Annotated in this window: 52 protein-coding genes (1 of these 52 cut by a window edge); 24 read left to right on the top strand and 28 right to left on the bottom strand. The window is 36.7% G+C overall.

The genetic code is table 11. The annotated features are described in order from the left end of the window. The first annotated feature begins 29 nt into the window (after positions 1–29). From DEU39_RS10630 to DEU39_RS10605, 6 genes are all read left to right on the top strand, one after another. Positions 30–254 carry a microviridin/marinostatin family tricyclic proteinase inhibitor gene (locus DEU39_RS10630; protein ID WP_062674467.1) on the top strand — a complete coding sequence of 75 codons (225 nt, stop codon included), beginning with the start codon at positions 30–32 and terminating at the stop codon, positions 252–254. A 74-nt stretch (positions 255–328) separates the two neighbouring features. Next, complete coding sequence (locus tag DEU39_RS10625) at positions 329–1285, top strand: MvdC family ATP-grasp ribosomal peptide maturase (RefSeq protein WP_120231922.1); 957 nt, start codon at positions 329–331, stop codon at positions 1283–1285. Continuing rightward, on the top strand, positions 1278–2282 hold the full coding sequence (locus DEU39_RS10620) for an MvdD family ATP-grasp ribosomal peptide maturase (protein ID WP_120231921.1): 1005 nt from the start codon (positions 1278–1280) through the stop codon (positions 2280–2282). The genes DEU39_RS10625 and DEU39_RS10620 overlap by 8 nt, the downstream gene beginning before the upstream one ends. Positions 2283–2540: 258 nt before the next feature. Beyond that, positions 2541–3554, top strand: a complete 1014-nt coding sequence (locus DEU39_RS10615; RefSeq protein WP_120231920.1) for an NAD-dependent epimerase/dehydratase family protein — start codon at positions 2541–2543, stop codon at positions 3552–3554. Continuing rightward, entirely contained in the window at positions 3551–5317 is a 1767-nt protein-coding gene (locus DEU39_RS10610; protein ID WP_120231919.1) for an AMP-dependent synthetase/ligase, read from the top strand. Before DEU39_RS10615 ends, DEU39_RS10610 begins: the two co-directional genes overlap by 4 nt. Before the next feature lie 126 nt (positions 5318–5443). Beyond that, positions 5444–6502 (top strand): diphosphomevalonate/mevalonate 3,5-bisphosphate decarboxylase family protein, encoded by a 1059-nt coding sequence (locus DEU39_RS10605; RefSeq protein WP_120231918.1) that lies wholly within the window; start codon positions 5444–5446, stop codon positions 6500–6502. 43 nt (positions 6503–6545) lie between these two features. On the opposite strand, the gene DEU39_RS10600 is transcribed toward DEU39_RS10605, so the two are convergent. Continuing rightward, on the bottom strand, positions 6546–7628 hold the full coding sequence (locus DEU39_RS10600) for an endonuclease/exonuclease/phosphatase family protein (protein WP_120231917.1): 1083 nt from the start codon (positions 7626–7628) through the stop codon (positions 6546–6548). A gap of 110 nt (positions 7629–7738) precedes the next feature. Between DEU39_RS10600 and DEU39_RS10595 the strand changes: the two genes are divergently transcribed. Continuing rightward, on the top strand, positions 7739–8179 hold the full coding sequence (locus DEU39_RS10595) for a nuclear transport factor 2 family protein (RefSeq protein WP_120231916.1): 441 nt from the start codon (positions 7739–7741) through the stop codon (positions 8177–8179). A gap of 33 nt (positions 8180–8212) precedes the next feature. Continuing rightward, entirely contained in the window at positions 8213–8590 is a 378-nt protein-coding gene (locus tag DEU39_RS10590) for a VOC family protein (protein WP_120231915.1), read from the top strand. A gap of 3 nt (positions 8591–8593) precedes the next feature. On the opposite strand, the gene DEU39_RS10585 is transcribed toward DEU39_RS10590, so the two are convergent. Both DEU39_RS10585 and DEU39_RS10580 read right to left on the bottom strand, forming a co-directional pair. Continuing rightward, the gene (locus DEU39_RS10585; protein WP_120231914.1) at positions 8594–8977 is read right to left on the bottom strand and encodes a DUF1634 domain-containing protein; all 384 of its coding nucleotides are present in this window, start codon (positions 8975–8977) and stop codon (positions 8594–8596) included. Further along, positions 8977–9807, bottom strand: a complete 831-nt coding sequence (locus DEU39_RS10580; protein WP_076597404.1) for a sulfite exporter TauE/SafE family protein — start codon at positions 9805–9807, stop codon at positions 8977–8979. The genes DEU39_RS10585 and DEU39_RS10580 overlap by 1 nt, the downstream gene beginning before the upstream one ends. Positions 9808–9892: 85 nt before the next feature. Between DEU39_RS10580 and DEU39_RS10575 the strand changes: the two genes are divergently transcribed. Continuing rightward, positions 9893–10456 carry a DUF1543 domain-containing protein gene (locus tag DEU39_RS10575; RefSeq protein ID WP_228432438.1) on the top strand — a complete coding sequence of 188 codons (564 nt, stop codon included), beginning with the start codon at positions 9893–9895 and terminating at the stop codon, positions 10454–10456. A gap of 24 nt (positions 10457–10480) precedes the next feature. Further along, positions 10481–11593 (top strand): 5-(carboxyamino)imidazole ribonucleotide synthase, encoded by a 1113-nt coding sequence (locus DEU39_RS10570; protein ID WP_120231913.1) that lies wholly within the window; start codon positions 10481–10483, stop codon positions 11591–11593. Positions 11594–11818: 225 nt separating this feature from the next. Here the strand turns inward: DEU39_RS10570 and DEU39_RS10565 are convergent, their stop codons facing one another. The 4 genes from DEU39_RS10565 to DEU39_RS10550 all read right to left on the bottom strand — a co-directional run bounded on the left by DEU39_RS10565 (position 11819) and on the right by DEU39_RS10550 (position 16625). Beyond that, the gene (locus DEU39_RS10565) at positions 11819–12631 is read right to left on the bottom strand and encodes a hypothetical protein (RefSeq protein WP_120231912.1); all 813 of its coding nucleotides are present in this window, start codon (positions 12629–12631) and stop codon (positions 11819–11821) included. 247 nt (positions 12632–12878) lie between these two features. Next, the gene (locus DEU39_RS10560; protein WP_120231911.1) at positions 12879–15002 is read right to left on the bottom strand and encodes a cation:proton antiporter; all 2124 of its coding nucleotides are present in this window, start codon (positions 15000–15002) and stop codon (positions 12879–12881) included. 6 nt (positions 15003–15008) lie between these two features. Then, on the bottom strand, positions 15009–15575 hold the full coding sequence (locus DEU39_RS10555) for a hypothetical protein (RefSeq protein WP_120231910.1): 567 nt from the start codon (positions 15573–15575) through the stop codon (positions 15009–15011). Positions 15576–15716: 141 nt separating this feature from the next. Next, entirely contained in the window at positions 15717–16625 is a 909-nt protein-coding gene (locus tag DEU39_RS10550) for a DMT family transporter (RefSeq protein ID WP_120231909.1), read from the bottom strand. A gap of 255 nt (positions 16626–16880) precedes the next feature. On the opposite strand from DEU39_RS10550, the gene purE reads away from it, so the two are divergent. Continuing rightward, positions 16881–17384, top strand: a complete 504-nt coding sequence (gene purE / locus DEU39_RS10545) for a 5-(carboxyamino)imidazole ribonucleotide mutase (protein WP_062674497.1) — start codon at positions 16881–16883, stop codon at positions 17382–17384. A gap of 52 nt (positions 17385–17436) precedes the next feature. On the opposite strand, the gene DEU39_RS10540 is transcribed toward purE, so the two are convergent. The 7 genes from DEU39_RS10540 to ahcY form a co-directional block, all read right to left on the bottom strand. Then, complete coding sequence (locus tag DEU39_RS10540; protein WP_120231908.1) at positions 17437–18996, bottom strand: BspA family leucine-rich repeat surface protein; 1560 nt, start codon at positions 18994–18996, stop codon at positions 17437–17439. A gap of 15 nt (positions 18997–19011) precedes the next feature. Further along, on the bottom strand, positions 19012–20571 hold the full coding sequence (locus DEU39_RS10535; RefSeq protein ID WP_120231907.1) for a BspA family leucine-rich repeat surface protein: 1560 nt from the start codon (positions 20569–20571) through the stop codon (positions 19012–19014). Positions 20572–20592: 21 nt separating this feature from the next. After that, on the bottom strand, positions 20593–21915 hold the full coding sequence (locus DEU39_RS10530) for a BspA family leucine-rich repeat surface protein (protein WP_120231906.1): 1323 nt from the start codon (positions 21913–21915) through the stop codon (positions 20593–20595). A 139-nt stretch (positions 21916–22054) separates the two neighbouring features. After that, complete coding sequence (gene yiaA, locus DEU39_RS10525; RefSeq protein ID WP_034699887.1) at positions 22055–22447, bottom strand: inner membrane protein YiaA; 393 nt, start codon at positions 22445–22447, stop codon at positions 22055–22057. A 362-nt stretch (positions 22448–22809) separates the two neighbouring features. Beyond that, on the bottom strand, positions 22810–23607 hold the full coding sequence (locus DEU39_RS10520) for a hypothetical protein (protein ID WP_062674505.1): 798 nt from the start codon (positions 23605–23607) through the stop codon (positions 22810–22812). A gap of 119 nt (positions 23608–23726) precedes the next feature. Beyond that, on the bottom strand, positions 23727–24524 hold the full coding sequence (locus DEU39_RS10515) for a hypothetical protein (RefSeq protein ID WP_120231905.1): 798 nt from the start codon (positions 24522–24524) through the stop codon (positions 23727–23729). A gap of 102 nt (positions 24525–24626) precedes the next feature. Further along, a complete protein-coding gene (ahcY, locus tag DEU39_RS10510; protein WP_047433999.1) occupies positions 24627–25940 on the bottom strand; it encodes an adenosylhomocysteinase in 1314 nt (437 codons plus the stop codon). 167 nt (positions 25941–26107) lie between these two features. Here ahcY and DEU39_RS10505 point away from each other — a divergent pair, with 167 nt between their 5' ends. Then, positions 26108–26626, top strand: coding sequence for a HugZ family protein (locus tag DEU39_RS10505; RefSeq protein ID WP_120231904.1), 519 nt, complete (start codon positions 26108–26110; stop codon positions 26624–26626). A 185-nt stretch (positions 26627–26811) separates the two neighbouring features. Further along, entirely contained in the window at positions 26812–27426 is a 615-nt protein-coding gene (locus tag DEU39_RS10500; protein ID WP_120231903.1) for a 4'-phosphopantetheinyl transferase family protein, read from the top strand. Here the strand turns inward: DEU39_RS10500 and DEU39_RS10495 are convergent. Further along, complete coding sequence (locus DEU39_RS10495) at positions 27407–29671, bottom strand: FUSC family protein (protein ID WP_120231902.1); 2265 nt, start codon at positions 29669–29671, stop codon at positions 27407–27409. The genes DEU39_RS10500 and DEU39_RS10495 overlap by 20 nt on opposite strands. A gap of 230 nt (positions 29672–29901) precedes the next feature. On the opposite strand from DEU39_RS10495, the gene blaCHM reads away from it, so the two are divergent. Further along, complete coding sequence (blaCHM, locus tag DEU39_RS10490) at positions 29902–30663, top strand: CHM family subclass B1 metallo-beta-lactamase (protein ID WP_120231901.1); 762 nt, start codon at positions 29902–29904, stop codon at positions 30661–30663. 302 nt (positions 30664–30965) lie between these two features. Here blaCHM and porV read toward each other — a convergent pair whose 3' ends face one another. Continuing rightward, positions 30966–32129: a type IX secretion system outer membrane channel protein PorV gene (gene porV / locus DEU39_RS10485; protein WP_062674515.1), complete on the bottom strand. Its 1164-nt coding sequence runs from the start codon at positions 32127–32129 to the stop codon at positions 30966–30968. A gap of 60 nt (positions 32130–32189) precedes the next feature. Continuing rightward, positions 32190–36092, bottom strand: coding sequence for a type IX secretion system sortase PorU (gene porU / locus DEU39_RS10480; protein ID WP_120231900.1), 3903 nt, complete (start codon positions 36090–36092; stop codon positions 32190–32192). A 164-nt stretch (positions 36093–36256) separates the two neighbouring features. Between porU and gldJ the strand changes: the two genes are divergently transcribed. Continuing rightward, the gene (gene gldJ, locus DEU39_RS10475; RefSeq protein ID WP_062674519.1) at positions 36257–37858 is read left to right on the top strand and encodes a gliding motility lipoprotein GldJ; all 1602 of its coding nucleotides are present in this window, start codon (positions 36257–36259) and stop codon (positions 37856–37858) included. 153 nt (positions 37859–38011) lie between these two features. Further along, positions 38012–39283, top strand: a complete 1272-nt coding sequence (locus tag DEU39_RS10470; protein ID WP_062674521.1) for a UDP-N-acetylmuramoyl-tripeptide--D-alanyl-D-alanine ligase — start codon at positions 38012–38014, stop codon at positions 39281–39283. Positions 39284–39441: 158 nt separating this feature from the next. Here the strand turns inward: DEU39_RS10470 and DEU39_RS10465 are convergent, their stop codons facing one another. Next, positions 39442–40053, bottom strand: coding sequence for an NUDIX hydrolase (locus DEU39_RS10465; protein WP_062674523.1), 612 nt, complete (start codon positions 40051–40053; stop codon positions 39442–39444). Positions 40054–40088: 35 nt separating this feature from the next. Between DEU39_RS10465 and DEU39_RS10460 the strand changes: the two genes are divergently transcribed. Continuing rightward, complete coding sequence (locus DEU39_RS10460; protein ID WP_034699917.1) at positions 40089–40478, top strand: hypothetical protein; 390 nt, start codon at positions 40089–40091, stop codon at positions 40476–40478. A 328-nt stretch (positions 40479–40806) separates the two neighbouring features. Here the strand turns inward: DEU39_RS10460 and DEU39_RS10455 are convergent, their stop codons facing one another. The 7 genes from DEU39_RS10455 to mdlD all read right to left on the bottom strand — a co-directional run bounded on the left by DEU39_RS10455 (position 40807) and on the right by mdlD (position 47167). Next, positions 40807–41442, bottom strand: coding sequence for a hypothetical protein (locus tag DEU39_RS10455; RefSeq protein WP_120231899.1), 636 nt, complete (start codon positions 41440–41442; stop codon positions 40807–40809). A gap of 150 nt (positions 41443–41592) precedes the next feature. Next, positions 41593–41976 carry a DUF2750 domain-containing protein gene (locus DEU39_RS10450; protein WP_120231898.1) on the bottom strand — a complete coding sequence of 128 codons (384 nt, stop codon included), beginning with the start codon at positions 41974–41976 and terminating at the stop codon, positions 41593–41595. A gap of 25 nt (positions 41977–42001) precedes the next feature. Beyond that, a complete protein-coding gene (locus tag DEU39_RS10445) occupies positions 42002–42301 on the bottom strand; it encodes an NTF2 fold immunity protein (protein WP_120231897.1) in 300 nt (99 codons plus the stop codon). Positions 42302–42685: 384 nt separating this feature from the next. Next, entirely contained in the window at positions 42686–43729 is a 1044-nt protein-coding gene (locus tag DEU39_RS10440; protein ID WP_120231896.1) for an anhydro-N-acetylmuramic acid kinase, read from the bottom strand. Between the two features lie 12 nt (positions 43730–43741). Further along, on the bottom strand, positions 43742–44332 hold the full coding sequence (gene lptC / locus DEU39_RS10435; protein WP_079242560.1) for an LPS export ABC transporter periplasmic protein LptC: 591 nt from the start codon (positions 44330–44332) through the stop codon (positions 43742–43744). Position 44333: 1 nt separating this feature from the next. Continuing rightward, positions 44334–45650, bottom strand: a complete 1317-nt coding sequence (locus DEU39_RS10430; RefSeq protein WP_120231895.1) for a hypothetical protein — start codon at positions 45648–45650, stop codon at positions 44334–44336. A gap of 197 nt (positions 45651–45847) precedes the next feature. Further along, positions 45848–47167: an NAD(P)-dependent benzaldehyde dehydrogenase MdlD gene (gene mdlD, locus DEU39_RS10425; RefSeq protein ID WP_120231894.1), complete on the bottom strand. Its 1320-nt coding sequence runs from the start codon at positions 47165–47167 to the stop codon at positions 45848–45850. Between the two features lie 397 nt (positions 47168–47564). Here mdlD and DEU39_RS10420 point away from each other — a divergent pair, with 397 nt between their 5' ends. The 6 genes from DEU39_RS10420 to DEU39_RS10395 all read left to right on the top strand — a co-directional run bounded on the left by DEU39_RS10420 (position 47565) and on the right by DEU39_RS10395 (position 54770). Beyond that, positions 47565–48683, top strand: a complete 1119-nt coding sequence (locus DEU39_RS10420; RefSeq protein WP_120231893.1) for an ATP-binding protein — start codon at positions 47565–47567, stop codon at positions 48681–48683. A gap of 315 nt (positions 48684–48998) precedes the next feature. Then, entirely contained in the window at positions 48999–49637 is a 639-nt protein-coding gene (locus DEU39_RS10415; protein WP_120231892.1) for a TetR/AcrR family transcriptional regulator, read from the top strand. Continuing rightward, positions 49621–50937 carry a TolC family protein gene (locus DEU39_RS10410; protein WP_120231891.1) on the top strand — a complete coding sequence of 439 codons (1317 nt, stop codon included), beginning with the start codon at positions 49621–49623 and terminating at the stop codon, positions 50935–50937. Before DEU39_RS10415 ends, DEU39_RS10410 begins: the two co-directional genes overlap by 17 nt. A gap of 16 nt (positions 50938–50953) precedes the next feature. Continuing rightward, complete coding sequence (locus DEU39_RS10405) at positions 50954–52057, top strand: HlyD family secretion protein (protein WP_120231890.1); 1104 nt, start codon at positions 50954–50956, stop codon at positions 52055–52057. A gap of 141 nt (positions 52058–52198) precedes the next feature. Continuing rightward, positions 52199–53776, top strand: coding sequence for a DHA2 family efflux MFS transporter permease subunit (locus DEU39_RS10400; RefSeq protein WP_062674556.1), 1578 nt, complete (start codon positions 52199–52201; stop codon positions 53774–53776). A gap of 397 nt (positions 53777–54173) precedes the next feature. Next, positions 54174–54770, top strand: a complete 597-nt coding sequence (locus tag DEU39_RS10395) for a hypothetical protein (protein WP_120231889.1) — start codon at positions 54174–54176, stop codon at positions 54768–54770. 298 nt (positions 54771–55068) lie between these two features. On the opposite strand, the gene DEU39_RS10390 is transcribed toward DEU39_RS10395, so the two are convergent. Genes DEU39_RS10390 through DEU39_RS10380 form a run of 3 tightly spaced genes read right to left on the bottom strand, consistent with a single transcriptional unit; the run spans position 55069 to position 57446 of the window. Continuing rightward, positions 55069–56082 carry a TQO small subunit DoxD gene (locus DEU39_RS10390; protein WP_120231888.1) on the bottom strand — a complete coding sequence of 338 codons (1014 nt, stop codon included), beginning with the start codon at positions 56080–56082 and terminating at the stop codon, positions 55069–55071. Between the two features lie 54 nt (positions 56083–56136). Then, positions 56137–56493: a hypothetical protein gene (locus tag DEU39_RS10385; RefSeq protein WP_062674562.1), complete on the bottom strand. Its 357-nt coding sequence runs from the start codon at positions 56491–56493 to the stop codon at positions 56137–56139. A 38-nt stretch (positions 56494–56531) separates the two neighbouring features. After that, entirely contained in the window at positions 56532–57446 is a 915-nt protein-coding gene (locus DEU39_RS10380; RefSeq protein WP_120231886.1) for an alpha/beta hydrolase, read from the bottom strand. 165 nt (positions 57447–57611) lie between these two features. On the opposite strand from DEU39_RS10380, the gene DEU39_RS10375 reads away from it, so the two are divergent. Beyond that, on the top strand, positions 57612–57671 hold the beginning of the coding sequence (locus DEU39_RS10375) for a MazG-like protein (protein WP_120231885.1). Its footprint extends 258 nt past the window's final position; 60 of the gene's 318 nt are visible here — the first part of the coding sequence; the start codon lies at positions 57612–57614; its stop codon lies beyond the right edge, outside the window.

The following is a 57671-nucleotide window of genomic DNA, read 5'->3' as shown; positions in this document are numbered from 1 at the left end:
ATTATATATCAAACCAAAACTAAAACATTATGAAAAGCAACAACTCAAAGAAGAAGCCGTTTTTCGCATCATTCTTGGAAAAACAGGTAAAAGATCCGGAAACGGTAAAAGGAGGAAGTGATATCACCCTTGCTGAAAGAGATTTGATCACAAAGCCAGCAATAGATACTGTAACTTCTCCAAAAGACGATATGATGCACACGCTGAAATATCCTTCTGACGGTGATGATGATACAATCACTCTTCCACTGTAAGATCAGAAAGAATATTAAATAAAATAGTAGGGGAAACTTAAATAATAAGTTTCCCTTTTTAATAAAACCGGCAAATGATTCTCTGCATCACCCATTCACAGGATTTTTATAATATTGATCTCTTTTTCGAATACCTGGCTTCCCAAAATATCCCTTATTTCAGACTGAATTCTGACCGCATGAATCACCTTCAGAAAATCAGTATTCATGAGGATTCATTTGAATTGACTGACGAATCAGGAAATACCATCCATTCTGATGATATCAAAGGCGTATGGCACAGAAAAGCATGGAAGATCAGCGCTCCCGAAGAACTGGATCAGGATTATGAAAAAATCTTTCTCAACGAATATGGAAGCCTGAGGTATAACCTGATGACTGCTTTAGAAAATATTCCCTGGATCAACCCTTATGAAAATGAAAAAAAAATAGATGGAAATAAGATATTGCAGCTGAAAATAGCACAAAGAAATAACTTAACCATTCCCAAAACCATTTTTTCCAATGATGAAGAAAAAATAACGGCATTTTTCTATCAATACTGCCAGGGAAAAGCCATAGCGAAGCTTCACGGAGTTACCGCAAAAACAATGTCAGGGGAAAATATGATTTCCACTACCATTATTGAGGAAGAGTCTCTGGAACACCTTTCAGATATTTCATACTGTCCGATGATTTTTCAACCCTATATTGATAAAGAATATGAATTACGAATCGTCTATGTAGACGGTGAGTTTTTCACAGGAAAAATCAATAACAGTGAAAATGCAGACTGGAGAGTTGCCCGTGAAGGATATTTCTGGGAAGAATACGAATTACCTGATACCATTAAAACCAATCTCACTTCCATGATGAAAGAAATGGGACTTTATATAGGAGCGATCGATATGATCAAAGGAAGAGACGGTGCGTATTATTTCCTTGAAGTCAATCCACAGGGAGAATGGGGAATGCTTCAGAAAGAGCTGGGATTTCCCATCGCAGAAAGAATTGCCGACAACCTTATCAAAAGAATTAATTTCTATGAATAAAATTTTAATAATTACCCATACCGCAGATAACTTTTCCATTGAAAAAGTAACAGAATACATTGAAAAAAATAATTATGAAGTCATTCGCTTTGATGTGGACGTTTATCCATTACAAAACAAACTGTCCACTATTTTCCAGGATGGAGAATGGGTAAGCTATCTGGAAACGCCTGAAGCAAAACATCGTTTGGATGATATTTCAGCCATCTGGTACAGAAGAGCCTACAATATCGGAAAAGGATTAAAGGAAGAAATGGACTCTAAATTTTACGGAGCGGCTATGGGAGAAATCAGAAATACTCTTTTTGGTTTCTTTGAATCTGTGGATGCTTATTCTTTAGGAAAACCAAGTGTTTACAGAAGATTAGACAGCAAGGAAGAACAATTGAAAATTGCAGATAAATTAGGGCTGACCATTCCTGCAACCTGTCTTACCAATAATCCTGATGAAGCAAGGAAATTTATTATAAAGCATCAAAATGTGGTGGCTAAAATGCAAACCGGTTTTGCCATTTATGAAGATGGAGTAGAAAATGTAGTGTTTACGAACGTTGTGGGCGAAGATAAACTGGAAGAGCTGGATTCATTATTGTATTGCCCGATGCAGTTTCAGCAGATGATTCAGAAGAAAAAAGAACTTCGTATTACCATTGTGGGAAGAGATGTGTATGCATTCGAAATAGATTCCCAGCAGTCTGAAGATGCCAAAATAGACTGGAGAAAAGACGGAGTTAATCTGATTGATAAATGGAACAGAACAGAACTTCCGACAGATGTGGAAGCAAAACTGCTTGAACTGCTGGATATTTACAATGTAGATTACGGAGCAATAGACATGATTGTTTCTCCTGAAGACGATTATTATTTCATCGAAATTAATGCTGCGGGAGAATTCTTCTGGCTGGATAATCTTACAGAAGGAAATCTTATTTCCAAGAGTATTGCAGACGTTCTTTGCGACAAAGCTCCAAGAAGAAATAATAAAGTAATGGCGTAAGCAATAAAATATTTTAAATATAAAAAGTCCTGAAAGGTGTCAATTCTTTCAGGACTTTTATGTTGGATAATCTAATAGAGTTATAATTTTTCAGTTTGTTGTATTCAGAATGATAATATTGGTTAAATTAAGTTGAATTATGCTTTAAAAATCGCAAATTTGCAAAAACGGTTTTTCCAAATAATTTTTACCGATCCGGAAGCATTGCCGGATAGAAAATATTGTTATATTTTAGTCAGCAATCAAGTAAAATAATTAATGATTTTTGTAACGGGTGCTACCGGAATTCTGGGAAGAATAATTGTACTGGAACTTCTTAAAAGAGGGAAAAGTGTACGTGCTTCTAAAAGGCCGGGCAGCAATTTAAACGAAGTAAAGCATTCATACAGCTTTTATACGGAGAATCCTGACGATTTTTTCAATAAAATTGAATGGGTAAACGTAGATTTTGATGATCTCGATTCTTTAAAAACTGCACTGCAAGGCGTAGATGAGGTGTATCACTGTGCTGCCAAAGTAAGTTTTCATCCGAAAGATGAAAAAGAAATGTACCATACTAATATCAAGGGTACAGAAAATCTATTGTTTGCCTGTGAAGGATCCGACGTTAAAAAATTTCTCCACGTAAGTTCTGTTGCCGTTCTTGATAATTTTAATGAAAAAGGAGAACTGGATGAAGATTCTGACTTTAATCCAAAATTGGAACATTCTGCCTACGCCATCTCTAAGCATTTATCCGAAATGGAGGCATGGAGAGCGTCAGCAGAAGGACTGAATGTGGTGATCATTAATCCCGGCATGATCGTAGGAAGCGGAAACTGGAACCAAAGCAGCGGTGAGCTTTTCTCAACCTTTGAAGACAATAGCTTTACCTTTTCAGGAGGTTCTGCGTATGTTGACGTAAGGGACGTAGCCAATACGGCTATAGGATTAATGGAAAATAACCTTTTCGGAGAACGTTTTATTATTGTCGCTGAAAACAACAGATATGCTGAACTTGCCAAACAGGTAAGATCACGTCTGGGGCTTAAAGAAGCAAAAATTCTTACCCAAACCCAGCTAAATATAGGAAGAATAGCCAACACCCTTTTCGGATGGCTGATTCCCAAACTAAGGATGGTGACCAAATCAAATATTGAGGCCATCTCTTCATTCAACACCATTTCCAATCACAAAGTCAAAGAAAAACTGAACTATCAGTTTATTCCTGTAAAAGAAAGTATAGACTTTCACCTGAATAATTATATTAACGACAAAAAGCTGAAGAAATGAATCTTGCAGAGGCAATTATCCTTAAAAATGTAGAAAAACATCCTATAAAAGCGGCCATCGGATTTAAAAAGAAAGATGCCTGGAAAGAGCTGAGCTGGAAAAAATTCAGTGAAATTATTTTTAAAACAGCCAATGCTTTAAAAGAATCCGGTGTTCAGGAGAATGACAGAGTGGCGATTTATTCAGACAATTCATCAGAATGGATGATTATGGATTTGGCTTCTCTGGCTATCGGTGCTGTCACAGTACCTGTTTATTCCACGAATAATGCTGAACAGGCAGAACATATCATCAGCGATTCCGGTGCTAAAGCCGTTTTGGTAGGAAACCAGATGCAGTACGATGCCTGCCTTGAGTTTTTACATAAAGAAGAAAACAATCTTGAAACCATTATTGTTTCTAAAAAATCAGTGTGGATCAAGAAAGAGTTCAATAGTTTTTATCTTGAAGATTTTATCGCAAAAGCCTCGCCGGAGCTGGAGATCTGTAAGAAAGAAAATGATGATACGGCCACATTGATCTATACTTCCGGAACTACCGGAATCCCAAAAGGAGTAATGCTTACCCATGGAAATTTTATCAAGGCATTCGATTCTCATTTTGAATTTTTTAAGTTTAAAAACTTTGAAGAAGAACTTTCACTGGCATTCTTACCCTTAAGCCATGTTTTTGAGAGAAGCTGGAGCTTACTTTGTTTATACGGTGGTGCCCGTGTGTATTTCCTTGAAGATCCGAAAAATGTTGCCAAAGCACTGGAAGAAGTAAAACCTACCGCCATGTGTGCCGTGCCAAGATTTTTCCAGAAAGTATATGCCGGAGTTCTTGAAAAAGCGGAAGAAGGTTCAGCTCTGAAAAAGAAAATCTTTGACTGGGCGCTTAAAACCGGATGGGAGACCGCAGAATTAAGAAGAAATGAAAGACCGGTTCCTTTTGGATTAAAATTCAAAGAATCTGTAGCTGATATGCTGGTTTTCAGTAAAATTAAAAATAAAATGGGTGGCAGACTTTGGTTTTTACCTTGCGGTGGAGCTTCATTATCACCCGAAGTTACCCGTTTCTTTGAATCGGTGGGCATTCACGTAACTGTTGGATACGGATTAACGGAAACTACTGCAACATTGACCCTTTTCCCTTTAACTCACTTTGAGCATGGAACCAGTGGAAAGCCTCTTCCTGGAGTAGAAATGCGTATCGGTGAAAATGATGAGATCCAGGCCAGAGGAAACGGAATCATGAAAGGATACTACAAGAAACCTGAAGAAACTCAGAAAGTATTCACAGAAGACGGATGGTTCAAAACTGGTGATGCCGGAAAGTTTGATGAGAAAGGAAACCTGATCATCACAGACAGAATTAAAGACCTGATGAAAACTTCCAACGGAAAATACATCGCTCCGCAACAGATAGAAAACCTTCTGACCAACAATAATTTTATCCAGCAGATCATGCTGATTGCGGAAGGAAGACAGTTTGTTTCAGCACTGATTGTTCCTAATTTCGAATTCTTACAGGATTATATTAAGAAAAATAATATTCCTTTTACCAAATGGGAAGATGCTGTAAAAAATGAGAAAGTAATCGATCTTTACAAAGAAAAAATCAAAGAATTACAGAGCCACCTGGCAGATTATGAAAAAGTGAAGAAATTCACGCTAATGCCGGCTGAATTTGACATCAACACAGGAGAAATTACTCCCACTCTGAAAGTCAAAAGAAATGTGGTGATCAAAAAATATGCGGATATTATAGAGAAGATGTATTAAAAATTTTAATCTCCTTTTTCACATCAATTACAACTGAAGACGTGAAAATTCCCCTCTTTTGGAGGGGTGGCAAAAATTCAAAGAATTTTTGTTGGGGTGATTCAAAATAACGACTTAAAGTAAACTATGACAACACAGGATTTTATAGGAAAAGAAAATTTCACCATTCATACCCAAACGGTTTCAGAAAGCTGCCCGTCTAATATTGCCCTGATTAAATACTGGGGAAAATATGCTGATCAGATTCCTGCTAACCCAAGCATCAGCTACACGTTAAACCATTGTAAGACCAATACTTCAATGGAATTTACTGCGAATGAGCCTTTTTCAGTACAAACTTTTCTGGCTGGAAATGAAGAAGTGAAGTTTGCCGAAAAAATTGAAAAATATTTCAGAAATATAGAACAGTATCTTCCATGGATTCTGAAAGGAAAATATATCATCAGAACGGAGAATACATTTCCGCATAGTTCCGGGATTGCAAGTTCTGCTTCAGGATTTGGAGCCATTGCAAAATGTCTGATGGCATTGGATGCTTCATTTAAAGGAAAAACTTCTGAAGAAGAATCTTTGAGAAAAGCTTCATTTTTAGCAAGATTAGGAAGTGGAAGCGCATGCCGGAGCTTGTATAACGGACTTGTCGTGTGGGGTGAAACCGATGAGGTAAAAGGAAGTTCAGATTTGTTCGGAGTACAGTATCCCGATGCTGAAATTCATGAAGTATTCAAAAATTTTAATGATTGGGTTCTGTTAATCCATGAAGGGCAGAAAAGTGTTTCTTCAACAGTAGGACACGGCCTGATGAAGACAAATCCTTATGCAGAAAGAAGATTTCAGGAAGCAAGGGAAAACTTTGTTCCCATGAAAGAGATCCTGAAAAACGGACATATGGAAAGCTTTATCAAATTGGTAGAACACGAAGCACTTACCCTGCATGCCATGATGATGATGAGTGATCCTGCTTTTATCCTGATGAAAACAGGAACTTTGGAAGTCATCAACAAAATCTGGGATTTCAGAAGAGAAACAGGACTTCCATTATTCTTTACACTGGATGCCGGAGCGAATGTTCACCTTCTCTTCCCGAATAACGGATCTGAAGAACAGATCAAAACCTTTATTGAAGCTGAATTATTACAACATACTCAGAAAAATGGAGTAGTGAAAGATGTGATGAAATTTTAAATTTAAAAAATCAATAGGAGTGGGCTAAAGCCCACTTTTTTTATTAATCTTCAGTAACAACAGCTTCGCGTTCTCCATCTTCTTTCTTTCCTTCCTCTATCATGATTTCAGCCTCAGCTTTCTCTTCAGCAGTTGCTGTCTCTATCAGTTCTTCCTGTTCATCGTTGTGATGATCTATGAAAAACTCGCAGTATACCGGAAGGTGGTCTGAACCAAAATTTTCCAAGGTCTTCAGCTGTTTAATAAAAATATCTTCACTGTGAAACATCAGATCGATAGGAAACCTTAAAAGACGGTATTTCGCATGAAAGGTAGAAACGAAAGAGTATCCGATTCTCGGATCTATCAGATGACTTGTTTTTCTAAAAAGAACAGATGACCGTGACCAGGCCACATTATTGAAGTCTCCCACCACGATAACCGGTTTTTGGATGTCTTTTACACGCTTGGCAGTACTCAAAAGATCGCCATCTCTTTCCTTTGATGTTTCTTCTTCCGTAGGACTTGGCGGCGGCGGATGAACTCCAAAGAAAACAAAAGAAAAGCCATCAGCAGTTTTCATATGGATCTCTATGCTCGGAATATCATCAGCTACAAAATAATGGGTTTTCGCTTCTTTAATCTCAACTCTTGAATAAAAATGCATTCCATAGGTATTTTCAAGAGTTACTTTGTGTTGGTAGGAATATTCTTTTTCCAGAGGTCTCATTGCTTTCTCCCAGTCACTGTTGCTTTCCATCGTCATGAAAAAATCAGGGTTATGTTTTTTAACAAGCCCTATGAATTTCTCATACTCTTTATTAAACTGATATACATTGGCAGAAATAAAATGTAGTTTATCAGAAGATCTGTGACGCTGTCTGTGTTTTTTTACAGGATAGAAATGGGTGTATCTGATGAGTGTTTGACCGTGATGAATAAACATAACCAGCAGAAGCCCCTGATAATACCAGAAATATTCTGTAGAGTCTGTGAAAAAGCCTAATAAAAAAGTAAAGAATATAAGGTAGGTAACCTGTATTTTGGCAAATTCAGGAACCCTAAATATCCAGTGAGAATGCTGTATTTTTGGCAGTATTGTCATGACCAGAAGAACTATGGCCAGAGTCAGGTAAATAATCCACATATAAAAAGCTCTGAAATAATTTTGACCACAATTTAAGGAAAATGAATTTTAAAATTTATTAATCAATTTAAATTTTATTTTATCTATTTTTAATTATCTAAATCTATACTATGAATAAAATAATGGCATTTCTTGTTCTGATCAGTATTTCATGCTTAGGCCAGCAGAATACAGATATTGAAAAACCTATCCGAAACCTGTTTCTTGGTATGAAAAATGCAGATCCTGAGTTGGTAAAATCCGCTTTTGCAGAGAGTGCAGTACTTCAAACCATCACCAAGGACGGTACTGTGAAAAGTGATAGTATTTCGGATTTCATTGCTTCGGTTTCCAAATTTACAAAAGGAGATCTGGATGAAAGAATTATAGTGGAAGCTATTCATACAGATGGCAATCTGGCAACTGTTTTTACCCCTTATTCTTTTTATTTAAAAGGAAAATTATCACACTGCGGGGCTAACAGTTTTCAGCTGGTAAAACAGAATAATGAATGGAAGATTCAGTATATTATTGATACGAGAAGAAAGGATAACTGTAAAGAAATACAATAATAAAGTTCAATTGAAAATCAGGTTAAAATAAAAATGAAGATTCACCATATTGCCATCATCTGTTCAGATTATGCCGTTTCAAAGAAGTTTTATACGGAAATTTTAGATCTGAATATCATCCGTGAAGTATACCGCGAAGAAAGACAGTCTTATAAACTTGATCTTGCCATAGGAGATCATTATGTGATCGAACTTTTTTCCTTTCCCGATCCTCCCCAACGTCCGTCACGTCCCGAAGCATGTGGTTTAAGGCATCTCGCTTTCTCGGTAGAAAATGTTATGGAAAAGAGGAATGAACTGATCAGAAAAGGATTAAACTGTGAAGAAATTCGCATAGACGAATTCACAGGAAAAGAATTTTTCTTTACCCAGGATCCCGACCAGCTGCCGTTAGAGTTTTATGAAATGTAAAAATTAGTGCGCGTAACCTGCAAAGAAACTCACCGCCATAATGGCTAAAACAATAGAAGAAATGACTACATATATGTAGTCTTTTTCTTTTAAATAACCTATTAAAGCGAAAACGATTCTCATCAGAGGAGTGAAGATCAGCAAAAGAATACCCAGCTGAATAATAGCTGTACCTTCTCCTTTACATAGAGAGTTCCAGAAATGTCCCCAGACCTTTTCAGAAGAAGTACCTACTACAAGGCTGGTATATTTTTCGGGCATTTTAAAGCCTTCAAAAAATAACTTGATAAAACCGATCAATGATGTAGCCACAGACAGAATAACACCCAGTCTCAGAAGATTTCCTACCGAACGGTTCAGATCTACATCTGTAAAATTCTTTTTCATTATCTGAAACTTTTGTTGATACCGTTATACATCATATAAATGGAAAGAATGGTAATCACAATGGCAAAAAATACTTTTAATTTTTTGGTCTTCGATACCATCAGCGTTTTTGAACCGATAAAACTTCCGATCACAACTCCGATCAGTACAGGAGCTACAATCACAGGAATAATTTCACCTCTCTGGAAATAGATCAGGGCACTGGCTACTGCCGTTACTCCGATCATGAAATTACTGGTAGTGGTAGATACTTTGAAAGGAAGCTTCATCATATTGTCCATCGCCAATACTTTTAAAGCACCGGAACCTATTCCTAAAAGCCCTGACATGGCCCCTGCAAACATCATCATCAAAAATCCGGGAACTGTATTTCTTGCAGAATAGCTTTTCAATACTCCTTTATCGGGAAATGTTCCGTACAGTTTCAACTTTTCCTCCAGACTTCCTTTTACCAAAGGTTCCTGGTGATCAGGTTTCCCTTTAAGATTTAAAATAACGGTTAAAAGAAGGATACTTGCGAAAATAATTCCAATTGTATTTGGGTTAAGCATTCCTGAAACAAGGGCTCCAATAATAGCGCCTGCGGTGGTTGCTATTTCGAGAAACATCCCGATTCTCATATTGGTAAAACCTTCTTTTACGAAAGCTACAGCCGCACCGGAAGAGGTTCCGATCACAGAGATGAGTGAAGCACCGATAGCATAATGCATTGGAACGCCAAAACCGAGCGTTAATAAAGGAATGATGATAACTCCCCCTCCTAAACCCGTAAGTGAACCTAAAAGACCCGCGGAAATTGCGCCAAGGAAGAGTATGATGATTTCTGACATACTACAAATAATGTTACAAATATAAAATTATTGTAGTAGTCTGCCAAACATTTGAAAAAGATAAATTTAACGTATTTTTGTATGCATGAAAAATGAATTGAAATTATTTTATGTCATCCTCGGGGCAACACCCAAAGGCAGAAATATAGAGCAGCACGATGTTTTCTTCGGAATTGCGGAGAATCTGAAAGATCTGATTCCTGATATGAAAGAATTTTGGAAGGAAGCAGAAGGAAAAATTCACCTGGATTGTTACCAGGAAGTGAAATTTGCAGACGGTTACAAGGTGAAAATTGTAGAAAAGGGAGAGAAGACATCAGAAAACCAGTTGTTTTTTCTGAATCTGGGAGGTTATAAGCCAGGTTTCTTTGAAGAATTTCATGAGCAGCACTTAATGGTAGGACAGTCTATGGGAGAGATTGTGAAAAGAGCAAAAGCTACCGAATTCTATCAGACCATGGGATTTGAAGGTGCTGTAAGCCATATTGATGATAAGCATGGAGTGGATATTGATGATATTTTCAATGTGAGCGATATTCTTCCTGCGTATATGAAAGAAAAATATGCTATCATTCTTCAAAAGTCTGATGAAGAAAATCAGGAGAACCCAATGGGGTTAGGCTATTTAAAAATTGATAAAATTCAATAAGAGTAAATCTAATAAAAATAAAAAATGAAAATAGGAATTCTGGGAGGCGGACAGCTGGGAAGAATGTTGATACAAAGTGCACTGAAGTATGATGATGAGTTTTATACTCTGGATCCGGCCTCTGATGCACCATGTCATAATATCTCGTATTTTACACAGGGAAATTTCAATGACTATGAAACAGTTTTGAATTTCGGAAAAGATAAAGATGTTGTAACCATTGAAATAGAACACGTAAATGCTGATGCACTGGCAGAACTTGAAAAGCAGGGAATAAAAGTGGTTCCTATTGCCAATATCATCAAAACAATTCAGCAAAAAATCCTTCAGAAAGAATTTTATAAAGCTCATGATATTCCAAGCCCGGAATTTCAGGTGGTATGGAACAGTGATGAGAAAATCATCATGCCATTGCCGTTTGTTCAGAAGATGAATACCGGAGGTTATGATGGAAAAGGAGTACAGGTGATCAAAACGGAAGAAGACTATCAGCAACTATGGACTGAACCTTCTGTCATTGAAAGTCTTGTTGATATTGAAAAAGAACTTTCTGTCATTGTAGCAAGAAACGAAAAAGGAGAAACCAATATTTTCCCGGTAACGGAAATGGTTGCCGATCCAAAACTGAATCTATTGGATTTCAATGTATGTCCGGTTCTGCTGACGGAAGATGTTCAGAACCAGATTGATTCCATTACTGAAAAATTTCTGGCTGCAGTGAACTCTCCGGGGTTGTTTGCCATCGAATTATTCCTTGATAAAGAAGGAAAAGTATGGGTAAATGAGACTGCTCCAAGGCTTCACAATTCAGGACATCAGAGTCAGGAAGGAAATACTAATTCCCAATTTGAGCAAATGTACCGCGTGGTTAAAAATTTACCATTAGCGGATACTGACGCCATCACTTACAGCGGAATGCTGAATCTTGTAGGAGCAGAAGGATATTCCGGAAAAGTAGTCTATGAAGGAATGGAAGATGTTCTTAAGCTTCCCGAAACATACATCCACTTATACGGAAAAACTGAAACCAAGCCGGGAAGAAAAATGGGACATATCAACGTTCTTGCAGATTCCAGAGAAGAGCTTATGGAAAAGCTTGTACAGGTAAAAGGAATGGTAAGAGTAATTGCTGAGTAATATCATTTAAGATAAATAAAAGGGAGCTGTTTTAACTTTAAAAACAGCTCCCTTTTATTTATAAGATTATTCAATAGAAACGGGCTTTAGCCCGTTTAAAAATAATTATCATCTCAATTGGCTTTAGCCGAAGCTTAATTTTAGGTTTCGGCTAAAGCCAATTTTATTTTGATTGTTCACATCGGGCTAAAGCCCGATCCTATTGATAATGTAATGCTTTCATGATTAAGGATTTTTAACCACCTCAATATTATCCTTTTTATAATTGTATTTAATATAACTTCCTAAAGCGGTTGATAAAACAGAAAATTCTTCCAGCTTTGTAAGCGGTGCATAGAGTTTAAACGTACAAATGTCCGTTGCAGAAATAAAAGGATTGGTTACTAAATGGCTGTGGGTAGACATAGTTACCGTTCCTCCATTTTCCAAGGCTGTAGAGGTTGGAATAAGTCTTGAGTGAAATTTTTTATGGGAAATAATATTCCCTTTTTTATCCGAAACAAAAAGATAATCATTTCCGAAAGGAATTATACCAGACTGGACAGTACCAGGTATCAAATACACCTTATAGTTTTCATTAAACGGAATAATAATCATATTAAGACTATATCCCTGTGGTACCGTTACCGAATACTTTGGATCGGATAACTGTGGAATAATTGCAGAACGGATATTTTTTAAAATACTTTCAGTTTCATTAAGTCCCCTTTCTTTAAAATTTTCTTTGACAGGTTTTGTCTGGTTATTTTTGAAAGACAGTTCTGCAATAATCATATTACCTGCTTTATTAAGAAAGGAGGTTTTGATGGTATCGTTTTTCTGGTACGTGATATAGCTTCCTGTATTTTCAGCAAGTCTTTTATTGCTGCCTACAAGATCTCCTGCATGCCATGACGCATTTTCGTAAGAATAGAGTAGATTTCCTTCAGTTTTGATAGAATCCAGTTTTTGTTTCAGTTCTTTATCCGAAAGAGTAAGGTTTTGTGCAGAAAGAATGATGGACACGAAAAAGAAGAGAAATCCGATAATTTGTTTCATAGGTTATTTTTTTGCGAAAATACAAAATTCAATAGGAACGGGCTTTAGCCCGTTTAAAAATAATTATCATCTCAATTGGCTTTAGCCGAAACTTAATTTTAGGTTTCGGTAAAGCTAATTTTTTCCTATGGTTCACATCGGGCTAAAGCTCGGAAGCTATTGAAGATTTAATTGTTTAATCATAAAGAAAAATTAATTATTCGCACAGAAGAAACTTCCCGCACCCTTCTTCCTTCTTCCAGCCTTTTTATTTAAATATCTTCTGAATCACATTTCCAATCTCCACAAAATCCCCGTGATTTCCTACAGAACGTATTTCAGGGCTGTTTTTGTCATACTCTGAGAAAGGGAAAATCAGAAGGTAATTATTGTCTTTCAGATTTCTGTTCAGAAGTTCAGGGATCAGTCTCATTCTTGGAATGTAAGATTTCATGCCGCGTTTTGCCATCAGAATAATTAATGCTTCATCATCCTTCAGCTGGGCTGCGGTTCTTTCTCCGTCCTGCCATGTGCTCATGATAATGAATTCAGCTTCTATATTGGCTTTTTTAATGATTTTCTGAAGAATGTCAATAATGTTTTCAGGAGCATAAAAAACAACTGTAGCTCCGGAATTTCTGGCAATGTTCCATACCCTCAGCAATGCATGGAAGAATCCCGCTTCCTGATGAGCATTCTCGGGAATCATCACCGCATATTTCTTAATGGTGGAAAGCGGTTGTGCAGCATGGTAAACCAGTACATTCACATCATCATTCTGAAGATAACCGTTATAAAGATTATATACAAAAGAAGGGGAGAATCCTTTTTCGTCTTCCAATCCGATGATAAGATCTGTAATTTTCTGTTCTTTAATCACATTATTGACCCCGTTGATGACATCATTGTCATATCTTTTTAAAGCCTGCAATTTTACATCTGCCGCTGCGGCTGCATCTGCTGCCTGGTGAAGAAGTTTCTCCGCATTCTTTACCGAAGATTCATTTTTGTCTTCGTTGATGACATTCAAAGCAAAAAGATCTTCTGTATTGGAATGTGCTTTGATCAGAATTCCTAAGTTGACCATTCTCTCAACGGTTGCCTCATGGTTGATGGCTAAGAGAATATTTTCTTCCTCATGGGTGTTTCCGGAAACGGTATCTTCATTATCACTCTCTGCAATTTTCTGAGCGCTCGCCATGGAAATAAAAGAAGAAATGGTACAGGAAATCAGGATAAGGAGAATACTTCCGTTCAGTACGTGTTCGTTTAATAATCTTACAGGTTCTCCGGTTTCGGTTTCAGAAAGGATGATGTTATATCCTACCATTACGGAAGCCAGTGTTGCTGCTGCAGAAGCAGAACTTAATCCGAAGATCAGTTTTCCTTCCTCTTTGGTTAGTCTGAATGTTTTTTGAGTGGCCACCGCAGAAAGATATTTTCCTCCGATAGAGGCAACCAGCATAATTGCGGCAACTTCAAGTGTTTCCCAGCTTTTGAAGAAAACTTTAAAATCAATCAGCATTCCGACACTGATCAAAAAGAACGGGATAAATATGGCATTTCCTACAAACTCAACTCTGTTCATCAGAGAAGAAGTGTGAGGGATAAGTCTGTTTAACGCCAGTCCGGCAAAGAATGCTCCGATGATAGCTTCTACACCAGCCAGTTCAGCCAGCATAGCAGCCAGATAAATCATAACCAGTACAAAAATATACTGCGAAATTTTATCATCCACTCTTTTGAAAAACCAACGGCCTATAATAGGGAATACAATAAGTACAATGAGGGCAAAAACGACAAAAGAGACCGATAATTTAACCCAGAATTCTGTTCCCACGTCGCCCTGAGACATTCCCACAATCACTGCAAGTACCAATAAGGCAAGAATATCTGTGATCATGGTACCTCCAACGGTGATATTAACTGCTTTATTTTTTGCAATTCCCAACTTACTAACCAATGGATAAGCGATAAGCGTGTGAGATGAAAAAAGACTGGCAAACAGAATGGAAGTCAGCATTGAAAAGTGAAGAAGGTAATATCCACCCAGATATCCTAATACAAAAGGAACTGTAAAGGTATAGATACCAAAGGTGAGACTTTTCCATTTGTTCTTTTTAAAGTCGCCCATATCAATCTCAAGCCCGGCCAGAAACATAATGTAAAGAAGTCCGGTGGTTCCGGTTACTACAATACTGCTGTCTCTGGACAATACATTGAATCCGTTCGGGCCAATAATCGCTCCGGCAATAATAAGTCCCAAAAGGTGGGGAACTTTAATTTTATTAAGCAGCAATGGTGCTGCAAGGATGATGACCAGTACCAACAGAAATTTCAGTACCGGATCTTCTATGGGAAGACTCAGGTTGTGTATACTCAGTAAAATCATATGTGTTTATTTTGTGGAACGTACTAATTCAACAGAGAACTTGGCGGTACAGCCATCAGAAGTAATGGTTCTGGTTCCTTTGATCTTGTTGTCTGAAATATCATTAAGAAGAACGTTCATTTCTACATTCTTTTTGGCTGTAGAATCGGTTTTGAAAGACAGTCTGATCTCATTGTTTTCAAACTTGCCTGTATACAGCCTTACCAGATTATTGTTATTGATGATTTTGGTAATGGGCTGGGTAGAATCATTATCGAATTCCCAGATGTCAGTACGCTGGTCGCCTACAGCATATTCACTGCAGTTGGATTCTGTACAGATTACTTTACCATTCCATGGGCCGGAAATTTCCGTAGGCCATACAGCAGCAATTACTACAGAATCTTTTTTGGAAAAAATACTGTCTCTCATTTTCAGAAGTGACTGATATTCGGATTCTTTCTTCGCGAATAATTTCTCTTTGTCTAAAAGTTGTTTTTCCCTGTCTGTCAGGTTCTTTTCCTTCTCTTTGTAATCACAGCTTACCAATAGAAAAGAGGCAGCCAGCAATAAAAAAAATGTGTTTTTCAGCATATTGTATCGGTTGGAGTATACAATATAAGAAAAAATGAAGGAAATAGAAAATCCCCATATAACGGATCTGCTTTTAATTCTATTTAATACATTAAAAAACAGCGGGATCTAGGGTTGAAATAATGAATATTATTTTCTGATTTACGACTCGATTCTTTGTTTTTTAAACATGGCCGGATTGTAATTGATCACAAAGACCCCAACAATAATAAGTATGGCAGCGATGATGAATTTGGCAGAAATTTTTTCATCAAGAATCAGCCAGCTTAAAAAAATGGAAATTACCGTATTAATATAGGCCAGGATGGATACCTGAACCGGAGAAACTTTGGTCAATGCATAATGAAAAGCAAAAAATGCCGCTACAGAGCCAAAACAGGATAAATAAAGCATCGCAGAAATACTTTTCAGACTCCAGTTTCCGAAGTTGTAGTTTTCTGAAAAAAGGAAGGCAAAAATTATCTGGATAATTCCTGCAAAGGCAAACTGATAAAATAGATTAAGTGAGATATTTCCGCTTTGAATGTTCAGTTTTTTGGTGAAAATAGTTCCTGAAGCCCATCCCGCAATGGCAATGAATAAAAATAATATTCCCAGCGCATAATCCGGGTTTTTCAGATCATTAATGCCGTCCCAGAAAATAAAAAGGATGCCGCTGAAACACAGAACAACTCCTGTAAAAGCCCGCCAGCTGAATTTCTGCAGGCCTAAAGCCATACTTCCGAAAAACACCAGGATAGGAGAGCAGGCACTTATCAGTGAAGTAAGGCTGCTGGTAACTTCCTCTTCCGCTACTGTAGTCATTCCGTTTGCAATCACAAGCATTAATAAAGAGAAGATCAACTGATACTTCAGACTTCTCCAGCCTATCCATTTGAATTCTTTTCTATAGGTAAGAATAAGGAACATGATAATCGCTGCAAGAAATTGACGTATTCCTGCGACAAACCAGGCGGGTATTGTTTCTACCGCAACCCTTATCGATAAAAACGTAGTACCCCAGACAATAGCAACGGTACATACAGCCAGTGTAAGTTTATAATCTTTCAATTTAATGTGGTGTAACAACAAATATATCTATTTTCCCAGGAATTGTTATGGATACAGATCCTGTAATTTATAGGAGTACAGATGAAAAATCTGAGCCAAAAATAACTTTATTAATTCTTTACATTTTAAATGGAAGATCTATTGAAAGATTAAATTATTTTAGGAATTATAATCATAAATCGTGTCCCGGATTTTTTGTACTCTTTCCTCTTTACATTTTTATTTTTTATCTTTGAACATCTAATAAAATTGAAGATGGTAGGAATTATTATGGGCAGTCAGAGTGATCTGCCGATTATGGAACAGGCTGCAAATTTTCTTAAAAGCCTTGATATCCCTTATGAATTGACAGTAGTTTCAGCGCACAGAACACCGGAAAGAATGTTCGATTATGCAAAAACTGCTAAGGAAAGAGGGCTGAAGGTCATTGTAGCCGGAGCAGGTGGAGCAGCACATCTTCCGGGGATGGTGGCGAGTTGTACTACACTTCCGGTAATCGGGGTTCCTATTTTGTCCAGTAATTCTATAGACGGATGGGATTCTGTTTTATCTATCCTTCAGATGCCCGGTGGGATTCCGGTAGCTACCGTAGCTTTGAACGGAGCTTTGAATGCCGGGATTTTAGCTGCAAAAATTTTAGGAAGCGGTAATGAAGAAGTCGCTGCAAAACTTCAGAAATATCAGGATTCTTTAAAAGATAAAGTACTGGGAACGGTAGATGATATCAAAGCCCAGCATCCTAATCATTTTGACCAATAGATTATTTTTCAACTCAAAATAAAAGCCTCACTTTTCAGCGAGGCTTTTTACTTTATTTTTTAATGAATTTTGAAGAGATGATCTGATCTTTCAAAATGAGCTGTAAAATATAATTTCCTTTCGGTAATGATCCTACATTGATCATTTCTTTATTAGGATTTCCTTCCCGTACAAGCCTTCCACTTGCATCAAAAATTCTGTACTTTTTAATGTCACTTAGTCCTTCAATATGAATATCATCCACAGCGGGATTGGGATATAGTGAAATTTTTTTATTCAGCCTGACTTCTGATGAGGACAGTAAACAGTTTCCTACCGTATCACCCGACATCGTCCATCCTTTGCTGATGAGAATATTTCTTTTATCTGCGGCATTGGAAGCATAAGTCAAAGGGGTTACAATATCTAAATCAACATTATTGGCAGTATCAGGATTATCTGCCCATGCTGCAAGTGTTTTACTGAAATTTTCACAATCTATTCCTGTCTGCATCAAAGCCTGGGCTCCGTTATTAACGCTGGCAAGATTCCAGCTTGCAAGGGAATGATTAAAATTGGGCGTTTCCTTAAGAATCTGGTCTATTCTGGTAACCTTGGTCATATCCCAGTTTTCCAGGGAATGACTATAGGCCGTGCAGCCATGAATAGCATGGGCCATATTGGTAATTTTAGACGTATTCCAATTATTTAAGGATTGATTGAAACTGGAATCAAAATGGAACATAAAACGGATGTCTTCAAGGCTTGAGGTATCCCAGTTATCCATAGGCTGATTATAGTTTGGACAAAGAGCAAACATCCATTTCATATCAGTGACATTAGAAACGTTCCAGTTGTTTAAGGTCTGATTAAAGATTCCCCTTCCTCCAAACATAAAACTGAGATCAGTTGCTGACGACATATTCCAGCTATTAAAATAAGGAGGGTTGAACTGATCAGGAAGTGAGTTATTGATACTGTCAAAGATAATCGCAAACATAAATCTGAAATTCTTAATCTTAGAAGTATTCCAGTTTTGCATGGAGCTTGCACCTGTAAAGGTTTTTGCGCCATAAAACATATAAGAAGCATCTTCAACATTACTAAGATTTGGGATATCTGTAGCAGTAAGCTGAACAAGTTTACATTGGCTGAAAGCACTGTTCATCGTTGTCCATGCAATATTTCCCCATTGTTCTATTTCCAGTATCTTATCTGCACTTCCGTTGATCTGCCACACCGGGAAAATCTGATCCTGAAGCTGAACCTCTTGTACATCTCCAAATTTTATGTGTTGAAAAACTCCATTCCCGTTAATCACTTTTACCCTATATTTTGCATCATTCTTTTCTGCGATTGATGTACCAAAATCAATAAGAACCTGTTTTGTAGAGGTTATATTGGTAAGGGAACCGTTGTGCTGGGGATAATCTACCTCTTCCCAATAAATATCATAGTTTTCACCAATTCCGGGAAACCATATTTGCTGAGAACTTGCCTGGTAGGGAGCACTTACAGTGACAGGCTGTATTACCGTAGAAGCAGGCTTCCAGATCGTGATAAACTCATTCTGGGCTTTTACTATACACAACAGGAAAATAAAAAGTCCTGTCGAAAATTTTTTCAATACCATATTGAGGTTTTATAGTTATTTCTTAATGAATTTTGAAGAAATTGTTTTTTCTTTCATGATCAGTTGTATCATATAATTCCCTTTAGGTAAGGAACTTACATTGATGATATCATTATTGGGATTTCCTTCCTTTACCAGTCTTCCGCTCGCATCATAAATCTTGTAATTTTTTATATCACTTAATCCTTCAATATGAATATCATCTACAGCAGGATTAGGGTAAAGCAGAGTTTTTTTATTTAGCTTTATATCCGATGAAGATAGTAAACAGCTTCCCACCACATCACCTACTATTGACCAGCCTTTATTGACGAGAATATCCCTTTTGTCTGATACGTTGGACGCATATTTTAATCCTTGTACAGAACCTAATGAAACATTGTTGGCTGTATTGGGATTGTCTGCCCATCCCATAAGGGTTTTGCTGTAATTTTCACAGTTAAGACCAGACATTGTTAAAGCAGCATTACCATTGTTAAGAGAAACTAAGTTCCAGTTTCCTAATGACTGATTGAAACCTGAAGCAAAATTAAGGATCTGGTCTATTCTGGTCACTTTTGTCATATCCCAATGGTCTAAAGGCTGATTAAAGGTTGTACAGCCATGAAATATATGCGCCATATTGGTCACTTTGGAAGTATTCCAGTTTAATGGCTGATTGAAAACAGGAATCATATGAAACATAAAATGCATGTCCTCAAGGCTTGAAGTATCCCAGTTATCCAGTCGCTGATTGAAACTTAAGCACTGGCCAAACATCCAGCTCATATCGGTCACCTTTGAGACATCCCAGCTATTGAGAGTCTGGTTAAAAACTGTTCTGTTTCCAAACATATAGCTGAGGTTGGTGGCTGAAGACATATTCCAGCTGTCCAGATAAGGTGAGTTGAACTGTTCTATTAATGTAGCAGAAGGATTCACATCAAATAAAAGAGAAAGCATAAAACTAAAATTCTTAATTTTGGAAGTATCCCAGTTTTGCATAGAGCTGGCGCCCGTAAAGCTGGTTGTGCCATAAAACATGAAAGAAGCATCCTCTACATTATTAAGGTTGGGAGTATCTGTTGCTGTAAGCTGCATAAGCCTGCACAGACTGAAGGCACTCTCCATGGTGGTCCAAGAAATATTACCCCACTGTTCTATTTCTAATATTTTATCTGAACTTCCATTGATCTGCCAGATAGGAAAAACTTGCTCAGGACCAGGAAATAGTTGAGGCGTTCCGAATTTTATCTGCCTGAAAGTTCCATTTCCATTTGTAACTTTTACCCTGTATTTGGCATCATTTTTTTCTGCGATTGACGTCCCGAAGTCTATAAGAACCTGTTTTGTGGAAGTTACATCGAGAAGAGAACCATTGTGTTGCGGATAGCCTACTTCCTCCCAGTAAATATCATAATTATCACCAATTCCGGGAAACCATATTTGCTGTGTAGTTGCCTGATAAGGAGCATCTACATTTACAGCTGGTAATACTGTAGAGGCCGGCTTCCAGATAGTGATAAATTCATTTTGTGCCTTTGCCAGAAATAGTAACAAAAGAAAAATGAGTGTTGGAATTTTCTTTAGAATCATGGTTATCGTTTTATGATTAGTTTATTGTTTGATGAACGGAAGTGAATGAATTGTATCCTTTGTCAAAATTTGTAGAATATAATTTCCCGGAGTCAAAAGTCCGATAGCAATCTTTTCATGTTCAAGATTGTCTTTGGCGACAGTTCTTCCGCTCATATCGGTGATGATAAAACTTACCGGATGCTGAATATTTTTAAGATAAATCACATCCTTTGCAGGATTTGGGTAAATAGCAGGTTTATTACTGATCTCCTTTTCAGACGTTGAAAGTGTCTGGTTGCAGAGTCCGTTGTAAGCATCACCTGATATAATCCAGCCTTTAGAATTAATTAAATAATTTCTGGCAGTTACGGCATCGGCATGAGAATAGATTAATGGCGAAGCACTGGATAAGTTAATATTACTGGGTGTTGATGAACTCTGGCTCCATCCAAAAAGCGTTTTATCATAATTCACACAGCTCATGGCAGAATTGAGAAACATTCCGGTGGCTGTTGTTAATGAACTTAAATTCCATCTTCCGATATTTTGATTAAAAGCAGTGCCAGAGAACATTTCACTCATATCAGTAACATTGGAGGTATTCCAGTTTTGAAGGTCCTGGTTAAAATTTCCAGAATCATGAAACATATGTCTCATGGTGGTCACCTTCGCTGTGTTCCACTTACTCAAAGATTGGTTGAATCCGGTATAGTCAAACATATATGACATATCCGTAACATTCGAAGTATCCCAGTTTCCCAGTGGCTGGTTGAAGAGATAATTGTCACCAAACATATAATACATATCTGTGATGGTAGAGGTGTTCCAGGTATCAAAAGAAGGATTGCCGATGAGTGACATACACAAATAAAACATCTGACGCATACTAGTGGCCATGCTGAGGTCCGGTGCATCAGTAGCTGTAACATCCATGTTGTCGCAGTATACAAAAGCATTGTCAAAACTTTTCCATTTTATATTTCCCCACTGGGCAATCTGGGTTATTTTTGAGCGGTCTGGAGCATTGTAAGTGGGAGTTAATGTATTGTCGAAGAATCTTACCTGATCAAAACTTCCAGTGCCGTCACTGATTTTAATTCTGTAACTTGCTTGAGATGATACAGGATTAAAAGGTACACCCAAGTTGATTATGAATTCGGTCGTGGAAGTTACATTACTCATTGTGCCATTATGCTGAGGATATCCTACTTCTTCCCAATATACTTTGAAATTGGTTCCTCTGCCGGGAAATTTAATGAGTTGTGAGTTTTGCGTTTTCCAGATCGTTATAAACTCATTTTGTGCTTTTGAAAGTTGAAATGCTGCTATAAACAGAGCAGAAATTATTAGTTTTTTGTACATGTCATTAGTTTGTGAAATAAGCACAGCTAAAATAGCAAAAAACTTAATATATTTTTAACTTAAATGTAAAGTTTGTAGTAATTTATAAATTTCAATGAAATTATTTAAATAAAAAACTCTCCGTTTTGGAGAGTTTACTTTATTCCTGAAGCATATTATCACGGGTGTTTTTCTGAACTGCAATAGCTCCGAAGAGTGCCAGTAGAAAGGCAAAGGCATAAAAACCTTTTTCACTTGGAAGGATGGTGGCATTCCAAAGTCCGATGGCCAGTAATACAATGGATGATAATGTAGCAAACCAGCAGATTCCATAATAAATATCTGTTACCTGAATGTTTTCTAATCTGTCACGTACTGCTTTCTGTAAAGAAACCACAGCGAATAAACCATAAAGAAGGATGGTGAAATAATATCCCTTCTCATTCAGCAGCATTTCTGCTCTTGCAAGACCGACAATAAAGCCAATCATTCCTGCTCCCAATGCTACCCACGACGCAGCTACAAATGCATTCGATACTCTTTGTTTTTTCATAGTTTAATGTTTTGTTTAAGAGGGCTAAGATATTCATTTTTTATAAATAGAGCTCTGACAAAGGGAAAATATGGGAAAAATACTGGATAGAATGATGAAGTAGGTGTATGTTTCAGGCTCCCTTCGTCTAAACTCAGGATATAACCCGTTACCATTGAATAATATAAATCTATTCATCATTCATCACTCATCATTTATCAATTATAATTCATCATCTTCTCCCAGCCCCGATAGCAGCGTTTACCCCGGAGCATGAGAGGGAGAGTTGGTGGGTAAGAGGCTGGGGTAGGTTGGGGCGAGGAGTATGAGCGGATAGCGGGAATCAGCTCATAAAAAAACTCTCCAAAATGGAGAGCCTTGTTTTACTGAGTGATATATTCGTAAGTATATTTTGCATAATCATTATTATCCAGTTTTACCATGACCTGAGTTGGCAGTTGATTACTATTATATTCTATCTGATAGGTAAAATTCATAATTTGACTCCAGTTTCCAGTGCCATCTTTGCCACTTATTTTTACTGTGGTGTAATTATTTTGACTTAAAAACTCTGCTCCTCCCATAATCATTCTAAAATATTTGCCCATCAAAGAATAGGGATTTACCTTATTATCATATGAAAATTCTTTTTTATTAGTATGTGGACCGCCGATACCATCACTAACCGAAATTTCTTCCGAAACATTATCACCACTATAAGTATATGACATGGTAGACGGAATGGGACAACTGGAAGACTCACAAGTAGAAGTTCCAGTAACTTTACCATTGGTATACGTCATTGTTGTATTATAGTGAGTATCTGGATCTATTTTCTTAATCATCGTAAGCTGATCACCATTATAAGTAAACGTTTTATAATAAGCTACGGTACCATCTGCTTTATGGTAAGTAATTTTTGAAGGTTTTCCGGCACCGTCATATTCCAGAACGGAGGTTGTAGTTTCTGATGTAATTTTAAGTAATTGTTTCTGACTGTTATAATCTAATTTTGTAATACTGGTGTGCGGTCCGGAGGGACTTGTATAATAAACTGTAGTGACTTTACTTAATAATATTTGAGAATCAGAAGGATTGGGTTCATTATTTTCGTCATTATTGCTACTGCAGTTGAGGAATAAAAATGAGCTCATCAACCCGATAAATAATTGGTTTTTCATGTATTTAAAAGTTTTATTAAATAAGGATTAAATATATTCATTATTTATAAAAACAGGCTTAATTGATGACGAATATATCAGATAAAAAACTCTCCAAATTTTGAAGAGTTAAAGCCTTATTATTGAGTGATATATTCGTAAGTATACTTCGCTGAAAGATTTCCGTTGGCTTCTTTTGAAATCACCTCAGTAGGATAACCAGCGCTGTTGTATTGAATGGTGGAAGTTCGGGTTTGATTTTGTGTCCAGACTCCATTACTTTTATAGCTGATTTTTTCCGTCAGATAATTGTTTTGACTTACAGCGTAGGCTCTTCCCATCATAATTTTTAAATATTTGTTGATATTGATGTATGGGTTCTGTTTATCATCATATGAGTAAACAATTTTTGTGCTGTAGCTGGATCCTCCACCTTCTGAAATTTCTGTTGAAATATTGTTTCCATCATAAGTATAAGTATCCACGATGGGGTTGGAACAGGCTGGTGACTGGCAAAGAGATGAAGAAATTACCTGTCCGTTGGTATTATAATTATAAGTAATGGTTCTGTTATAATCCGGATTAGTAGTATAAATGGCTTTAACCGTCGTAAGCAGATCTCCATTGTAACTATATGCTGAGTAATAGTCTACCGTACCATCTGGTTTATAATATGTGGTTTTAGTTGGTTTTCCATTACTATATTCGAACTTGGAAGTTCCTAAAGCTGATGTTGTTTTGATAAGCTCACCCTGATTATTGTATTCCAGAGTTTGTATGCTTGTCTGCGGCTGCGATGGGTTGTCATAATAAACTATTGTGACTTTGCTTAACAATACTTTAGCAGAGGTATTGTTTCCCTCATTATCATCATTACTGCTGCAGCTGTTAAAGAATACCACAGAACTCATGAGTCCCAGAAATAAGAATTTTTTCATGTTATTTTTTTAGGGGACAAAAATAACGAATGGATTATCTCTCTCCATAAAAAAATCCCACTATCTTAGAAATAGTGGGATCATATCATGTTTTGTTAAGATCTAGTATCTGTAGTACTCAGGCTTGAATGGCCCTTTTACGTCCACTCCGATATACTCAGCCTGCTCAGGAGAAAGAGTTTCAAGCTCTACGCTTAATTTCTTAAGGTGTAAAGCAGCTACTTTTTCATCCAGGTGCTTAGGAAGCATATATACTTCGTTTTTGTAAGCTGCAGAGTTATTCCATAGCTCTATCTGTGCCAACGTCTGGTTTGAGAAAGAGTTAGACATTACGAAACTTGGATGGCCTGTAGCACATCCTAAGTTAACCAATCTACCTTCTGCAAGGATGATTACTTCTTTTCCTTCAATAGTGTAGATATCTACCTGAGGCTTCACTTCAGATTTAGTCTGACCGTAGTTTTTGTTCAACCATGCCATATCGATTTCATTATCGAAGTGACCGATGTTACAAACGATCGCTTTATCTTTCATTTTAAGGAAATGTTCTCCTCTTACGATATTGAAGTTACCTGTTGTAGTGATGATGATATCAGCATTGTCTACAACAGTATCTAATCTTTTTACTTCGTAACCGTCCATAGCAGCCTGAAGTGCACAGATCGGGTCAATTTCAGTAACAGTAACGATAGAACCAGCTCCTCTGAATGAAGCTGCAGTACCTTTACCTACGTCTCCGTATCCGCAAACTACCACTCTTTTTCCAGCAAGCATTACGTCTGTAGCTCTTCTTACTGCATCTACAGCAGATTCTTTACATCCGTATTTGTTGTCGAATTTAGATTTAGTAACCGAATCATTTACGTTGATGGCAGGCATTACTAAAGTTCCATTCTTCATTCTTTCGTAAAGTCTGTGAACACCGGTAGTGGTTTCTTCAGAAAGCCCTTTGATATCTTTTGTGAACTCAGGATATTTATCAAAAACCATGTTTGTTAAATCTCCACCATCATCCAAAATCATGTTTAATGGCTTTCTGTCTTCACCAAAGAATAAAGTCTGCTCAATACACCAGTCAAATTCCTCTTCATTTAATCCTTTCCATGCATACACCGGAATTCCAGCAGCAGCAATAGCAGCAGCAGCGTGATCCTGTGTAGAGAAAATATTACAAGATGACCATGTAACTTCAGCTCCTAAAGCTACAAGAGTCTCGATAAGCACAGCCGTTTGGATGGTCATGTGAAGACATCCTGCGATTCTTGCTCCTTTCAGCGGCTGAGACGGTCCGTATTCTTCACGGATAGCCATCAGACCTGGCATTTCTGCTTCTGCAAGGGTAATTTCTTTTCTACCCCATTCTGCAAGGGAGATATCCTTAACTTTATAAGGAACGTATTGTGTTGTAGTACTCATATGTAATGAATAGTTTTAAAATTCAATTGATAACGAAAGGCAAAATTACGATTTATAATTAAGATATAAAAACAACCGAGCAAGTTCAGGTTTATGAGATTAAACATAGTTTAATATTATTTAGTCTTAATATAAATAGCTAATTTTAGCTGATAAACAAATATATTATGAATCAAACCCATACAGAAAAGAGAATCAAACCTGTTGCTCCCAGAGTACAGGAACTGATCAATGCTTCAAAAAGTGTAATTCTTGCTACTGTTGATGCCGAAGGAAATCCTAATTCAAGCTATGCACCTTTTGTACAGGTAGATCAGACATTCTATATTCTGGTATCTTTCATGGCAAAACATACTAAAAACCTTGCAGACGGAAGAAAGACATCCATTATGTTTATTGAAGATGAATCTGCCACCAAACAGATCTATGCCCGCGAGCGTCTTACTATTGATGCAACTACTTCTCAGATTGAAAGAGATTCTGAAGTATGGAATGCTGTTGTTGCGAAACTTAGAGAAACTCACGGCAAAGTTGTAGAGGTAATTTCCGAAATGGGAGATTTTATTTTAATTGCTCTTCAGCCTGTAAAAGGATCTTATGTCAACGGATTTGGAAGTGCTTATTTTGTGAATGCCAATCTGGAAATTATAGAGCATAGAAATGATGCGGATCATCAGTCTAAATAATTAGCTGGAAGCTGGAAGAATGATGCTGGAAGTTATAAAGATTAACGAAACAAAGAGTTTGTTTTTTCCTGAACAGTTTCTTCAGTCTGAAAATTTTTTTTACCACAAATAGTAGCATCCGGCATCCATCTTCCATTCCTTTCAACTTCCGCATCTTTTCACTATTTTTGCCTAATAAAAAAAGAATGCCCCTCTACAGAGATTTTTCAGATGATAATGCCACAATTCTGGTTTGGAAGTACGATGAAAGTGAAGAACTTGATATCAACCAACTTCTGGAGCCTGAAAATGCTGAGAAGGTAAAAGATTATCATCCTAAAAAATTGCTGGAAGTCCTGATGGTTCGCAAGCTCCTGAAAGGATTAAAGCCTAATTCTAAAATTTTATATAAAGAAAAAGAACCTTTTCTTTCTCCCAATGATGCGGAAATTTCCATTACGCATTCTTTTCCCTTTGCAGCCATTGCTATTTCTAAAAATAAAATAGGAATTGACGTAGAGAAATTCAATCCTAAAATTTTAAGGGTGATTGATAAATTCACCTATGAAAATGAACGTGGATTTATTCCGGAAGACAAAGCGGATACTTTCTATACCATTATATGGAGTGTGAAGGAAAGTATGTACAAAATCCATCATTCAAAATACTGGTCTTTAAAAAAGAATTATGAAGTAAAGCCTTTTGAGCTGAAGCATCTTCATAAAATAAGCTGCCGGGTATATGATAATGAGTTTTCAGATGAGTTCAAAGCTAGGGTAGAGTTTTTTGATGACTACTGCTTTACGATTGTGGAGGAGTAGGCTCAGTTTCATTTTTATATTTTTCGATCACTTTTCTCTGCTCTTTTGCGACATCATAGATCAGCTCCAGGATATCGTGGATATTTTTAAGCTCGGTTAAATGTGAAATTTTATCAGGATCTCTTCGGTCCACAATTTCATTTTCTTCAATCTCTGTTTTTCTTTTCAGGAGCATATCTTCAATGGAAGAATCTTCCGGCTCAAGGCGGCTTTCCATTTTCAACGTTTCGTTGATATCATTTCCGCTGAGAAGGGTAGAGGTCTGCTGCATTTCTGCCTCAATCTTTCTGCTCCAGCTTTCAGCATCTATTTCAGGATACTGCTCATTACTTTTGGAATATTGAGACAGAGAAGCGGTATAGGCCGTAATCAAATGTGATGTAGCTACAAACTGGTGTACAACTTCCAGCTTTTTCTGTTGATTTTTAGGATCGGAAATCATTCTCTGGAAATTATCAGAAAGATTGGCCAGTGAAATAATGGCATTTTTTCGCTTTACCTTATAATCTTCAAGATCAAACTTTCCCTCTAAGAATTTAGAAATCACACTCTGGAAATAAATAAGGTTGTCTGCAGCAGACTTTTTCATCAGATCCAGATTTTGGGTGTGTTCCCAAACAGGCAATACGATATAAGACACTGCAAAAGCAATGATTCCCGCAATAGCAGTATCCAGGATTCTGTCTTTAAAAATAATATTAACCTTCCCCGGATTTAAAAAATTAAAGCTGAGGAAAACATAAATCGTCATGAATAATACCGCCCAGAAATACCGTCCTTTCAAAAAGCTGAAACACATGATCATACTAATGAGCAGAATAGCAAATAAAACGCCGTTAATATGTACAAAATACAGAATGGCATAAGCAATACTTGCTCCGGCAATGGTTCCATAGAGACGGAGAAGGTTTCTCTGTTTAGTGATGGAATAAGCGGGTTTTAAGATCGCTGTAATGGTAATTAATATCCAATACGTGTGTCCCAGTCCCAGAAAATCGAACATAGAGAAAACGTATCCCAATAGCAGAGCTGTTGTAATTCTTATAGCATGGCGGAAATGGGAAGATGATAAGGAAATATTATTTCTTAGAACCTTGGCATTAAGTTTAGGTTCATTAGGCATGAATTTTTTAAGGTCTAGCCCTGTAGATAAACTTTTCGCCAGTTTGATATCCTGTGAAAATACTTTATAGATCTCATTAATTTCTTTCGTAATTTCATAGATACGCATCAGGATTTGACGCAGGATCATGAAATTTTCAAGATTGTCGGGTGAAAGCTGTTTATTTCTGAGTTCGAAATAATTATAATTTAAGCTTTTTAATTCCTGTTCTAGGTTAAACATTGGCTTTGCTCTGGTACCACTTTGAAGAGCAATTCCGATATTGGTGATCTCCTCAGCCAGAAGATTAAGATAATCATGGATATTCACCAGTATCATACTTTCTTCAAAACTCTGTTGCAGTTTCTGATAGTCACTTTCAGAGGTCATCAGTTTTTCATGAAGGTCCATCGAGTTCAGGAACATCAGCATTAATAGACGGCTGGTGGTCGTAGATTCATTGACGATAGTTCTTGTTTTGAAAACGGTTTCTCTGGTATCTTCCTGAAGGTTTTTTATTTCAATCTGCTTGGCAATAACCTGAGTGGTCAGCTTATTAAAATCCGGATTTTTCTGATAATAATTGGCTTTGATCTTTAAAAACTCTGCCAGCTGAAGATAATTTTCGCCAATCATCTGGCTTGCCAGTTTATAAGGACGAATGGTAGTTACAATAAGGAATATCAACAGAAACCAGATACAGCCTGAAGCAAATATCAGCAGACTTTTAAAAATATTGCTTCCTGTAAGATGCCCGTCAATAAAGATGGCCAGTACTACCAAAGATAATGAGCCTACTGCAGCCAATCTCTGGCCATAAACGCCAATCAGGGAGAAAAACATCCCGAAAACAATGACTTCCAGAATGACTAGCACTTTAATATTCATCACAAGACTGGCAATAAGTGCTACAAAGACAAAACAGCAGATCGCAAAAGTAAGGGCATTTCTTCTTCGGATAAAAGGACCGGGCTGGTCGGTAAGGGCTACAAAGCTGGTTCCGAGAGGGAAAAGGAAGTATTCTTTCAAAATCCCGAAGTGGGCGAGGACTAAACAAGGCAGAACAGTAGCTAATGTAATTCTGATCGCAGAATATACATACTGACTGGTTACAAATTTTTTTAGTTCCGCCGAATAGTTCATATTACAAAAATAGCTATTGAATTTAAGAAAATCGCCATAAATAAGAGACTTTTATTAACTTAAATATTATATTTTTTTTAATTAAGATGTAGTATTATTTAAAATAAATTGACAGATGAAACATATGGATGATTCGCCACTTACAATTCGTCATTTTTTAACACAACAGCTAACAAATCCTGTTCCACGAATTCCTATCTTAGCTTATCTCAAGCGTAAATTATCATTTTATGAATTTCATCAGTAAAAATATAGTGGTCATTTTGTTTTCTTTGATCATGTTAAGCTGTAGTACACAGAGCAAAAACAGTTTTAAAGCAAAGAAAATATATGAATCAAAAAACCTGATCATTACTCAGATTTCAGAGAATTGTTTTATTCATACCTCCTTTAAACAGACCAATGATTTCGGGAATGTACCCTGTAATGGATTGGTTGTAAAAGATCGTAACGAAACTATTGTTTTTGATACACCTACCAATGATAAAAGTTCGGAAGAGCTGATAAAATGGATTAATGAAAATCTTGATTCGAAAATTAAGGCCATTATTCCAACCCATTTTCATGATGACAGTTTGGGAGGATTGATGACTTTTCATAAGCACAATATTTCATCCTATTCCTATGTGAAAACAATTGAGCTGGCTAGAGAAAATAATTTTGTTATTCCTGAAAACAGTTTTAATGATTCTGTTATTTTAAAAGTCGGGGATAAAGATGTCATAGCAAAATTTTTCGGCGAAGGGCATACAAAAGACAATGCTGTGGGATATTTTCCAAGCGAGAATGTTTTATTTGGAGGCTGTTTGTTAAAAGAGTTGGAGGCAGGTAAAGGATATTTGGGTGATGCCAATGTTTTTGCCTGGTCCAATACCGTTGAAAAAGTAAAAAAAGAATATCCGGATGTGAAAATTGTAGTTCCCGGCCATGGCGACTACGGTGATGGAAAACTTCTTGACTATACGATTACATTATTTAAAGGTCAAAAGTGAATCTTTGCTTTGCAAAGGGAATGGTTGCAGTATATAAAAATTGATAAGCGAAGCGAATTGGTGATTGACTATTCACCAATCAAAAGTGAATTTTTGCTTCGCAAAGTGAATGGTGAATGCTTGCAGCATAAAAAATTGACAAGCGGAGCGGATTGACGATTGACTATTCACGAATCCAAAGTGAATGGTGAATGCTTGATGTAAAAAAATTGACAAGCGAAGCGAATTTACCATTGACGATTGACATAAAAAAAGCCTCGATACAAAAATGTATGAGGCTTTTTATATCGCTTTTTCTTTTATTAACGATCGTTGTTGGATGTTTCTTCTCCGATGTTCCAGGTTAGACCGAAACGAAGCGTGTTATCCAAAGCACTGTTGATCTTAGACATATTGATCAGGTAAGAAAGATCAAGTCCGAAAGAACGGTATCTTAGCCCAACCCCTGCAGTTGCAAACTGTCTTGCTCCCTGCTCTTCACTTTCATGGAAGTAACCTCCTCTAACAGAAAATGCATTGTCATAAGAATATTCCAGAGCACCACTATACATGATACTGTTTTTATTTTTGAAAGATTTTCCGATACCAGCCATTGGTCCTACATTCGGGATCTGGTAGATAGGCTGTCTTGTATTCGGGTCTATTCCTGCATACTCAGATCCAGGAACTAATAGTTTTGAACCTTCCACAGAGATTCCAACTCTGTTCATATCATCCAGGTACATATCGTATCCAACCCCTAATCTTGCCATAGTAGGCAGATAAGATCTTGATTCTTCATTTCCTGTATAATCCAGTTTTGGACCTAAGTTCTGAATAGCTAAACCTGCATTGATTTTACCATCATATCCGCCAATACTGGAGAATCTTGGAGAGGTATAGTATCCTGAAACGTCTACTGCAAAACTGTTCGCAGCCTTAAGTGTTGTATCTGTGTTGAATCCTCCGGCTAAGTCTGAACGGATAAATCTACCGGTAACAGCTCCGGAGAATGAATCAGAAAGTTTCAAAGCGTAGGCAACGTCAATGGAGAATTCGTTTGGTTTTGATGTACCCATAGAAGCAATTTCTGTACCCACCAATTGAGTCAGGTCTACCTGTCCCATATTGAAATAATAGATACTCGCGGAGATTGTAGATCTTTCTTCCTGTCCTAAAAACTTATGGAACGAAGCATATAATAAGAATACATCATTGGTAAGTTTTCCCATGTAAGGCGTATAGTTAAGACCTACGGAAGAACTTGTCCTGCTGAAAGGGTATTTAGCCGCATTCCAGAATTGTGAAAATGCATCCGGAGAGGTTACCACCCCCTGATCTCCCATACCTCCCGATCTTGCATCAGGTGCAATTCTTAAGAAAGGAGCTCCGGTAAGAACTGGGTTTACTTTACCTAAATCTTGCGAATAGCCTAAAAAACCAGCACTCAAACCAAATCCTAATAGCAGTTTAGTAGTTAAATTCATATGTTGTCTTTTATATATTATCAGTTTTTTATTAATATTATTATCTATTGTTCTGTTTAATTATTTCAAAAGTACCATTTTTTCTACAGCTGTAGCACTTCCTTTGCATTTTTCTTGATTTTGACTTTTTGCAAATATCTTAAAAATATACGTACCTTTTGCTACTGTAGCTCCAAAATCATCTCTTCCGTCCCATTCTATGGCCTGGCGAGGGGTTCTAAAGCCCTGTAGGAACGGTTCTGCAACCACTGGCTGCGATAAAGTTCTTACCAATCTTCCGGTTATTGTATAAATTTGCACGTTCACATCCAGAATATCATCACAGTTGTGTTCAAACTGAATATACGTTTTATTGGTAAATGGATTTGGCCAGTTCAACGGACGGTTGATTGTCAGGTGTTGATCGGACTCATCTTTAACTTCAAAATTTAACGTAGCAGTTGTAGAATTATTGTTTATATCCCAAACTTTAAATGTTAATTGATGTTGTCCTATTGCAAGATTTCTGAAGGGGTAAGTTACATTTCCTTTCTGATATTCAGCAAGACTTGGGTTTAAGCATCCGTTTCCTTCTCCCGGAGCATAAAAATCATTCAAAACAACAGTATTGATAATCTGTCCGTCAAGATATACTGTTATATCATGTCCCACACCGGATCCTGTTGAGTTGATTCCTGTATCATCGGTAAGACAGGCAAGAAGCATTGGATTCTGATTGGTAATTCCACCATCTGCAAAGTTGGTGTTGTTCATATACAGTTTTACTTTTGGAGGTTGATTATCATTGATTCCATTAGGATTGATATCACCTACCTGTACAGCCTGGTTGTTGAAAACATCTGTTGCTTTGTTGTCAGCATAGGCTAGTATTCTTCCTTGTCCTACAGCATAGTTAATATCTTTAGGAACATAGAATTCGGCAGTGAATACTCCGTTTACCGCAGTTCCGGCAGATTTTACAATCGCACTTCCTTCTTCAGTATATTCTAAAACCGGAGTTAAAATTCCACTGTTATTGAGTGTTTTTTTGTTTAATCTTTTATCAAAAATATTGATGCTGACTTTTCCGTTGAAGGTATTGTTCAGTGTTCCGTTCGGATTATTAATGTGTCCTTTAATTTTCACAAAATCCAAACCTCTGATCAATCCTGGAACCGGAGTTTCAATATTATCAATAACCAAAAGTCTTTGAGGTCTGCTTAATTTCATGGCAGGATCACCCAGTAAGTTTACTTTTAAGTGGTTACTGTTTGGTCCTTTTTGTTTTTTTGCAATTAAGTGGGCATTCCCCAGCGTATTAAAGTCGTCATTGGTTAATTTAAAAATATTCTGAGTAAAGGTATTGGTGAAATCACGTCCATAATCAACCCCGATAGCACGGCTAGAAGTAATCATGGTAGAAACACCTCCCTGCTTCATCTTAATAAACTGTTCCCCTACAGAGTTGGTTGATGGTTCGTCCCATAATGTAAACTCACAGGTAATGGTAGATACAAACGGGAATCTGCTGTATACATTAGAGAAATTGTTGGCATTCTGAACTTCTGTGCTGGTAAGTACTCTTTCCTGTGCCCAACCATTGATACCTCCGTGTCCGAAATAAAACAGGTACAAACTGTTTCCTATAGCGTTGGAAATGGCCTGATTTACCTGCGGATATCTTCGCCCTCCGGATGTACTCTGAGCGGTAAAGGCATCCATGTATAATTTTTTAACATTATACTCTTTAAGTTCCTGCTGACCCGGTTGTTCAAATATGCCGGCAAGGGAGTTGTTCATGACATTGTGGAAAGGGCTTCCCCCTTCGTTATTATCATCCACTACAAAGTCAAGTCGCATACGCCAGTCTCCAAACGGGCTCGACTGTCCCTGAAGGGAATTATAGTAAGCCAGTGTTTTATTGATCATATCTCCGGCCTCACTGGCATTGGCTGCCGGAATTCTGCCAACCGGAAGATCCGGAAGGTTGTTTTCAATTAATAATGTATTCTGCGGCTTGGTCATTACGATATAATCATCCGTCACAAAAGAGGATACATAATCGGAAGACTGCTCACTCTGATAGCTGGCAACAACATTTGAATTATTTGGAACCCTGTTTTTATAATCGTAAGAAGCATCCCCAAGGATAAATACATATTGAAGTCTCCCCAGAGGAGTGTTGAGTTTGCTTACGAAATCTCTTATCGCGGTAAGGTCTTTACTTCCGCTGCCATATTCCTCGTAGATTTTATTGATGTCAACAATTTCTACTTTATAGTTATTCTTGGTTTGATGGTAGCTGGCAATTCTCTGTGCCTGGCCCATCATTTCGGGTACGGTAAGGATAAGATAATCCACATTTTGTATTGCGGAAAGATTCTGATTGGAAATTCTTCCTACAAACTGTGGAGTGTAAGCAGCATCCGCACGGAAAGCTACAAATTCATTATTGAAATTCTGATCAGCAGCAGTGTAGGCAAAGTTGAAAGAACCGCCTCCTGCTTTATTCACTCTTCTGTTAGCGTTGGTAATATCCGTTACATCCCATACCTGTTCTACATTAGCTGCATTCGTGATGCTGAAACCGTAGTCTGTATTGCTTCCACTTACAATTGAATAATCCCTGAAGTTCATTTGTGAACCATTGAATGCAAGGTTTTCCTTATACTGAACCTCTACATAATCAAAATAGAAAGTTCCATTCGGATTCTTGGAGATATCAGGATTATAAACCAGTGTAAACTGATTTCCGGTAAGATTGGTTAATGTTCCAGTATAAGTTACCGGATAGAAAGTATACTGATACGAAGAGGTGTCTGTAGGAATTACCTGCAGCGGGTGCGGATTTAAATTATTGATTTTAAAATCTATCGTATTCTGCTGGGAATTGTACGCTACCACCTGGGTTCTGTATCGTATTACATCATTCGCCTGTATCGGGGAATTGGTAGTAAATGTTACAGTTTTTTCATTGGTGAAAGGAGTGTCTTCTACCCATGTTCTTCCTACTTTTAGCAGGTTTTTCTGATCCTTATTGATCACCTGGTAACTGTCATACCTTGTAATCAACTGGGCTGGAAGGTTTCCGTCTACAGTCGCAACCCTTTTTCCCGCACCTTTATCAAAGTTGATATAATAATAGGAGAAATCCTCATAGATGTTTTTGACATTATTACTTCTTTCACTGAATCGGGTATCGTGTCTTTTAAAACCATTTCCATTGCCCGTGTCATAGAGGTTATACCCATCAGGTCCCTGCGCATAGAAAAGCGCATAGTCATTATCATTCCATACTCCATCATCTTCACCTACTACCTGAATGGAATTTTCCTGTAAAGCTCCGTATCTTGGATCCTGATTGTATTCGGGAAGCATGATTCCCCCGTTTCCATAAATTCTGAAATTTTTAGGATTTACAGAACTCGGATTGATTCCGTTGTCTTTTAGAAACTGGGAAGTGATTTTGAATATTCCGGACTTGTCTACTTTTATCTTGTAAAAATTTCCACTTGATAAAGGATTACCGGTGGTTCCTATTTTATTAACAGTTCCTGTCGTATTGATAAAAGAAGAAGCTTCTGAAACATTAAATGAAGATAATCTCTGAACGCGTCCTTTTACATTTTTAAATAAAGCAATACTAATGCTGGCATAGCTTTCACCCTCTAAAGTATAATAGGAAACATCTGCTACATCATAATCCGGAAGTCTGCCTTTATCCAGTTCAAACAATTCCTGGTTAGAAACGTTTTCCCAAACAAGGTCTGAGATTTTTAATTGCTTTTCTCCAATTTTTTGCTTGCTTACGATAAAAACATTATTTTGGCTGTAAGAAAAACCTTCATTTTTAAAATTGGGAAGATTTAATTTTGTGTCACCAAAATCCTGAATTTTAGAACCATTCCATTCAATGGTGTTTCTTTGAGCGTAAAGTGTTGATGCAAAAGCGATTAAAGATAAAATCGTAATTTTTCGTTTCATGTTTACTATTGAAATTGCTAAATTACAAAATAAATGAAAATTTTAGAATTAAATTGTGATACAATAAAATTAATTTGTTAACGTTTTTCAAAAAAATCAAATGTTTACTTGATTTATTGAATAATTTATTTTTTCTTTGTACTTTGAAAATATTTATATCGACTATGAAAAAACTAAAGTTGTTTTCATTAATAGCATTAAGTTCTACACTTGCATTAACCAGCTGTGGCGGATCAGGAACCAGCAAAGGTGGCGGTACCAAAAAATTTGTCAGCAAAACAGGTTGGAAACCAAACGAAAAACAGGGTTGGTTTTTTGCAGGAAAGCAACAGAAGCAGAAGGGTTGGCCTGGGATGGTATATGTAGAAGGTGGAACTTTTACAATGGGATTAGTGAAAGATGATGTTATGCACGATTGGAATAACACACCTCGCAGAATGCAGGTAAGTTCATTCTTTATCGGTGAAACTGAAATTACTAACTACGAATACCGCGAATACCTTACATGGTTGAAGTATGTATTCCCACCAAGTGACCCGAGTTTTAAGGAGATCTATAACGGTGCTTTACCGGATACCTTATTATGGGACAACAAATTAGCAAGAAACGATTATAACGAAACGTATTTACGTTCTCCGGAATTTGATTACTATCCGGTAGTAGGAGTTTCCTGGACTCAGGCAAACAGATACTGTGAATGGCTGTCAGACAGAGCGAACGAAAAAGCTTTAATGCAGGCTGGTATTATTGCTAAAGATTTGTATATCAACGAATCCAATAACCAGGGAGGTACTGCTTTCAACATGGATAAATTCAAAGCGAATGATCCTGAAATGCAAGGATACATCAATGAGAAAAGAATGCAGCAAAAAACTGGTATGAAAACAACCAACCAGAGATTGCTGGCTGCTAACAGAGCTCCAAATTCTGCAATGGTACAGAAGTTCAGACTTCCTACTGAAGTAGAATGGGAATATGCTGCTCTTGGTATGGCTAAAAACAGAGAATATAACCAATATCTTGGTAAAAAACCTGAAATCGAAAGATTAAGAGGTACTAAAGGAAGAAATAGAGGAATGTTCCTTGAAAACTTCAAAATGGGTAAAGGGGACTATTCTGGTATCGCTGGATGGAAGAATGACGGATCTGCTCAGACTTCTGACGTAAGACAATATCCATCTAACGATTTAGGAATCTATGGAATGTACGGAAACGTTTCTGAATGGACGGCTGATGTTTACAGACCTATTATCGATGAAGATTACAACGATTTCAACTACTATAGAGGAAATATGCCTCAGGCGATTGTAAGAAACGGTGACGGTACTTACAAAATGATCGACGAAGGTACTATCAAATACGATACTTTAGCTGACGGAAGATTAGTTTACAGAGGGCTTCCCGGACAATTTGAAAGACAAACTATCGCTGACTACAGAAACTACAGAGATGGTGACAGACAGTCTTCTTTAGAATATTACAGAGCTTCTGATTCTGCTGCAGGATTCGATATGTACAATGCTCCTAAGAAAAGCTTTGTGGTAGATGCAACGGGTAGAGTGAAGTTACAGAAAGATACTAAAGAAAGAACTTCCGGAATTTCTAACGAGGTTAGAGTGGTAAAAGGTGGTTCTTGGCAGGATACAGCTTACTGGCTGGATCCGGGACAAAGAAGATATAAAAATCAAAACAGAGCTTATGGTTGGGTAGGATTCCGTGTTGCACAGGATGCTAAAGCCAGCGATAAGAGTAGAACTAGAAGATAATATTTATCAAAAAATACTTATAAAAAACCTTCCGGACTTTCGGAAGGTTTTTTTATTTTTGAACCATGAAACCGCTTGGGCTGAAAAGCCTGAAATATTCGTGTAGATTTGGCGGTTGCATGTCACTTCTTAAAAAAATATATATATTTCCACATGAATATAGAACAGTTTTATCCTTTATTTCTGCAGGCGGCAAAAGTAACCATTGACAGCAGAAAAATAGCAGAGAATGATATTTTCTTTGCCTTTTCCGGTGAGAATTTCAATGCAGCTACGCTGGCGGAAAAAGCCATTGATGACGGAGCTTTGGCAGTGATTGTTGAACTTCCGGAATTTGAAAACAGAGATAAAAATATTTTCTATGTTCCATCTACTCTTGAGTTTTTACAACAGCTGGCAATCTATCATAGAAGTAAGCTTGCTATTCCTTTTATAGGACTTACGGGAAGTAATGGAAAGACCACTACCAAAGAGTTGATTCACGCTGTTCTATCTGAAAAATTTAATGTTCAGTATACTGCTGGAAATCTGAATAACCATATCGGAGTTCCCCTGACTATCCTTTCCATTAAACCGGAGCATGAAATGGCCGTAATTGAAATGGGGGCCAATCATCAGAAAGAAATTGAATTTCTGTGTACTATTTCACAACCTGATTTCGGATATATTACCAATTTTGGAAAAGCTCATCTGGAAGGATTCGGAGGCTTTGAGGGAGTGATCAAAGGAAAGTCTGAGCTCTATGATTATCTTAAAAACAATAACAGAACTATTGTAGTTAATGAAAACGATCCTATTCAGGTAGAGAAAACTGAAAACTATTCTCCTAAAATTACTTTTGGAGCAGAAACCTCTAATTATCATTTTGAATCTTTTTCAGAAGAGCATTTTGTAGGATTGATCTATCAGGGAGTAAAAGCGGTTTCAAAACTGACAGGAGAGTACAATTTTACCAATCTTTGTGCTGCTGCCAGTTTAGGACTTCACTTTGGAATCAGCTTTGAAAAAATAAAACATGCGTTGGAACTCTACACTCCAACGAATATGAGATCTCAGGTGGTGAAAAAAGAGGGGAGGACTTTGGTTCTGGATACGTATAATGCCAATCCAAGTTCTATGACCGCTTCTCTGAATAATTTCATCAGTTTTGAAGGCAGTAAAACCATTATTATCGGTGATATGCTGGAATTGGGTGATGAAAGTGAGAAAGAGCATCAGAACATTTTAAAATTAGCTCAGGACCTTCATTTCAATGAGATTATTACTGTTGGAAAACATTTTAAAGCAGTGAATGCTTCAGGCCTTGCTTTTGAAAATACAGCGGAATTAACAGACTATTTAAAACAGAATATAATTCAGTCGGAAAACATATTGTTGAAAGGATCCAGAGGAATTGCGCTGGAGAAAGTCATCGACTTTATTTAAAGTAAGGAAGCTGGGCGCTGGTGGAGGAGAGCTCATGAAGGAAATTGAAGACCGTTCTCTTATTTCTTCAGCTTTATAAAATTTCATTGATCAATAACACTTAAAGAAGTAATTGGCCGGATAGTAACTTCCGGCTTCATTCTTCCAGCTTCCGGCTTTTAAGATTTCTTCAAATTCCAGAATTCTTTTACGATCAGTTTGATATTTTTAAAAGTACTTGGGAATACTTCATTTTCAATTTCTGAGGTCGTTTTCCATGCAACTTCGGTGATACCTTCTTCTATTTGCGGTTTGGAAGTATCTTCGCCGTCAAAGTTCATTTCAAACCAATGCGTACATTTTAAGATTTTCTCTCCATTTCTTTCTACATAGATATGGTAAGTAGTATTGATGAATTGTACAAGTTCAACATCACTCAAACCTGTTTCTTCTTCTATTTCCCTTACTGCAGACTCTTCTCTGGATTCTCCTTTTTCCATCTTACCCTTAGGAAGGTCCCATTTGCCGAGTCTTCTGATGAAAAGAATTTTACCTTCAGGATTATTAACAAGCCCTCCTGCAGCTTCTATAATTCTGAAAAGCTTCTGAAACTCCTGCCAGATTTCATCCAAATTCTCTCCATACACATTCAGTTCCTGCACAGAAGTATTCTCCAGAAGATCCAAAGCGATTTCTAAAGTGGTATAATTTTCATACCCAAGCTTTTTTTCAAGTTCTTCAGGATGCTTAGATAGTAATAATTTTTTTTCGTTGACAAAAACTTTATACATTTGTAATAGTTAAGAATTTAATACAAAAATAAAAAATGAATTTAGAAGGACGAAAGATTATTGTCAATAAATCATCTAAAGAACTTACCGAGTTGTTGAAATCACCTGAAAATTATAAAGATTTTATGCCGGACGGTCTTCAGAAATTTGAAACAAGAGATAATGGATTTAAATTTGGATTACAGGGTATGCCTGAAATCGCATTAAAAATTGATGAAGTAGACGATCAGAAAGCTGTTTTAAGATCTGCAAGTTCAAGTCTGGACTTCTCATTAACCGCTACACTGAACCCAATCAGTGAAAACCAGACTGAAGTTCAGATGTTATTTGAAGGAAAATTCAATCCGTTCATCAAAATGATGGTAGAAAAACCTTTACAGAACTTTATCAATACGCTTACCGATAAAATCGAAGCTTATAAATAATTAAAACCTTCATTTCTGAAGGTTTTTTTATTTTTACAGGAAAGTGGCGAAAATAAAACAGGCAACCAATAAATACCTGTTTTTTAAATTATTAACCTATCTCTGTCAATAATAACGGCTTCGACAGGCTCAGCCAGACAACGCTTAAAAATTACGGATGGTTTGCGACCTGTCACCCTGAGCCTGTCGAAGGGTTCCCAATAAGAACACCGTTATTAATCACTAATCTTGAGTATTAATTAAAAGGATTAGTCAATTATTTATTTATAATTTTCTTTGTCAATGTCATTTAATAATGGAAAATAACCTTTTGAAACATGCTTGAGCATTACTCTTCCTCATCTCTACATATTTCAACATTTCCGTTTTTCATAATAAATCTGTATCCGAAAGGTATTGCCAGATATTGTAAAATATCAGGTCGGGCAAAAGCAACATGATAAAAGTGAACCATCTTCAATGATTTAATATCATCATTATAGTCGTCTGTGATAAGATACCAGCCACTTTCGCCCTGAGGCGAATCATATCTGATTCCTTCAATATCTTTTCCTTCATAAACACCATCTGATATAACCACTGACTGATTGAAGTTTGGAAATAGAGGAATAAGATCATATTGTAAACACATTTCACTTTGCTGTCTAACAACTGAAATTGCCGTGTCACAACCTTTATTAAAACCGCTACCATCAGCGTTTGCTTCATATAGATCATAGCAGTTATCTTCATCCAGCCTGAATTGTAAAAGCCATGAATAATAGCCAATATTTTGGTTTTCAGAAATAATTGGCTTACTATCTACAATATAATCTATAATATACTTAATAACCTCTATATAGTTTTCAGGTTGATTAGTACCAATGGCAAATCTAATTTCTTTAGATATATAAGAATCTAATTCTTTTGTTTCCACATAAAGATTATCTAGCACATTTATTTGAATTCCTTTGTATTTTATCATCTATTCTCTATTTCCCATATTTCAATTTCTTTTTTAAGATAAGCCACATAATTTGTGGCTTATCTTTTAAACTTTAGAATATTTAATTAGGTGCCTTATGGCATTGCTCGACCTTAAAATCCTATTGAACCGTATTATTTAAGTTTATGATTATCCATAGTTTTTCAGCTCATCGCTTAAATCTTTAGAAAATTCTGTCAAATCAACAACAAATCCCGTTTTATCAAAAATTGGAAAGACATTAATTAAACAACCATGATCAGCAATAAAATCAATAATTTCATCCTCCAGATCATCCAAGTCTAGCTTTTTGACTTCACAATTTTCCCACCCATTAACCTTACAAAGTTCTGCATATTCCTGCGCGCTCCATAATGGGAATAGTTCTTCGTCGTCAATTTTTGACACTACGTAATCTCCATTAGTATCAATGAGAGTGTAAAAAATCTCAGAATCAGCTACTTGCTTTATAAAGTATTTATATCTTTCTGTCGGCTCTAAAGCGATAACACTTTCAATCTCTTTTTGATTCATTTTAATTCTTTTATTTAATTACTTCTTATTTTCCATGTGTAAAACTGATTACCTTTTTGGTTTTTACATTTACTTCCGCATAAGCTACGCCTCCCAGTTTGTTTTTAGGTAGAGTTCCTTGAACAATCCTAATGCTGTCATTTTTCTTTTCCGTAACAAATGGTTTTTGTTGATTTATTGCTGATTTACCGTAAACTTGCTTCCATTTCCTTTCAGCTATGGAAATGGCAATTTCTTTATCTGTTAGAGTCTTTTTTCCTTTATATGTATTACTCTTTTTACAACTTGTTACTGAAATTAATGCTATAAGAATACAATATTTCATTGAATAATTTATTTAACAAAAGATAGGAAAAAACCACTGTAGTTGAACAATGGTTTATGTAATAAGTTCTTTTGACAAATTAAGTATAGCCCAAGGGATACCAAATACCTCTAAAATTGGGAGACAGAATATTTTGATAATATAAGCTTGTCAAATCCCTTGCTACCGCACAAATCCTTTAGTGTAATTTAGTTTAAAACTATAGATCAGAGCACCAGATTGAATTCCTAAAAAAACTTTTGTTTTTAATGATCTTATATTTTTAAAAGAAGCTCTTTATTATTCTGAATTCATCAAATAATAAATACTGAATTAGTAGGATAAGTTCCACACGAAGGGATTCGTGCGGGAGCGAGGATCGGTAACATACAAGTATGAAAATATCTAAGCAATAACTCCCGAACAATGATCCGCTGTACTTCCAGTCGCAGAAGACAACACATTGATCTCGTTATTCATTTTTAAAACACCCATAAAGGCAAAAATCAGGGCTTCTTTATAATTGATGATCTCTTTTTCAGGGATGATGACTTCGGCTTTTGTTTTCGCTCTTATTTTTTCAATTAAAAACGTGTTGTAGGCGCCTCCTCCGGTGATAAGAATATCTTTTATACTATATTGATTGATGACATTGGTAATCTGCTGGGCAGCATGTTCCGTAAAAGTAGCCAGTGCATCCAGTGTTTCAATATTTTCAAGAAGTGGAAATATATGTTGATGGCACCATTCTATTCCCAAAGATTTTGGATGTGAAGTTTGATAGAAATCCAGGGCGTTAAGTTGATTCAGTAGGGTTTCATCTATTTTTCCCTTTGCTGCCAATGCTCCGTTTTCATCAAAATTTTTATGCAGTTGCTGGGCCAGATGGTTCAAAACAATATTTACCGGGGCGATATCAAAGGCAATTCTTTTTCCTTCCGAACGTAAAGAAATATTGGAGAATCCGCCCAGGTTCAGGCAAGCGCTGTATGCAGAGAAAAGCAATTCATCACCTATAGGAACCAAAGGTGCTCCATTTCCTTTCATCAGCACGTCCTGACTTCTGAAATCATAGATAACAGGAAGTCCGGTTTCCAGTTTTATAGCTCTGCCGTCGCCGATTTGTAATGTGAATTTTTTTTGAGGCTGATGAAAAACAGTATGGCCATGAGAGGCAATCAGGTCAATATTTTCAAGCTGATGTTGATGAATAAACTTTTTAACCTGTTGTCCAAGATAAAAACCATAGTCTGAATGCAGTTCCAATAAATCTTCAGAAGAAAGATGAATAGAGTTTCTAAGTTGAGTTTCCCAATCCTCAGAATAGGAGAGTGTCTCAGCTTTAAGGATTTGAAAGGTCCATGTGTCCTGCTTTTCAAATTCAGCGAGACAGATATCCAAACCATCCAGGCTTGTCCCGGACATCAACCCAATAGCCAGCGCTTTCATTATTTTTTGGATTTATTTTTTATTTTCAGAAATTCTTTTGGAACTGAAATCTCCGGAGTTGTTATAGAATGTGTATTCGGAAAAGTCATCCTTGGCGGTCATTCCGTTGGCACCTACCAGTGTAGAACCGTCTTCCATGGTAACATAAACCGTATCTTTGGTATAGATTCTGTTTTTTTTCTGGTCCCAATAAATACTCTGCATGGCAAATCTCTGTCCTTCATTGGTTTTTATCCTTACATCACCTTTAGCTTCATAGAATTTTTTGTATTCAAAAATACGGGCATATTTAGCGGTAATTCTTCCTGGAACTTTAGGTTTCTTTTTATCAAAAAACTCAATGTCAATTCCTTTTCTGGCTACTACATATGGACTGTCAATCAGTTCGTATTTTTCAATGATGGGTGCTTTGGCTTTTAACGTAATAAAGCCGGAATCACGCTGTATAATATTGGCGTTGTTGATGATCTGTGAAGGAAAGTTTTTGCTTTGACTGCCGTTTCTTTTGGTAAGATCTTCCTCACAGGATGTCAATATAAAAAATATAGCACAACTAAAAAGGCATGCTATATTTTTATATGATATTTTTTTTGAAAAGTTCATTTTAGTTATAAAGAGTCTTTCTGAACCACTTATCAGCAAAATTAAAGCCGATTCTCAGGTTGATGAAATTCTGGTTGATCAGGTTGTTCTTAAGAGTTCCTCTCTTACCAACTTCTAATCCGATTTCAAGACCACTCATTCTGGTGATACTACTGTTTTTGAATGGTAACATTACTCCGGCAGAAATACCGAATTTGTTAATACTGTTCCCTTCCAGATTCAGATTTCCTCTTTCATAAAATGCTCCATATCTGTAGATCACTCTTGAGAAGTAGCTTCTGAAGTTGTTATAGTTGGGAAGGTACCATCCCCCTGCAGAAATTCTGTACGTATCCTGGAAACTGAAATCTTTACCAAAGTAAGAAATATCTTCTCCTTTTTTATAATCTACCTGTCCTGATACAAACCAATGGTTCTCACTTCCGTATCCAACCCCTAAGGATGCCTGTAATGGAAGAAGATTTTTGGACTTCATTTCTTTTTGTTCGATGATTGTTTCTGATCCGCTAACTTTAGTCGTTTCCTGAGCATCAGAATATCTGTACGTACTATTGGTGTATTGAGTAGTCATATTACTTGTATTACCAAAAGTAGCGGTAGCTCCTACCGTGAACTTTTTATCAGTACGTGTATTTAAAGTCTGGTAACTTGTTCCCAGTGTAAAATTAAAGTTTCTGATTCTGTTTTTAGTCTCATATCCATTAACGTATTCACCTGCATACGTACCAAGGTTGCTGTTGTAAGCTCGGAATTCATTTAGGTCATTAAGATCTCCAAAATAAAGGTTTGCTTTTGCTCCTACTGATAATTCCTGATTGATTTTATAAGAAACTGCAAGCTGTGCTGTGTTCAAAGTTCCACTTCCTTTGAAATTATTTCTGTAAAGAGGAGTTGTGTTATCACTGGCAAGCTGTTCTGTTACGATGTCGTAGCTTTTAGAACTGTATGGCTGATAAGAGATCCCCATTTTCACTTTTGAAGATAATGGAAATGCAATCGAAATATTGGAAAGATACGTAGAATGCTTTGTAGATTTCATATCGTTATAGTTCGATTTGAAATAATTGTTTTCGTTGGTAGCTTCCAGTCTGATACTCGTAAGTTCAAAATTGGCGTTGTTTGCCGGGTTGGCAAAATTGAAACTACTGGTAAAATCACTAATAAAAGCAGTAGATATACCTCCCATAGAAGTAGTTTCGATCGTATTATCATATTTCACATCTCCAATTCCATAAGTTGCATAAGGAGAGTTGCTTAGACTCTGCGCATTCAGAAAATATCCAACTGATATGAATGATACTACAAAGATTTTTTTCATTCTTTATTTTTAAAACAATGCGCAAATATCTTAAATATTAATGAATTGTAAAAATTATATGTGGTTAAAGTTTGTTAAGGGCTTGTCTTTAAAAGAAAAATCCAATTTTTCCGCCATAAAAATATCAATTCTGTTTTGCAAAAAAAGACTGTTCTATGATGAACAGTCCCGGTTTATATGAATAAGCATTTATACTATTATTTTACCTGGAGAACAGAACGGCTGTGGCTGAAACATTCAAAACTGAATTTTCCGTGATATTTTCCCATTCCCGAAGTTCCTACACCTCCAAAAGGTAAGTAATGTGACCCCACGTGGATAATAGCGCTGTTAATCTCAGCATCTCCACTTGTGGTGTGGTCTAAAACATAATCGGCAAATTCCTGATCCTCTGTGAAAACATATAATGCCAGTGGTTTAGGGCGGCTATTGATTTCCTCCAACGCTTCCTCAATATCATTATAGGTCATCATAGGAAGAATAGGGCCGAAAATCTCTTGCTGCATCACCTGATCATCCCAGTTCACATTATCCATTAAAGTGGCTTCAAAGTGACGGGTCTCAAGATCATAATGTCCTCCATAAATTACTTTTTCCGGCGTTGCTTCAAGGTAACCTGCAAGATGTTTAATTTGGTTCTGGCTTACAATCTTCCCGATTTTTCCCAAAGAATTCCCTTCATAAGCAGCATTTAAATGAGCTTTAAATTTTTCAATAAATGCATCTTTTACAGATTTATGGATATAAATATAGTCAGGAGCCACACAGGTTTGTCCGCAATTAATCCATTTTCCGTAAGATATTCTGGCTACAGCTTTATCAAGATCAGCATCTTTGTGAACGATGGTAGGAGATTTTCCTCCAAGTTCCAAGGTAACCGGAATTAATTGTTCTGCAGCGGCTTTCATCACAATTTTCCCGACATTCGGGCTTCCTGTAAAGAAAATATAATCAAAAGGTAAGCTGAGTAAAAGAGTATTTTCCTCAATAGCTCCCTGAATAACGGCTACATAAGATTCATCAAAAGATGCTTTCACAATATCTTCAAGTACCTGAGCAACATGTGGTGTGTTTTCAGATGGTTTTATGATTGCTGTATTTCCGGAGATCAAGGCTCCGATAAGCGGACTGAACGTCAATTGAACTGGATAGTTGAAAGGTCCGATAATATAGGTAACTCCATAAGGCTGATAGGTTATTGTGCTCTCAACTTCAGCGCCTGAAGGATGTGGTTTTGAGGGGACGGAAGTAGTTTTTGCCCATTCATTAATATTTTCAAGCAAATAATCAAGTTCGCTGATCACTATTTGAATCTCCACATATTCCGCTTCTTTTCTGCTTTTTCCCAAATCTGTATTCAAAGCCTCACAAAGTGCATCGGTATGCTGAAGAAAAACATCCCGGAATTTTTTTAGTTGTGCTTTTCTGAATTCAATATTTTTTGTCTGATTGGTTTTGAAAAAGGCTTTCTGCTGTTGAAATATGCCTTTGATTTTTTGTTCCAGGTTTGTATCCATTGGTTTACAATTTTAATATTTGAAATTGGTGTGAAATTGTAATAAATTTACGAATAATTTCACTGAATAAATGTATTGCTTAAAATTAAATTGCGTAAAATTTAATTTTATATTTTATTCTAATCCTGTTATTGATATTACCTATAAGGTATTTCTTTATAAACTTTTATTTTGAGTTATTGAGATTGTATGAAGATATTAAGATAAGCTTCGCTTAAGTTTAAAATCAGAATAATTCATCTTAATAATTCTTTATTTCTTCAATCCTTCTTAATGGTTTGACTGCATCCTTCATTTTTATAGATTTAAAGAAACTCAAAATGTAGGATCTGCATTTTTATCCATTTTAAGCTGACTTAATTTTATGAAATGAAATAAGATTTTTTATCTTTGAAACATGAATTGGGAGAACATCGCCGGACAGACGAATCTGAAAAAACTTCTTAGAGAAAGCATTGCTGAAAACAGAGTGAGCCATGCCCAACTTTTTGTAGGAAAAGAGGGATACGGAACACTGCCTATGGTACTGGCCTATGCAAGGGAAATTTTCAGTCAGGAAAACGAACATGCTGCTGCGAAGGTTGAGCATCTCAATCATCTGGATCTGCATTTCAGCTTTCCGGTTTTTACAGACAATAAAAACTCATTAAGCAAGAATAAATTTGATGAATTCAGAGAAATGATCCTGGCTTCACCCTATGCAAGCTATGATGACTGGACCGCTTTTTTAGAATCAGAAAATAAACAGTTATTTATTTCTGCGGATGAAGTGGATGACCAGAATCAGAAGTTCTCTTTAAAAAGTTATGAAGGAGGAACCAAAATTCTTATTGTGTGGAGAGCAGATAAAATGAATGTCGCCGCTTCTAATAAGTTTTTGAAATTTTTGGAAGAACCACCAGCAAAAACGGTCATTCTTCTTACAGCTGAAAGTACAAACGATATTCTTCCAACTATTCTTTCCAGAACACAGATTGTAGAAATTCCGAGAATTAATGATGAAGATATAGAAAGTTATCTTAAAAAGAATTTCTCTGTTTCAGAAGAAAAAGTGAGAGAGATTGTTCATGAAGCTCAGGGAGATCTCAATGAGGCTATAAAATTGTTGAATTCCGGAGATAAAAGCAACGAGTTTGAAAAGCTTTTTGTACAATGGGTGAGAGATGCATTTATGGTAAAGAAGAAACCGGAATATCTCAGAAGCATTATTGTCTGGGCAAGAGAAATTGCAGGATGGAACAGGGAGAAACAGAAAAACTTTCTTAATTACTGTTCTGAGATTTTCAGACTGGCATTGCTTCAGAACTATCAATCTGAAAATCTGGTCTACAAAAAGATCAATGCGAACGGTTTCAATTGGGCCGGCTTTTCAAAATTTATCAGTGGGGCTAATATTGAGAGTATTTTGGAAGAAATTAATACAGCCGATCTTCACCTTACCAGAAACGGAAACCCCAAAATTGTCTGGACCGATCTGGGAATTAAACTATCAAGATATATTCATAAAAGTACATAAATAAAAGCTCTGGTTAACGCCGGAGTTTTTATTTTATTCTGGAGATTATCATTTTAGCTTTACTTTCCTGCCTTTTTTATGTATACTTTAATTGAATATAGGCTGGAAATAATTAAAATTATCATTGAAATATTTCCCATATATGAATTAAAAATGAGCTCTCTTTTTATTGTTTTCCATTAAAAACTGCCTCTGTTGCGTATTCAGCATATATTATAGAAAACGTCTTTTCTTTGCAATAAATTAAATCTATATTAAAAAATCAATCAATCGTTTGATTTGTGTTAAAACTTGTGTACATTTGCGCCCTGAAAAATGAACACTAACATGATTTCAAAAGAAGAAAATATATTATTCGCAGCTGAGAAGCTCTTTGCAGAAAAGGGATTCGAAGGAACTTCCACCAGGGAAATTGCAAAGGATGCGAATGTTAATATTTCTATGATCTCGTATTATTTTGGCTCTAAAGAAAAACTTTATGAGAAATTAGTAGAATACAGAATGAATGAAGGTCAGTTTTTTTCTAAAGATCTTTTGGGAAGAACAGACATCAACGAATGGCAGAAGATTGAAAGAGTAATCGATCAGTTTTCTCACAAGATCCGGACTCAAAAGTGCTTCTACAGGATTATGCAGAGAGAGCAGCTGCATACTAAAAATCCTCAGATTGTAGAATTTTTGAAGCAAACCAAAATGGGATTCCTTTCCATGTATTCACAAATATTGGAAAGTGGTCTTAAAAATGGAATTTTCACCAAAAATCCACCTATTTATCTCCTTCATTCTACCGTAAGCGGAACTTTGTTTTATGCATTTAATGCGAAAGAAATGTATAAAGAGTTCCTGAATGAAACAGAAGATGAAGAAGCTTTTGACGAAAGATACTACACAGAACTTAATAAACATATTAAATATTTACTAAAAGACCTTTTAGGTTATGAAGAGAATAAATAACTCAGTGATTGCATTATCACTATTCGTAGGAATAGCAAATGCGAATGCTCAGGAGAAAAGAACACTTACTCTTGACGAGGCCGTGCAGCTGGGAATCCAGAACAGCAAGAATCTCAAGATCGATGCAGCCAAGATCGAAGAGGCTACAGCTGATCTTTTGGAGGCTAAAAACAGACAGCTACCGGAATTAAAAGTGTCAGGTAGCTATATGTACCTTCCGATAAAACCCAATGTTGATATCAAACTTCCTGGTGTTGCAGGCGGAGCTGGCGGGCCTGAAATACATCAGGTAGTTTACGGTTCTGCTAACCTTAGCGTTCCTATTTACAGCGGCGGAAGAATCAAATATGGGATTCAGTCCGCTAAATATCTTGTAGAGGCGTCTAAACTAAGCACTGAGAATGATAAAATTGCCATTGCTTACAACGTTGCCCAGGCTTATAACAATTTGTTTAAAGCTAACCAGTCTATCAAAGTTTTTGAAGAAAATCTTGCCGCTTCTCAAAAAAGAGATGAAACCTTCCTTAAAATGGAAAATAATGGTTTGATCGCAAGAAATGATAGATTAAAGGCGAACCTTCAGACTTCAAATATTGAACTTCAACTATTGGAAGCTAAGAATAACTATAATATTGCCAACATCAATATGGATCTTTTATTGGGGCTTCCTGAAACTACAGAACTTACAGTAGATGAAAATTATATTGAAGAAGGATCAGACGTAAAACCTGTTGATTATTATGTTACCGAAGCCAGAGAAAACCGTAAGGATTTACAGGCTCTGGCACAGCAGAGAAAAGCAGCGGAATTAGGTTCGAAAGCAGCAAAAGCAGAAAATCTTCCTTCCATCGCATTTACAGGAGGTTATGTAGCAGCAGATATCCCTAAGTTTCTTACCGTATACAATGCCATCAATGTAGGAATCGGTGTTTCTTATAACCTGTCCAATCTTTGGAAAGAAAATTCTTCATTGAGACAATCGCAGGCGAGAGAAAAGCAGCTTGCCGCTACTGATGAATTACTGAATGATAACATTAAGCTTGATGTCAACAGAGAATATCAGAACACAGACTATTCGAAAAAGAGAATTGCTGTTTTTGAAAAATCGGCGGAACAGGCTAATGAAAATTACAGAATTACCAAAAATAAATACGACAACGGGTTGGCAACCATGACTGAATTGCTGGATGCAGACGCAGCTCAGATTGCTGCCAATGTTGGCGTGATCAATGCCAAGGCAGATGCTGCACTTGCATACAGAAAACTATTACAGACAACAGGAACTTTAACAATTAAATAATCAGATCGAAACCAAAATGGAAAATAATAATACACAGGCAGCTGAACCTAAAAAGAAAAAAAGTTTAGTTTTTCCTATCATTTTAGCGGCAGTAGTAATCGGAGGAGGAATCTACGGTTACAGAGCCTTTACTTACGGACAGTATCACGAAGAGACTGATGATGCTCAGATTGCTTCCAATATGGCACCGGTAATTTCTAAAATCTCCGGCTATGTAGCTCAGGTAAAAGTAAAAGACAACCAGTTTGTGAAGAAAGGAGATACCTTGGTGATTTTGGATAACAGAGATCAGAAAATGGCTCTTGATCAGGCTCAGGCAGCATTATCTACAGCTAAAAGTAATATCTCCAATGCAGAAGCTACTACCACAGCGACTTCAAAAAATATCGGTTCTTCTGAAGCAGCGGTAGTTACTGCTAATGCTCAGATAGAAGCAGCAAAAGTAAATGTCTGGAAAACTTCTCAGGATTTGAAAAGATATGCTAATCTTGTAAAAGACCATTCTATTACAGAACAACAATATGAGCAGGCTTTGGCTGCAAAACAATCTGCAGACAGACAGTTGCAGGTTTTAGTGGATCAGAGAAACCAAATTGCTCAGCAAACTCACATCGCTTCTTCTCAGACGGCTGCAAGCTCACAACAAATCAGTGTGGCAGGTTCTGTTGCTAAACAAAGAGAAGTAGATGTAGAAAATGCAAAATTGAATTTATCCTATACTGTAATCCTTGCTCCTGAAGATGGATACGTAGGAAAAGTACCTACACAGGCAGGTCAGTATCTGCAGGCTGGAGCACAGTTGTTTGCTTTGGTTAAAAATGACCAGAAATGGGTGGTAGCTAACTTTAAGGAAACGCAGGTAGATAAAATGGTAGAAGGGCAGAAAGTGAAAATTGAGATTGATGCCTTCCCTGATAGAGAATTTGAAGGAGTGGTAAGCTCATTCTCTCCTGCTACTGGAGCTACTTTCTCTATTCTTCCTCCGGATAATGCGAGTGGTAACTTCGTTAAAGTAGTTCAGAGACTTCCTGTAAAAATTGATTTTGTAAATCTTGACAAGAATATTGCCAAAAGATTAAGAACAGGAATGAACGTGAAAGCAGAAGTTGCTTTGAAATAATATTTAAAATTGTTAAAAATCAATGAACTTCGTTGTCATGAGTGAATCAGCTTTGCTGTCAATTAAAACGGCAGGCTTTACAATTCACCATTCACCTGCGAAGCAAAATTTGCCATTGGTTTTTCACATCGAAAAAAACTTATGCAAGATTCATTAGTAGAATATGGAGCGCGGAGAGTAATTATTACGATTACGGCTATCCTTTGTGCCCTTCTTGAAATTGTAGACTCCACGATTGTCAATGTTGCCTTGAATGAAATGAAGGGGAATCTTGGAGCTACGCTTTCAGAAGTAGGGTGGGTGATTACAGCGTATGCCATCGGGAATGTTATCATTGTTCCGATGACGAGCTGGCTTTCACAGCAGTTTGGGCGTAGAAATTACTTTGCGGCATCCATCATTATATTCACCGTATTTTCATTCTTATGTGGAAATGCGACCAATATCTGGGAACTCGTGTTCTTCAGATTGATGCAGGGAATCGGGGGTGGAGCCTTATTGGTAACCTCACAAACGATTATTACGGAATCTTATCCGATTGAAAAAAGAAGTATGGCTCAGGCTATTTACGGCCTTGGGGTAATTATCGGTCCTACACTAGGTCCGCCTCTTGGAGGGTACATCGTTGATAACTTCAGCTGGCCCTATATTTTCTATATTAATATTCCGATTGGGATTGCAGCAACGCTGATGACTCTTCAGTTTGTAAGAAGCCCGAAATATGCAGAAAAACGTAAAGCTTCAGATGTTGACTGGCTTGGAATTGCTCTGCTGGCAGTAACAGTAGGTTCATTACAGTTTATTCTGGAAAGAGGACATGAAGAAGACTGGTTTGAAAGCGGAATGATCGTAGCCTTCACTGTAGCAGCAATTTTAGGATTTATACTATTCCTTTGGCGGGAACTTACCTTTAAGTACCCGATTGTTGAGCTCAGAGTGCTTAAAAACAGTAACCTGAGAATCGGAACTATGATGTCATTCGTTCTTGGATTCGGATTGTATGGTTCTACATTCATCGTTCCTTTGTACACCCAAAGTATTTTGGGATGGACAGCACTTCAGTCAGGAGCTTTGATGATTCCAGCTGCATTAACAACAGCCTTTATGATGCCTATCATTGGGAGACTACTGGCAAAAGGAGCAAAACAGCAGATCCTGGTTTCATTAGGACTATTTATCTTCTTTGTGTACAGTTTCTGGGGATACAAAATTCTGACACCGGATACCAGTAAAGATGCCTTCTTCTGGATGCTTATTGTAAGAGGTGCGGGGCTGGGATTATTATTTATTCCGATTACCTCTTTGTCATTAAGTACACTAAAAGGGCAGGAGATTGGTCAGGGAGCAGCGTTTACAGGGATGATGAGACAGCTGGGAGGATCTTTCGGGATTGCGGCGATCACGACCTTTATTGCCAATGCAGGACAGAAGTACAGAAATAACTTAATTTCCCATCTGGATGAAAACAGTTTTGATGTTCAGCAAAGACTGGCAGCATTGAAAGCCAATTTTATAGCAAAAGGGATGACTCCTGATGCAGCAATGAATGCCGCCTATAAAATGCTCGATTTATCTGTAACAAAACAGGCCACTGTTTTATCTTATATGGATGTATTTCTTTACCTCGGAATCGTATTCCTGATATGTATTCCGTTTATCTTACTCGTAAAAGAAAGAAAGAGCAAAGAAAAAATAGATTTGAGTGAAGCCATGCACTAGATTTAAAAAAAGACCTTCGGGATTTCGAAGGTCTTTTTTTGTTGTATCTGCCCTAACATGATAAGAGACAATACTTTCTGTTTTCATTTTGTTAAATAAAAAATAATATCACTTATTGGAGAGTTTATTTATTTTTTCTAGCTTTACATCACCAAATGAAAAAAATATGAATAAATTCCCTCACCTTGTAATAATCCATTCAAAAAGGATTTGCCGGAATGTTGTGTCACACTTTATCTGATTTCCGGTTATTGAACTGAAAGACCTGACTGTTCTTCACTTGCTTTTTATAGTTAATAAAGGCAATTTCCCAATATCCGAAAACGGTATGAAGTATTGTATTCCGTTTTATTATTTAGCTAAATCATGATTTCAAGCCACTAATAACTTATTATATATGAATCAAATTCAACTGCCGGAAACTTATGCGGCATTATCAGATTTCAGAAAAAATGACGTCTATCTTCCTGAAATGAATCAGGCTCAGCTTATTGCAGATTTCTTTCCCGGAACTTTTACAGAGCTTACCCAGCGCCTCTCTGATATTACAGGGGCTTTTTATGGAGGCATGCTCAAACAGATTGGAAAACTTTACGGAGCTGAAGCTATTGAACAGCTTTCCAGTACTTTTATGTACGATCTGGGATCAAGAATGACACTGAGGAATCTTGAAGCAAAACCCAATCTGCAGCCTGGAATTCCGGCTGTTGCAAAAATATTGATGGGAGCAGTTTTTACATCCAGTCCTGAATATAATTTTGAATTTAAAGAATTAAATGAATACAAATGCGAATTGCTCATTAAAGGAGTAGACCGTTACCACAAAATCACCCATAGCCTGCAAATTGCAGGTCTGCTGAAATGGCCAGTCATAAAACCTTTTATACAGGGCATTTGCGACACTATGGGACTGGATGTTTTATTGGATATAAAAGTACTCAAACTTGATCCGGATAGCTCATGCAGTTATCATGTTTTTATTTCAGAAAAGTAACATCAGATATGAATAAAAGCGGACTTTAGTCCGCTTTTTTTTGTAAATGAATATCCAATGGTTTTACCCGAAATGTATAAAGCATCTCGCAGATTTTGTTGATTCTGCAGATTTTAATTTAACAAAATTATAGTCATAGAGGAAAAATTAATTAGGGATGGGCTATCATCAAGAGCGTAGACGAAGAAAGCCCATTTACAAAAAAAATATCTTCCAACGGCTTTAGCCAAATCATAAAACGTTATAATAATAAACTCCAATCCCTGAACCCCGAACCTCGTATCGCGAATCCCAAACCTTATTCAATATTCTCTACCCACTCAATACCACTTACATCAATCAGTTTCAAAGTGTGGATATCATTTTTTTGAAAAATATCATCAATATTCAGGGTAACATCAGCCTTGGCTCCCAACGGAATCACAAGACTGTGTTTTCCGGGTTTCACTTTGGCAACATAATGATTCTTTATATTTTCTTTTGAAATTCCGGAGAGTTCTTTATGATCAAGTTCCTTTAAAATCTTTCCGTTTTTGTCGAGAACATGAATACCTATCAGAAAAGAACCGTACACATCAGCACCTTCTGTTCTGTAGACTTCAAATGTCAGCTTCGAATTGTTATGAGAAATATTTGAAATCTCAAGTTTAGGTTTTACAGACTTATTATGCAGTGTTCCCCATACACCTCCATGAAAATATTGATTGGTAAAAAGAGTCAGTCCGAATATAATCACTGAGCCTGCCAGTACAAGAACTTTTGGGTTTGAAATAGGAAAACTCCCTGAACCCGACCATTGAAACCATCTTTTCTGGGTGAAATTTTTGTTGTTTTTTATGAAATAATAGTCCAGAGAATAAGATCCGCTTCCTGTAAGAAACAGTACAAATCCGCCTGCAATACCTAAAACACCAATCTGCCATTCATCAAGACAAGTTGTTCCCAGCCATCCGGAACCTAGTAAAATTCCTAGAGCAAGACTGAAAATTCCTATACTCATTAAGCGGGTCAATAATCCGAGGATGATGAATAAACCCACAATGGCTTCGATAATGGTAAAAATCATCATAGAGCGTTGCAAAGCATCAGGATGAGTTACCAGGTATTCAATAATTGGTTTTATTCCCAGGGCATTGGGTAAGAAGTGATTGAATTTTTCCCCGATATATCCCTTTTCATCAGGAATAAGCTTGTTTTCGAGGATCAATCTGCGCCAAAACGCTGAAAAGTAAGTCCATCCGATAACCATACGGAGGGATAAAGTGTATAATCCGGCCAGCTCTGAAGACTGACGGTTTAAGATATGTTTCATTGAAATTACTATTGTATTGTAAAAAACTGATTTTTAATTCGATTTAAAAAAAGTTTAAACCAGATTAAGCTTCAGCCTTTTAAATAAAATATATTTCGGTGGGCTGTTACCTGTAGAATGCCCTGAGTAGTTATTGAAAGAAATCCTTTTTTCGACAGAATTTCCGGTTGTTGAAGAAAAACCAGGAAAAGAATTTTTGTATTGGCTCTGAGTTTTGTTTTTTGAAACCGAAATTCCGGAAGTAGCAGATGCCACATCACAGCTAAAGGAAATTGAAGAGGTTGTTTTAATCTTATTCAGTCCGCTTATGAACTGAATGTCAAAAATATCAAGAACATTTCTTTTTACAGAACAAGGAGATAATGAAAACACCAAAATAAGCATCGTAATGATTGCTTTATAGGTTTTCATATGGACTCCTGAATTGTGCATGATTACAAAACTACACTTTATTTCAATGTAAGCTTAATAAATTCTAAAAAATCGTTTTGCTGATCAACAAATAAGTAATGGGAACAGTTATCAATGAGTCTGAAATTTGTCTTTCCAACTATATTTTTGAGATCATTCATCTGTTTTTCTGAAAATATGCCGTCATTCTTACCATACACTGCAAAAACGGGAATTCCTTTTTTTCGAATATCTTTTAAAACCGAGGTATTATCCAGATTATTCTGAGGCTCATTTTGATAGAATTTAGTAGGAGACTCAGCATTTCTTATATTGTTTTTGTAAAATTCGCCTGTGTTGTATTCCGTTCTCAGCATTTCACTTTCAGGAGTAGGATGAGGCATATCAAAGAAGCCAAGTTTCCCGGCCATATCATAGCATCTTTTTCTGTAAGCAGCAGAATTTTTGTCCAGACTTTCTATTTGTGAAATCTCCTGAAGCTGAGCAGCATCATTTTTAAAATGTTCTTGAGCCTGTTTTAAAATATGATCATAGGTTTCCTGTTGGGTAAATAAAGCTCCTGCCAATGTAAGTGTTTTTACTTTTTGAGGAAACTGATCTGTAAATAAAGTCCCGATGATCCCACCAAAACTATGGGCAAGTATATTTGCATTTTGGAGGTGATAAGTGGTGTAAATATCTTTTAAATCCTCAAAACTTTCTTTGAATGTCATGGTAGCATTCTCATCCTTTGAGCGCCCTTCACCGCGTCTGTCATAAACGATCACATAAAATCCTTTATTGGCAAGCATGTGAGCGGTAGTTCCTTCAAACAAAGTAGCATTTCCGCTTGGTCCGCCATGGATAAAAATAACAGGTGGGTTTTGGGGATTTCCATACGCTTTTGAATATAAATTCTGTGCTTTGAAGAGGAGCGAACATATAATAAAAAGAAAGGAAAACACAGATTTCATGATGTCGTTTTAACTTCTCAAAACTACTAAATATTCTGGGCAAAAGAAGATAAAATGAAGGGAATTATGATTACATTTAAAAATTGAAATCACTACTGACGGACAGTTGTCACAACTCTGATTTATTTTTACCTTTCGAAAGTCTTTACTTAAAAACAGAGAAATATGGACACCAATAATTTTGATACCATCGTCAAACGTTCTTTAGACATCAGAGAGAAGTAT

Origin of the sequence: Chryseobacterium sp. AG363 (assembly GCF_003610675.1) — a bacterium.
GTDB classification, from domain to species: domain Bacteria; phylum Bacteroidota; class Bacteroidia; order Flavobacteriales; family Weeksellaceae; genus Chryseobacterium; species Chryseobacterium cucumeris.
This window is presented reverse-complemented; position numbering and strand designations above follow the sequence as displayed.

What these genes read in the sequence shown, in the direction of transcription:
- DEU39_RS10630 (WP_062674467.1), top strand. Translation starts at nt 30, where the DNA reads ATGAAAAGCAACAACTCAAAGAAGAAGCCGTTTTTCGCATCATTCTTG.
- DEU39_RS10625 (WP_120231922.1), top strand. Translation starts at nt 329, where the DNA reads ATGATTCTCTGCATCACCCATTCACAGGATTTTTATAATATTGATCTC.
- DEU39_RS10620 (WP_120231921.1), top strand. Translation starts at nt 1,278, where the DNA reads ATGAATAAAATTTTAATAATTACCCATACCGCAGATAACTTTTCCATT.
- DEU39_RS10615 (WP_120231920.1), top strand. Translation starts at nt 2,541, where the DNA reads ATGATTTTTGTAACGGGTGCTACCGGAATTCTGGGAAGAATAATTGTA.
- DEU39_RS10610 (WP_120231919.1), top strand. Translation starts at nt 3,551, where the DNA reads ATGAATCTTGCAGAGGCAATTATCCTTAAAAATGTAGAAAAACATCCT.
- DEU39_RS10605 (WP_120231918.1), top strand. Translation starts at nt 5,444, where the DNA reads ATGACAACACAGGATTTTATAGGAAAAGAAAATTTCACCATTCATACC.
- DEU39_RS10600 (WP_120231917.1), bottom strand. Translation starts at nt 7,628, where the DNA reads ATGTGGATTATTTACCTGACTCTGGCCATAGTTCTTCTGGTCATGACA.
- DEU39_RS10595 (WP_120231916.1), top strand. Translation starts at nt 7,739, where the DNA reads ATGAATAAAATAATGGCATTTCTTGTTCTGATCAGTATTTCATGCTTA.
- DEU39_RS10590 (WP_120231915.1), top strand. Translation starts at nt 8,213, where the DNA reads ATGAAGATTCACCATATTGCCATCATCTGTTCAGATTATGCCGTTTCA.
- DEU39_RS10585 (WP_120231914.1), bottom strand. Translation starts at nt 8,977, where the DNA reads ATGAAAAAGAATTTTACAGATGTAGATCTGAACCGTTCGGTAGGAAAT.
- DEU39_RS10580 (WP_076597404.1), bottom strand. Translation starts at nt 9,807, where the DNA reads ATGTCAGAAATCATCATACTCTTCCTTGGCGCAATTTCCGCGGGTCTT.
- DEU39_RS10575 (WP_228432438.1), top strand. Translation starts at nt 9,893, where the DNA reads ATGAAAAATGAATTGAAATTATTTTATGTCATCCTCGGGGCAACACCC.
- DEU39_RS10570 (WP_120231913.1), top strand. Translation starts at nt 10,481, where the DNA reads ATGAAAATAGGAATTCTGGGAGGCGGACAGCTGGGAAGAATGTTGATA.
- DEU39_RS10565 (WP_120231912.1), bottom strand. Translation starts at nt 12,631, where the DNA reads ATGAAACAAATTATCGGATTTCTCTTCTTTTTCGTGTCCATCATTCTT.
- DEU39_RS10560 (WP_120231911.1), bottom strand. Translation starts at nt 15,002, where the DNA reads ATGATTTTACTGAGTATACACAACCTGAGTCTTCCCATAGAAGATCCG.
- DEU39_RS10555 (WP_120231910.1), bottom strand. Translation starts at nt 15,575, where the DNA reads ATGCTGAAAAACACATTTTTTTTATTGCTGGCTGCCTCTTTTCTATTG.
- purE (WP_062674497.1), top strand. Translation starts at nt 16,881, where the DNA reads ATGGTAGGAATTATTATGGGCAGTCAGAGTGATCTGCCGATTATGGAA.
- DEU39_RS10540 (WP_120231908.1), bottom strand. Translation starts at nt 18,996, where the DNA reads ATGGTATTGAAAAAATTTTCGACAGGACTTTTTATTTTCCTGTTGTGT.
- DEU39_RS10535 (WP_120231907.1), bottom strand. Translation starts at nt 20,571, where the DNA reads ATGATTCTAAAGAAAATTCCAACACTCATTTTTCTTTTGTTACTATTT.
- DEU39_RS10530 (WP_120231906.1), bottom strand. Translation starts at nt 21,915, where the DNA reads ATGTACAAAAAACTAATAATTTCTGCTCTGTTTATAGCAGCATTTCAA.
- yiaA (WP_034699887.1), bottom strand. Translation starts at nt 22,447, where the DNA reads ATGAAAAAACAAAGAGTATCGAATGCATTTGTAGCTGCGTCGTGGGTA.
- DEU39_RS10520 (WP_062674505.1), bottom strand. Translation starts at nt 23,607, where the DNA reads ATGAAAAACCAATTATTTATCGGGTTGATGAGCTCATTTTTATTCCTC.
- DEU39_RS10515 (WP_120231905.1), bottom strand. Translation starts at nt 24,524, where the DNA reads ATGAAAAAATTCTTATTTCTGGGACTCATGAGTTCTGTGGTATTCTTT.
- ahcY (WP_047433999.1), bottom strand. Translation starts at nt 25,940, where the DNA reads ATGAGTACTACAACACAATACGTTCCTTATAAAGTTAAGGATATCTCC.
- DEU39_RS10505 (WP_120231904.1), top strand. Translation starts at nt 26,108, where the DNA reads ATGAATCAAACCCATACAGAAAAGAGAATCAAACCTGTTGCTCCCAGA.
- DEU39_RS10500 (WP_120231903.1), top strand. Translation starts at nt 26,812, where the DNA reads ATGCCCCTCTACAGAGATTTTTCAGATGATAATGCCACAATTCTGGTT.
- DEU39_RS10495 (WP_120231902.1), bottom strand. Translation starts at nt 29,671, where the DNA reads ATGAACTATTCGGCGGAACTAAAAAAATTTGTAACCAGTCAGTATGTA.
- blaCHM (WP_120231901.1), top strand. Translation starts at nt 29,902, where the DNA reads ATGAATTTCATCAGTAAAAATATAGTGGTCATTTTGTTTTCTTTGATC.
- porV (WP_062674515.1), bottom strand. Translation starts at nt 32,129, where the DNA reads ATGAATTTAACTACTAAACTGCTATTAGGATTTGGTTTGAGTGCTGGT.
- porU (WP_120231900.1), bottom strand. Translation starts at nt 36,092, where the DNA reads ATGAAACGAAAAATTACGATTTTATCTTTAATCGCTTTTGCATCAACA.
- gldJ (WP_062674519.1), top strand. Translation starts at nt 36,257, where the DNA reads ATGAAAAAACTAAAGTTGTTTTCATTAATAGCATTAAGTTCTACACTT.
- DEU39_RS10470 (WP_062674521.1), top strand. Translation starts at nt 38,012, where the DNA reads ATGAATATAGAACAGTTTTATCCTTTATTTCTGCAGGCGGCAAAAGTA.
- DEU39_RS10465 (WP_062674523.1), bottom strand. Translation starts at nt 40,053, where the DNA reads ATGTATAAAGTTTTTGTCAACGAAAAAAAATTATTACTATCTAAGCAT.
- DEU39_RS10460 (WP_034699917.1), top strand. Translation starts at nt 40,089, where the DNA reads ATGAATTTAGAAGGACGAAAGATTATTGTCAATAAATCATCTAAAGAA.
- DEU39_RS10455 (WP_120231899.1), bottom strand. Translation starts at nt 41,442, where the DNA reads ATGATAAAATACAAAGGAATTCAAATAAATGTGCTAGATAATCTTTAT.
- DEU39_RS10450 (WP_120231898.1), bottom strand. Translation starts at nt 41,976, where the DNA reads ATGAATCAAAAAGAGATTGAAAGTGTTATCGCTTTAGAGCCGACAGAA.
- DEU39_RS10445 (WP_120231897.1), bottom strand. Translation starts at nt 42,301, where the DNA reads ATGAAATATTGTATTCTTATAGCATTAATTTCAGTAACAAGTTGTAAA.
- DEU39_RS10440 (WP_120231896.1), bottom strand. Translation starts at nt 43,729, where the DNA reads ATGAAAGCGCTGGCTATTGGGTTGATGTCCGGGACAAGCCTGGATGGT.
- lptC (WP_079242560.1), bottom strand. Translation starts at nt 44,332, where the DNA reads ATGAACTTTTCAAAAAAAATATCATATAAAAATATAGCATGCCTTTTT.
- DEU39_RS10430 (WP_120231895.1), bottom strand. Translation starts at nt 45,650, where the DNA reads ATGAAAAAAATCTTTGTAGTATCATTCATATCAGTTGGATATTTTCTG.
- mdlD (WP_120231894.1), bottom strand. Translation starts at nt 47,167, where the DNA reads ATGGATACAAACCTGGAACAAAAAATCAAAGGCATATTTCAACAGCAG.
- DEU39_RS10420 (WP_120231893.1), top strand. Translation starts at nt 47,565, where the DNA reads ATGAATTGGGAGAACATCGCCGGACAGACGAATCTGAAAAAACTTCTT.
- DEU39_RS10415 (WP_120231892.1), top strand. Translation starts at nt 48,999, where the DNA reads ATGAACACTAACATGATTTCAAAAGAAGAAAATATATTATTCGCAGCT.
- DEU39_RS10410 (WP_120231891.1), top strand. Translation starts at nt 49,621, where the DNA reads ATGAAGAGAATAAATAACTCAGTGATTGCATTATCACTATTCGTAGGA.
- DEU39_RS10405 (WP_120231890.1), top strand. Translation starts at nt 50,954, where the DNA reads ATGGAAAATAATAATACACAGGCAGCTGAACCTAAAAAGAAAAAAAGT.
- DEU39_RS10400 (WP_062674556.1), top strand. Translation starts at nt 52,199, where the DNA reads ATGCAAGATTCATTAGTAGAATATGGAGCGCGGAGAGTAATTATTACG.
- DEU39_RS10395 (WP_120231889.1), top strand. Translation starts at nt 54,174, where the DNA reads ATGAATCAAATTCAACTGCCGGAAACTTATGCGGCATTATCAGATTTC.
- DEU39_RS10390 (WP_120231888.1), bottom strand. Translation starts at nt 56,082, where the DNA reads ATGAAACATATCTTAAACCGTCAGTCTTCAGAGCTGGCCGGATTATAC.
- DEU39_RS10385 (WP_062674562.1), bottom strand. Translation starts at nt 56,493, where the DNA reads ATGAAAACCTATAAAGCAATCATTACGATGCTTATTTTGGTGTTTTCA.
- DEU39_RS10380 (WP_120231886.1), bottom strand. Translation starts at nt 57,446, where the DNA reads ATGAAATCTGTGTTTTCCTTTCTTTTTATTATATGTTCGCTCCTCTTC.